The following is a 57671-nucleotide window of genomic DNA, read 5'->3' on the forward strand; positions in this document are numbered from 1 at the left end:
TTCCGGCGCGGCCAGTACGGCCAATTCTGTGTACGTAAACATCTGCGGTACGTGGCATATCGTAATTTATGACATGGCTGATGTTGTCTACGTCTATACCTCGGGCGGCTACATCTGTGGCAACCAAAATGTTAACTTCGCCACTTCTAAATCTTTCCATGGCGGCGTTACGTTTGTCTTGTGGCATTTCACCTTGTAACCAGCAACAATCAATATCTACAGATTGCAGTTGCCCTACTAGTGTGGCTAAACGCTCTCTGGTTTTTACAAATACAATGGCTGTTTCGACTTGATTGCTTAATATGTGTGTAAGTAATGCCAATTTATGATGAGCGTTATCAGCTAGGTGGATCCATTGATGGATAACCCCTTTTTCTTTGCGGCTAGAATCGGCTTCTAATTCAATTGGGTCGTCTAGTAAATCCCCTGCAAAGCGAGCAATACCTGCGCCTTCTAATGTTGCTGAAAACAACATACTTTGCTTACGCCAGCGTGCCTCTGCAGCTATTTGATTGACGACTGCTGAGAATCCCATGTCTAACATGCGGTCAGCTTCATCTAAAATTAAGCATTCGATATCACGACAATCAAAGCTTTCTTTTTCGATGTGTTCGAATAAACGCCCTGGTGTGGCAACCAGAATATCTAAGTTCTTTTCTAATAAGTCACGGTCGGTACCATAGTTAATGCCGCCGGTAATCACGCCACAGTTTATATGGGGTAGGTATTTACAAATAGCTTTAGCTTGTTCAAATATTTGTAATGCCAGCTCACGGGTTGGCGTTAATATAAGAATACGGGTAGAGCCAGGATTTCGTCTTGGATAGTCCAGTAAAAATTGACAGGCAGGTAATAAAAATGCTGCAGTTTTACCTGTACCTGTTGGCGCCGATGCTAATATATCTTTGCCATTCATGGCCTCGGGTATGACTAACTTTTGTATGCTAGTGGGCTCTTTGTACCCTAAATCTACCACTGCGTGGATGAGGTCATCGTCTAATTCTAATTGTTCAAACATGTATGCTTAAGCCTTGTTTTTCCGTGGGCTTGGGAATTGCTGCAGATTATAAAGGACTAGTGACAGAAATGCTTATGCATTTTAAGTTTAGATGATTAATCGTGGGAGGCTTTTTGTTTTGTTGCCCTTAAAATTTTTTAGATGTCATAATTGACGTTATTGATATTTTTTTAATCTTACTACAGAGCAGGTTGTAGATATGCCCGATGAAACCCTTGAATTAGCCGCACTAATAGGAAAAACACTTTTAGACAGAGGATGGCAGATAACGTGCGCTGAATCTTGTACTGGCGGAGGAGTGGGATATGCGTTCACTAGTACCCCTGGTAGCTCTGCTTGGTTCAGAAAAGGCTTTATTACCTATTCAAATGAGGCTAAGCAAGAGATGTTAAATGTAAGCTCAAAAACGTTAACTGAATATGGGGCCGTGTCTTCTGAGACTGTAAAAGAAATGGCATTAGGTGCTGCTATCGCAGCTAATGCAGAGCTGGCTATAAGTGTGAGTGGTATAGCCGGCCCAGACGGTGGTTCGCCTGAAAAGCCAGTTGGTACGGTGTGGTTTGGTTTTGCTGTGTGTGGTGAGGTGGTAACCCACAAGCTAAAATTCAGCGGTGATAGGCAAGCTGTACGAATCAAAGCCATTGAGTTTGCGCTATCTAATATTTTAAAGTTGCTGACAAAATAACCAATTCTTTATGTACTTATAAATAAATTGTTATTTTTACTTGTAACTGTATAACCATACAGTATACTTTAACCATAACTACTGTATAACAAATTACATTGTGAATGACTCATTGTTAAGTCATACCAATGCTGACAATTACGAAGGACATTCTGATGGATGACAATAAAAACAGAGCGTTAAGTGCTGCTCTTGGCCAAATTGAAAAACAATTTGGTAAGGGCTCTATCATGAAACTAGGCGATAACAAAACCATGGATGTTGAAACTATTTCAACGGGCTCACTTGGTTTAGATGTTGCGTTAGGCGCTGGTGGCTTACCTTTAGGCCGAATCGTTGAAATATATGGTCCAGAGTCTAGTGGTAAAACAACTTTAACCCTTGAAGTCATTGCTGAAGCACAACGTAACGGTAAGGTTTGTGCCTTTATAGATGCAGAGCATGCACTTGATCCTATTTATGCTGAAAAGCTAGGCGTAGATGTTAACGAACTTTTAGTCTCTCAGCCTGATACAGGTGAGCAAGCCTTGGAAATTTGTGACATGTTGACACGTTCTGGCGCGGTTGATGTGATTGTGGTGGATTCTGTAGCGGCCCTTACGCCTAAAGCTGAAATCGAAGGGGATATTGGTGACTCTCACATGGGGCTTGCTGCTCGAATGATGAGCCAAGCTATGCGCAAGCTAACGGGTAACCTGAAGCAATCTAACACTATGCTGATTTTTATTAACCAGATTCGTATGAAGATTGGTGTGATGTTTGGGTCGCCAGAAACCACTACTGGTGGTAACGCTTTGAAGTTTTATGCTTCGGTACGTTTAGATATTCGTCGTACAGGTGCTGTTAAAGTAGGTGATGAAATTGTGGGTAACGAAACTCGTGTTAAAGTCGTTAAAAACAAAATTTCTCCTCCTTTTAAACAAGCTGAATTCCAAATTACTTACGGTGAAGGGATTAACAGTCATGGTGAGCTAATCGACCTTGGTGTGGCCCATAAAATGGTTGAAAAAGCAGGCGCTTGGTACAGCTACAACGGTGAGCGTATCGGACAAGGTAAGGCTAATTCTATTACTTACTTGAAAGAGCATCCAGAAATGGCGAAAGACATAGATACTCGTTTACGTGCTTTGTTGTTATCTAAGCCTGTTCCTGCAGAAGAAGCTGAAAGCTAGTCGTATTCTTTAACTTTTCGTAAATGTTTTTATTAAGCCCTATTTAGTAGGGCTTTTTTGTATTTGAATCACCAGAAATTGTTATACCTTTTTAGATACCTTGCCGTGCGATTTAGCCCAACTATCTGGAAATTTACCTTGCAAAACATATGAGAATGCAATGAGTTCGGCTATGACATGATATAGTTGATCAGGAATTTCTTGGCCTAAATCTAATGTTCCTAAAAAATCACTTAGGTATGGGTCTTCATGAACTAGCACTCCATTGTCTCTCGCTAGAGCAATAATTTCATCAGCTAAGTCTCCAAACCCTTTAGCAACCACTGTAGGTGTAGATTTAGCATTCTCTTGGTTGTATTTTAGCCCAACTGCGCTTTTTTGTTTTTTGTTAGGTTTGGAAGTGTCTTTCATCTTTACTACTCCATCAGGCTTGGGTTTGAAATACGTGATATGGACGCTGTGCTAGGGTATCTGGGATTTTCCCTAGCTGGCATTCAGACTTATTTACTTTAATCCCTAAAGAGTCAAGCTTACGTTTAAGTAAAGGTAGGTAATTCATAACTTGAATTTTTACTTCGTCATTTGAAACGTAAAAATTTAAGTCTATATTGTCAGGTCGCAATTTAGCTTTGGTTAGCAACTCGCCCATTTCACCTACTGATAACTTCATTGTAAGTTGCCAAGTTTTATTCACGCTATGTTCTTTTTCATCATCTTCTTGTTGCTCATTCTCTCTTTTAACTAATAACTCTACATCTTTCATGGTGCCTCCCATAATTGATGGAAGGTTATAATAAAAGGTTTCTTGGCCTAGTAATGATTGTTCTGCACTAGACAATTTATTGGCTTGATGTCCCGACATTAATCGGCTGATATCACGTATTAATTGGTGTTTTTGTTCAAGTTGAGAAAATTCTTGTAACCCTTTAGGGGTAGTTGAGCCAGTTTTTCCGGAAGCGCGTATTACTTTGTTTAATGTTTCAGCTACAAATTCAGAGCGTTGAGCTTGGCCTCTCGCTAATCTAGAACTTAGAGATATTTGTAACATAGTAACCAAACCACTAAACAATCCTTGGCTAGCAGCAGGGTTTGTTAATTGAGTACTTGATAAATTTAATATTGGGGCTGTTAGTAGCTGTTTTATATTCTGATGGTCTAGTTCTTTACCTTGGGGTAAAGCCTGCTTTACTTGGTTAAGCAGTTGTTCAAGTACTTGTTTAGTTGATGTTTCTGTTGGAGCTTTTAAGAACTCGGTATCTACTAGAGCTTTGTTTAATCCTTCTAAACTGGCTGCGGGCGCGTCAGCTTTAGCTTGTACTATTCGCAGTAAGCTTTGCAATAGATTAACCTGTTGTGGCTTGTTGTTTAATAATTGCGGAGTAATAACACTGCCGGCAATGGGCTTTTCTTGCACTTCTTTTGCTAGATTTAGTGCCGCTTCTTTTAAAGATACCTTAATTTCTGGGTTCGATTCTGTTTTATGGGTATTGCTCAGCACGGGGGTTGAATTAATCGGCTTAGTAACAACTACTGCTTCCATGTTTATTTTTGCAATAGATGGTTCCTTATTTAATTTGGTTGGGCTAGCTATTTCGCCACTAGTTACAATAGATTGGCTCACAGATTTTAAAGTTGCTTCTTGTCCTGGAATTTTAAGTGGCATTATGCTTTTGGCTATTTCAGGGCTAACAGGAATAGTCACTGCGGGTTTTTGGCTTTGTATGCTTAGCTTTGCATCACCTGATGGAGCCAATTGTAAGTTTATATTTTGGATCGGTGATGCTTTGATTTTTTGAATAATCGCGAGGCTTTCAGGGAGATTAGATTTAACTAATTGCTGCATTACCTGTTTTATAGGCAAACTGACTTCAACAAGTTTGTTAGTAGTGTTGAGACTGTGTTGTTGCAAGGCTTGCTTGATGATGTCCTGTGCTTTTGATGCTGGGATAATAACTTGTTGATTGGTTTGTTCAGGTTTAGGGGATGCTTGTAAAGGCTGAGACAAATGCTGGTTTGCTGGTTGTTTTTCTAAATGCTTTGGACTGAACTGAACTGAATCATTCATTCCAGTACTCGTTAATTTAGCTAGGGTTACCTGCCAGTTATTTCCTTTGGGGATAAGGGTAAGCGTGACTTTTTCACCACTTTGAAATGGATTTGTTTGTTTTAGCGATAACGATATTTCGCTTTGAGTGCCGTGATTACTAATTCGCAAAGGTAAAATGTTTGCTTGTTTATTATTTGGTGTTGTTACCAATGATCCGCTTTCAGCTGTGTTTGTCGTATGCTGAGTAAGCTTAAGTGTATTATTTAACTGCCCATGGCTTTTATTGGGTAATACAGTGGCTTGCAATTGCAGAGAACTAACAGCGTTTTCTATTTTATTTAAGTTAATTCCTGAGAGAAGTTGTTTTGCAGGTAACTTAAGTAAATTATTGATTTGTTGTTCAGTTAGTAAAAAACTACTTTTTGATATTTCTGGAGATGTTTTTAATTGGGTCGTATTCGCCGAATAAAACTCAAGGGTCAAAGGGGATTCAGAAGACAATCTTAATTGGTATTTTTGCCCGTCAGCTAAAGCTGTTTTAATGTTATCGGCGGTTAGGGTTACGGTTTTGCTAAAAAAGTTGGTGTCTTTGTTGAGTGATACTAGATTATCACCTAAATGCTTTACAAGAACCTCAACACCTTGTTTGGCTATGTCAGAACTAGCTGATAGCTGATTAAGCTGCATTAATGCTTGGGAAGCGGCCGCTTGAGATGGTAGAGGGATATCAGACATATTTACTTTATCGGCACCTAGGTTAAAGGTTTAATAAAAATTAGTTTACCGCAAATTTAGGTTTTACTAATGGTTCGTTACGTAGTTTTACAAATATTAAGATGATTGCTGCAATTTTAACGACTATTTTCTGTCGTAGTTGATATCCGCTATGATATTATTCCGAACTATTTTGTAATCTAAATGGGACCGCTTTGTCAGTACTTTCAGTTAATAATTTGTCGGTAGTTAAAAGAGATAGGTTATTATTTTCTAAGGTGAAATTTAACGTTGTTGCTGGTAGTTTGACGTATTTGAGAGGCGTTAACGGTGCTGGTAAAACAAGCATGCTTAGGGTACTGGCTGGTTTAGTTGAGCCTGAGTCTGGTGAGGTTTTGTTTCAAGGTGAAAAAATTCAAGATTGTCGTAATGACTATGCTTTAAGCTTGGTCTACTTTGGTCATAAATTAGGTGTTAACCAAACCTTAACTGCCGTAGAAAATATATTGTTTTGGTGTGATCTTCATCAGGTTATTGCCACTACTGAACAGGTTTATAAGATTTTGGCACAATTAAGCTTGGTTGGGTTAGAAGATATCCCTGTTGCTAATTTATCCGCAGGACAGCAGCGAAGGGTGGCGCTTGCAAGATTTTGGTTTAAAAAAAATGCCAAACTATGGATTTTGGATGAGCCTTTTACTGCATTAGATGTACAAGGAATCGCATTACTCAATCAACAGATTAAGACTTTTTTGGAAAAAGGTGGCGCAGTTGTGATGACCTCTCATCAGTCTTTACAAATAGAATACCCAACTACTGAAGTCACTTTGGAATACAATATTTAATGCAGGCACTGGTTTCCCTTTTAAAAAGAGATTTGTCTTTAGCCTATAGGCAAAGGGCCGAATTGATGCAACCATTATTGTTTTTTGTATTGGTCATTAGTTTGTTTCCATTAGGAGTGGGACCTGAGCCTAAAACTCTGCAGTTAATAGGGCCTGGTGTTATTTGGGTTGCTGCAATTTTGTCATCTCTATTAGGCTTAGAAAGATTGTTCAGAGATGATTTTAGTGACGGCTCCCTAGAGCAATTGATATTGTCGGGTACTTCTTTGTCCGGTGCTTCGCTGGTAAAAGTGTTTGCCCATTGGGTAACGAGTATTTTTCCACTTATTATTTTATCCCCCCTTTTGGCATTGTTTTTACATTTGACTGAACCTATGTATTGGGCATTGCTCAAAACTTTGTTGTTAGGTACACCTCTTTTGAGCCTTATTGGTGCTATTGCCGTAGGATTAACTGTAGGGTTAAACAAAGGTGGAATGCTACTTGCCCTTTTATTATTACCAGTATTTGTTCCCTTGTTAATTTTTGCAACTTCTGCGGTTGAAGCTGCTTCAATGGGGTTACAGTACAACGCGCAACTGGCCATTATAGGTGCCATGTTACTTTTTTCTCTTGCTTTGGCACCCTTCGCCATTGCTTATGCACTTAGAGTGAGCCAAAACTGATGTGGAAATGGTTACATCCTTACGCTAAGACCGAACGCACCTACCAACTTTGCCAACTTTTGTTGCCCTGGTTTTCTGTATTTGGCTTATTTATTATAATATTGGCAACAGTGTGGGGCTTAGCTTTTGCGCCAACTGATTACCAGCAGAGTGATGCTTATAGAATTATTTACGTACATGTACCAACTGCTGTCCTCTCAAAGAGTTTGTATATTGCTATGGCTGTCGCGGCTTTTGTGGGCTTGGTGTGGCAGGTGAAAACTTCTTTTATGGCTATGATGGCATTCGCGCCAGTTGGCGCTACCGTCACTTTTGTCTCGTTAGTGACAGGTGCTGCTTGGGGTAAACCTATGTGGGGTACTTGGTGGGAGTGGGATGCAAGATTGACATCGCAACTTATTCTGTTGTTTTTGTTTCTCGGTGTGATTTCTTTATATAAAGCCTTCGATGATAAACAACAAGCAGGCAAGGCTGCTGGGGTAATGGCTGTGGTAGGTATTATTAACTTACCAATAATTCATTACTCCGTTGAGTGGTGGAATACTCTACATCAAGGCGCAACTATCATGAAATTAGATAAGCCTTCTATGCCTCCTGAAATGCTATGGCCTTTATTGTTAAGTATTTTAGGATGGATACTAGTTTGTGGGGCGATATCTATGCTGCGCTTACAAAATGAAATTTTACAAAGAGATTTGAAGCGCCCTTGGGTGGTGAAATTGGCTCTTAATGAGCATGTTTGGGGTGATAAAAAATAATGTATTTTGATGGTTTTCAGAGTTTTTTGGATATGGGCGGGTATGGCCTATATGTTTGGTTGTCTTTTGGAGTGAGCTTTTTAAGCCTCGCTTGGTTATGGCTGGATTCTTTCTTTAGCAAAAAAGCCTTGTTTAAAAATGTGCATGCAGAACAAGCTCGATTAGCAAGAATTAAAGTCGCTTCTGAAAACTCAGAAAATAATGGGGTACAAGTATGAATCCAAGACGCCAAAAACGTTTGATGGTGGTATCTGCCATCGTAATAGTCATTGCTGCTGCAGTTGGCTTGATGCTATACGCCCTAAATCAAAATATTGATTTGTTTTATACCCCATCTGAAGTGATTCAGGGAAAGGAAGGAAACATTCCAGAAGTTGGTCAACGCTTAAGGATAGGTGGCATGGTAGTCGAAGGTACAGTGAAGCGTGATCAAGAAACCTTAGCAGTAAGTTTTGACCTGGTGGATACCGGACCAATTGTGACTGTTAGTTATCAAGGTATTTTGCCCGACTTATTTAGAGAGGGACAGGGCATAGTTGCTACTGGAATTTTAACCAGCCCAAATCATATTGACGCTCATGAGGTGTTAGCTAAACATGATGAAGAATATATGCCTCCTGAGCTTGCTGAAAAAATGAAAGGTATTAAGCATGTTAAACCTTCTGAAAGTAGCGATTACGAAAGTGGGGCCTATTAAATATTATGTTGGCTGAACTAGGTAATTTCTCATTAATTATGGCACTTATGGTAGCCATATTATTGTCTGTTTATCCCATGTGGGGGGCCTATAAAGGTCATCAAAAAATGATGGCCATGGCAAAGCCTCTCGCCATTGGCATGTTCTTATTTACTGCATTCGCTTATTTTTGTTTAACTTATGCGTTTGTACATGATGATTTTAGTGTGGCTTATGTTGCTAATACTTCTAATAGCACCTTGCCTATTTATTATAAATACACTGCTGTATGGGGAGGTCATGAAGGCTCTTTTTTACTATGGACTTTGATCCTTTGTGTATGGACATTAGCCGTCGCGCTTTTCAGTAAAGCGATTCCGGTAAAAGTATTGGCGAGGGTATTAGCTATTTTAGGGATGGTTGGCATTGGTTTTTACCTGTTTATGTTACTTACTTCTAACCCATTTGATCGACTGCTACCATTTTACCCAATTGACGGTAAAGACTTAAACCCTTTACTGCAAGACTTTGGGATGATCATTCATCCGCCTATGTTGTACATGGGGTATGTTGGATTTTCTGTCGCGTTTGCATTTGCTATTGCGGCTCTTATTTCTGGGCAGCTAGACTCAACCTGGGCTCGCTGGTCTCGCCCTTGGACATTAGCTGCTTGGTCATTTTTGACTGTTGGTGTGGCATTGGGAAGTTGGTGGGCTTACTACGAGCTTGGTTGGGGGGGATGGTGGTTCTGGGATCCGTCAGAAAATGCCGCTTTTATGCCTTGGATTATTGGTACTGCATTAGTGCACAGCCTTGCAGTGACTGAAAAACGCAAGGTATTTAAATCTTGGACGGTGTTTTTAGCCATTGCTGCTTTTTCGTTAAGCTTGTTAGGGACCTTTTTAATTCGTTCTGGGGTCTTGGTATCTGTGCATTCATTTGCAAGCGACCCTAGCAGAGGCTTATTTATTCTGGGTTTATTGGTAGTGATTATTGGGGGGTCTTTGTTTTTGTATGCTCTGAGGGCGTCACAAATCAAAAGTAATGGCCGTTATGGCTTAGTGTCGAGAGAAGTCTTCCTAATGGGAAACAATATCTTTTTGACAGCCGCAACTTTGGTTGTGTTGCTAGGGACGTTACTGCCATTGGTTCACAAAGAATTGGGGATGGGATCTATCTCTATTGGGGCTCCATTTTTTGACCAGATGTTTACCTACTTGATAGTACCTTTTGTTTTATTACTGGGAGTTGGTCCTTTATCTAGGTGGAAAAATCAGTCTTTACAAGCTCTTTCAAAACAAATAATGATAGCTCTTGGTTTAAGTCTTTCTGCCGGCTTACTAGTCAACGCTGGTTTTGAGCAATCCACTTATATGGCAGACCTTGGATTGGTAATGAGTTTTTGGGTCATAATTACCACTGTTATGGAGGTGCGGCAGCGTATTGAGCCCCAAGTCACAGCGGGTAAATATTCCATATGGCAAAGTTTACAAAAGCTAACGCCAAGTCATTGGGGCATGGTATTAGGGCACCTAGGTTTTGCTGTAACATTAATTGGTATTACATTAGTGAGTGCTTATAACACTGAGCGTAACGTCAGAATGGCAGAAGGTGATAGCGTTAACTTGCAGGGTTATGAATTTGTGTTTAAAGGCATATCTCAATTGCAGGGCCCTAATTATTCAGCTGACGTTGCTCACGTTGACGTGTACCAAAACTCACAATTGGTTAGTACGCTAAAAGCTGAAAAACGTTTTTACCCTGTGCAAAGAAATGTGATGACAGAAGCTGGAATTGATTCAGGTTTCAGTCGAGACTTGTTCGTTGCATTAGGGGAGCAGCTTAAAAATGGCGACTGGTCATTACGCATTTATGTGAAACCATTTATTAATTGGATATGGGCTGGAGCATTTATTATGGCGATAGGTGGGGTATTCTCGATTTCTGACAAACGTTATCGAATGGGAAGTCTTGCACGTAATGCTAGCTCCGCTAAAGAAAATCCTAAGAACTTGATGGAGCAAACATCATGAAAAAATTTATGATTTTTCTTTTACCTTTACTTGTGTTTTTGGGATTGCTGGCTTTTTTATATCAAGGATTATTTTCAGATCCTAGAGAGCACGAATCAACTTTGCTTGAACAATCAATGCCAAAGTTTGTGTTGCCTGATTTAATGGAGACACAGAAAACGTATAGTCAGGAAATTTTCGAGGGTAAGGTTACGCTTTTAAATGTTTGGGGCGTTTGGTGCGTAACTTGCGCCGTTGAATTACCTTATTTACAACAGCTAAAGGAAGATGGAAAACATATTGTCGGTCTATATTACGACCAAGATATTGATCCTGATTTTGGTATTAAAACCGTTGCAAGAGTGCAACAAGAAGTAAAAGAAAAGCTTGCTCAGTTGGGTAACCCCTATGCGTTTAATATTTTTGATGTAAAGCGGGATTTGTCACTTGATTTGGGTGTAACGGGTGCGCCAGAGACATTCCTAATTGATCAGACAGGAAAGATTAGACTACATCACATTGGGGATATTAATCCTAGGGTCTGGAATACTAAGTTTGCACCTATTTACAACAAGTTGGTGGCTAACTAATGAAAGGTTTTAGCTTTTTAATTTTTAGTTTTTTATTTGGGCAGAGTTTGTCGGTATTCGCCACTGAAGATAAATTTTACTTTGAAGCTCCCGAACAACAAGCGTTATTCTTTGAATTAACTAAGGAATTACGTTGTCCTAAATGTCAAAACCAAAATATTGCTGATTCTGATGCCATGATCGCAATCGATTTAAAGCGCAAGGTTTATCAGTTATTACAGCAAGGTCAAACTAAAGAAGAAGTCATTGATTTTATGAAGCTGCGTTACGGTGATTTTGTTTATTACCAGCCACCGGTCAACTCAATGACAATTTGGTTATGGTTATTGCCACTATTTTTTATATGTATCGCTATTGCAGGTATTGTATTGGGCCGTAAAAGACAAGTTTCTCATTTAGATGATGAAAAATTGAAGAAAGCGAAAGCCTTATTGGAGTCTGACTAGTGAGTATTTTTTATATATGGGGAGCATGTTTTATTTTCTTTGCTGCAGTACTGTGTTGCCTTCCATGGATTAGAGAACAAAAGCCCAACGCCAATATCATTAATAACAAGGTATTGATTAAACAAAGATTAAACGAGCTTGATAGTGAGCAAGAACAAGGGTTGTTGGATAGTACAGATACCCAGCAGTCTAAAGAAGAGCTTACCCTTGCTATGCTTGATGAGGTATCGGCTCAGTCTCAGCAATCACCAAAAGTATCACCTATTATTTTGTTAGGTGCATTATTAAGTATTGGCGTTGGTGTGGCTGTTTATTGGCAGGCTAATCAAATATCACAAATTGAACACTGGCAAAATGTACAACAAAAAACAAGCGAGCTTGGGCAAAGAATGATCCAAGGAGATGCTAGTTTGCAGTTAGATGATTTGAAAGATTTTTCGTTAGGCTTGCGTACTAAGTTAATTGATAACCCCGAAGACCCAGTTGGTTGGATGTTATTAGGACGTGTTTATGGAGCCATGAACAGTATAGATAATGCTATTCAATCATTTGAAAAGTCGTTAGAGCTTGACCCTACGAATACCAGTACGATGGCAAGTTACGCTCAGGCGTTGTTGATGACAGGCCAAGAAGGGCAAGTGTTAAGGTCCAAGCAGGTTTTATTACATTTGTTATCTGTAGAGCCCGAGAATACTAACGCCATGGGGGTACTTGCTGTTGTAGCTACTCAACTTAACGATAAACAGCTAGCTCTTGAAAACTGGCAAAGCTTGTTAGCTTTTATTCCAAATACAGATTCGAATTTTAAGTTAATTGAGCAACGTATTAATCAGTTGAAGTTTGAGTTGTCAGCAGCTGATGACACTCAGTCTGAGCAATTAATCCCTAGTGTAGCGATTACTGTAAACTTAAATAGTGATTTACGGTTACCAGAAAAAGGCTTTTTATTTGTATTTGCTCAGGAAAATAATGGTGCTATGAAAATGCCAGCAGCAGTGGTCAAAATGCCTTTAGGGGATTTTCCTGTGGTAATTGAGTTATCAAATAAAAATGCTATGTTGCCTAATTACACTTTGTCACAGCTAAATGACGTAAAAATAGTGGCCCGTATATCGCCAGATGAAGACGTTACTCAGTCAACAGGGGATCTGCAGGGAGAGCGTCTTATTACCCTAAGTAGTGAAAAACAAACCAACGAAACTATTTTAATAGATAGAACTTTATGACAAACAAAAAAATGATATTCAGTTTTTTAAGCCTTCTCTTATTGTTAGGTGGTTGTACGTCTACTCGGGTAGTAGACGGGCAGGCTCAAGAATATAATGACCCCAAAGATCCTATTGAGCCTTTTAACCGTGTTATGTGGGACTTTAACTATGATGTATTAGATGCTTATCTTTTACGACCAGCCGCTGTTGCTTACGTTGGGGTTATGCCACAGTTTGCTCGTACTGGGCTGTTAAATATGGCAGAGAATTTGGAAGAACCTTCTAATTCACTCAATAATTTATTGCAAGGTAAGTTAGAAGGATCCTTTATTAGTTTAGGGCGATTTTTACTCAACTCTACGGTGGGGTTACTTGGTTTAATCGATGTAGCAAGTGAACTAGGTATAGAGGCAAAAGAAGAGGAGTTTGGTGAAGTGCTCGGTAAATGGGGGGTGGGTACAGGTCCGTATCTTATGATCCCAGCATGGGGACCCACGGATATTCGTTCGGGAGTGGGAGACGTTGTGGACTCTTCTTATTCACCATTAGATAGTCTGAATTTTTACGCTTCGTTTTTTAGAACTGGGATAAAGGTATTGGAAAGCAGAGCCGCGGTTATTTCACAAGAGCAGCAACTAAACTCTTCTGCTGATCCTTATAGCTTTGTTAAAAGTGCCTATTTTCAAAACCTAGAATACAAAGTGCTAGATGGTAAAGTCGTAGTTTCAGAGGAAGAAGAAGCGCTGGATGATGATATTGACGCGTTTTTGGATGACCTTTAAACTTTACGTTTATTAAAAAAGCCCCGCTTATTAATTGTAAGCGGGGCTTTTTTATTTAATGCTTGCAGTTCCTAATACCCTTCAGGGTTGTCTGCTTGCCATTTCCATGAATCTCTACACATATCTGCTAAACCTCTCTTAGCTTCCCAACCTAATGCATCAAATGCAGTTTTAGGATCAGCATAGCAGGATGCGACATCGCCACTGCGGCGAGCAACGAATTGGTAAGGTATTTTTTGGCCACTTTGCTTTTCAAACTCTTTAACCATATCTAGAACGCTATACCCTTGGCCCGTTCCTAAATTATAAGTCACTATACCCACATCGCCTTGTAATTTTTCTAAGGCCTTTAGATGACCCGTAGCTAAATCTTCAACATGTATATAGTCTCTAACACCAGTCCCATCGGGCGTATCGTAATCATTGCCATATATAGATAATTGTTCACGTTTTCCGGTAGCTACCTGTGTAATGTATGGCATGAGATTGTTTGGAATGCCATTTGGATCTTCACCAATACGGCCTGAAGGATGGGCGCCTGCTGGATTAAAATAACGCAATAGAGCAATATTCCACTCTGGATCTGATTTATATAAATCTTTTAATACCAGCTCAACCATAAGTTTAGACATACCGTATGGATTGGTAGGTTGACCTGTTGGCATATCTTCACGTAAAGGAAGTTCTACGGGATCTCCATATACAGTAGCGGATGAGCTAAACACTAGATTTTTTACACCAAACTTCTTCATGGCTTCACATAAAGTTAAAGTGCCATACACATTATTGTTGTAATAATTAAGAGGTTTCTCCACAGACTCACCTACTGCTTTTAAGCCTGCAAAATGAATGACTGCATTAATTTTATGCTTGGAAAATAGCAACTCTAAAATTGTGTGGTCACGAATGTCACCTTGAACAAATATCGTATTTTTGCCGGTTAACTCTGCAACTCGTTTCAGTGATTCTTCCGAAGAGTTACATAAATTATCTAATACAATGACTTGATTGCCTGCTTCTAATAACTGCAATACTGTATGGCTACCAATATAACCAGCTCCACCGGTTACTAAAATTGTTTGCATTTTATTCTCCTTGAAATTTATGTGACGGAATATATTTAGCGACTAAACCATAATGAAATGGTTTTATGAATAAAGGGTAAAGTAAAGTTACCAGTAAAGCCCAGATTATTGCCATCCAATTTGTTGCAGTTTGTAATATGAGAACAAATACAGGGATGACTACTAATAACTTTAAAACATTGAGTAGCAGTTTTTCAGGACCAATTAACTTTTTCTGGGCAACTTGTACCGCCTCTAAACGTTTTGTTAGTGGTAGATGCTGAATCTGTGGAATGTTTTTGGTTGAGAAATATAATTTCAACTCAATACCTTTGAATTGCCTTTAATTTAGACACAATATTATCACTATAAATATATTTATATGAAAAATATAAACCAAAACGCCTCCAAATAATTATGAAAATTTAGAGGCGTTTGATTACTAATTAGTAAATATATTATTTACATAGGTTTTAATCTTTGTTGAAAGATGCTTTTTCGGCAAGCTTTTCCCATTTCCCTGATTTTATTGATAATAATCCTGCAACTAAGGCGGCTGCAATAGTAATTTGGCCAATTCCCATAAATAGGTTGGGCATATCGCTTAAGTTGTCTGGATCGAGTCCTCCAGCTAATAAACCAGCGGTAACGTTTCCAATCGAATAGGTTAAAACAAAAACCCCCATCATTTGACCTGCAAAACGTTTGGGAGATAACTTACTTACCGCAGCTAATGCTACAGGGCTTAGGCACAATTCACCTACAGTGTGTAAAAAGTAAGTGGCTACTAAGAAATAGGGGGCAGCTTTTAAACCGCTCGCTGCAACTTGTGCAGCAAAAAACATAACAATGAAACCCGAGGCCATGATAACTAAGCCAATTGCGCATTTGATTCCGTAAGACGGGGTAATCATACGTTTGCCTAAGTTAACCCATAATGCGGCGAAAAAAGGAGATAGTGTAATGATGAAAAATGAGTTTGCTGATTGAAACCATGCTGGAGGTATTTCGAAGGTTCCTATCATACGTTCAGTATAATCACGACCAAATAGGTTTAAAGAAGAGCCTGCTTGTTCGAACCCAGACCAGAAAAAGATCGATGCGAGACAAACAACGAATAGCGCCCCTAGCGCTCGTTTTTCGTCAGGAGAGAGATTACCGAAAATGTAAACACCAGCGTAGTAGGCTAAAAATACTAGTGTAATAGCAATCGCTACATATTGAGCTAGTGTGACTGGGTTTATTGTAAGTAGCCCAGTCATCATACAAAACGTAATTGCAGCTAGCCCTAGTAAAAAGGCAACTATAACTCCCCAACTTTTTTTCTGGCCTGATTCTGATAGTTTTAATAATGGAACAGCTCCTACACCATTGAGCTTATTAATTGTGGCACGATATTGAAGTAAACCAATTGCCATACCTATTGCTGCGGCACCGAATGCATAATGGTAACCCGCATTGACTTGTAGCCAACCACAAATGGTATACCCGATGAGAGAACCAATATTGATTCCCATGTAATAAATGGTATAACCTGCATCGCGGCGCTGGTCATCTGCTGCATAAAGCTGGCCCACAAGAATGCCTACATTGGGTTTGAGTAATCCTGTTCCTAAAACCACTAAGATTAACCCAATATAAAAACTCCATGATGCTGGGATCGCTAAAACAATATGGCCACACATTATGACAATGCCGCCATACCATACTGCTTTTTGACTACCAATTAAGCGGTCAGCAATCCATCCACCAGGTAAACCCATGAAATACACAGCACCAGTATATAAACCATATATCGCTGTTGCTGAAGCTACGGTAATAGCTAGTCCTTCTTCTTGGATACTTGCAGTCATGAAAAGTACTAACAAAGCACGCATCCCGTAATAACTCATACGCTCCCACATTTCTGTGAAGAAAAGAGTCATTAAACCTTTTGGATGTCCGAAAAAGCTAGTATCTAATTGGGTACTATTAGGTTGTTCTGTCGCCATCTATTTTGCCTTTTTTGTATTTATTTGATGATTAAGTTTAGATACGCCTACTATTTATAATTTTATTGAATTATTGCTATATCTAAACAATTCCCTGTAAATTTTTAAATGTTCAACACGGTTATACTAGAGCGCCACGTTGAAAACAATATAATCACAATGAACTTATCTAAAATAACTGCATGAATGCTAGACGTGAATTCTTTTGATGCACTCAAGTGGTGCTTTAAACTCAATCTAAAGCAACTTAGAATTTAAAGAATTGAAAGTAAGTATGAAATAATTGTTAGATAATAAATATTGTTAATTCAATTGCTTACAGTCAAAAAAGCGCTGCCCTCATCTGTTATCATCTTGTTTACATTTGGGTGCCAATTTTTAACATGATATTGCTGGTATTGCAGCAACCTAATTTGTTACTATGCACCGCAATGAGTCGTTAGCCTTCTGTATATTTTTCTTTTCGTACACTTTAAGTATATTTCAAATTACCTAGTATGGTATTTGAATAGATTTTAAATGAGATACAAGCTAACACTATTTTTAGTTTAGGATTTAATGCAAAGAGGCTTAATTATTGCTTTGCATTTAGATATAAAAAATAAAGGAAATTATTAATGCTGAATCACCTAGAGTTCGCGCCATTGTTTACTGCGTTTATGGTAGCAACTATTTTGTTGGTGATTATGACACCATTAGCACATCAATTAGGCTTAGTTGATTCACCTGATGATAGAAAAACACATATTGGTATGATACCTCTTACTGGAGGTGTATGTATTTTTGGAGCTGTGTTTTTTGCCTGTTTCGCTACCGATGTTTGGTTTAAAAACGGTACCTTATTCTTTACTGCTTCAGCGTTTATCGTTCTTTTAGGTATGTTAGATGACAAGTTCGATTTAAGTGCTAAAGGCCGTCTCGTTTGTCAATTTGGTGTGGCTGCCATTATGGCTTACAGTGCACAAAACTATCTCACATCGCTTGGTGACATACTTGGATTTGGAGTTGTTGACTTCGGTTTCTTTGGTTATTTCTTTACTCTTATATGTGTTGTCGGTGTTATCAATGCTTTTAATATGATTGACGGCATTGATGGGCTAGCTGGTGGTATGAGCCTAATTGTTTTAGGCAGCTTTGTTTTGCTGTTGTTAATTGCTCAAAATGGTGAAGCCGCCATGGGGCCTCTAGTTGTTATCGCTGCAATTGTTCCATTTTTAGCTTTTAATCTGAGTGTAAAGGGATTTAAAGGTAATAAAATATTCATGGGAGATAGCGGCAGTATGTTTGTGGGTCTAACTATTGTCTGGTTGCTAGTTGAATATTCTCAAGGTGGTGAAGCTGCCATGAGACCTATAACAGCTGTTTGGTTAATTGGTTTGCCTTTAATGGACATGGCAGCAATTATGTATAGAAGAGCTAGGAAAGGTAAGTCTATGTTGCAACCTGATAAGCAACATCTACATAATATCTTTATGCGCGCTGGTTTATCTTCTAGAAGGGCTTTGGTAGCAATCTTATTGCTCGGATGTTTTTACGCTGCCGTAGGCGTTATAGGGGAAATATTACTCGTCCCAGAATATATAATGTTTTGGGGATTTATGGTTCTTTTGATTATTTATAGTGTGATTATTCAGCACGTCTGGAGAATTCTAACTATTTTTAGAGCTGAATCTGATCCTAAAAATTAACTCAGGCTTATTTCGTTAGTAACCTTTGAATGTGTTTCATCTCGCGTTATTATCCTTTTCAATATTCCAGACCGTATAATTTATGATAAAACCGAATAGTATTTTTTTATTAGGTATTCTTCTTCAAGGATGCTCTTCTATTGAACAGCCCGTTGCCAGCCGAGCTCTTGTAGAGTACGAATTTGGCAATGGCGCAGTAGTTTTACCCTTAAATCAACAACTTGTATTATCTCAAGCTGATGATGATAAAAGTGTTCAACTGGGTAACAAGAAAGCAGAGCTGGGACCAATATTCTTTGCTGCTAGCGGAAAAAATTGCCGTAAAGTTAAATTTATAAAGGGTGGCCAACGTGTATATTGTAAAACCCGCGCTGGTGATTGGTATGCAGTTAACCCTGTGTTAGCCACTTATAGTGAAGTAGCAATAGGAGGAAATCAATAATGAAAAAACCTAATCGCTTCGTTTCTTCTATGACTTTTAAGCTAACGTTAGTTATCGCAATTTCTGTGTTTATTAATAATGTCTTTGCTCAACAAGCTCCAACCCAAGAACAGTTACAACAGGCTCAACAAGCGAGTCAAAGTCAGCGGGTTGATTTATCCCAATATATTCAATCTGGCGGCAACAGTACAGGGCGAGGGGGGAGCATTAACCTACCTTCAGAGTCAGGGCCTATGCCTGCAGGTGAAGAAGGACTTCCGCCGCCATTTGGAGCGAACTTATTTCAAGGTGGATTTGAAACAGAACGCAGCGATGGTTTAAATTCTTCTTATTTAGTGTCGCCTGGTGACAAAATTGCCATTCAAATGTGGGGAACAGTTAATAGTTCTGAAGTGGTTACTGTTGACAATCAAGGGAATATATTTATTCCTGAGATTGGCCCGATTAAAGTACAGGATACACCTGCAAGCCGAGTGAACTCCGTTGTTACTCAGGGGATTAAATCAATATATACAAATAATGTTAGTGTGTATGTAAATCTTCTTACGGCAACGCCCGTGAGTGTATTTGTAGCCGGGCCTGTTTTGAGGCCTGGTCAATACGCCGGTTTGGCTTCTGACTCAGTACTTTTCTTTCTTAAACGAGCTGGGGGAATAGATCCTCACAGAGGTAGTTATCGCAATATTACGGTAATTCGTCAGGGCGAAACGGTACTGAGTTACGATTTATATGACTTCCTAAGAATGGGTAAGTTACCGGCTTTTTCATTCAAAGATGCAGATGTGATTTTTGTGGGTGAACAGGGCGCTATGGTGAATGTTGAAGGTGCCGCAAGGTACCCGTTTAGATTTGAATTAGAAAAATCCAAACGTTCGGGCACTGCTTTAATGTCTTATGCGCGACCATTGTCAAAAACTAGTCATGTGGCAATTACAGGCAATCGACAAACAGGCCCTATTTCGGTTTATTTACCTGTCAATGAATTCGACCAATTCACCATGGCTGATGGCGATACTGTGTTGTTTAATGATGACATTAGGCCCAAGGTGATCAGCGTGCAAATCTCTGGTAGCTATGAAGGACCTTCATATTATGCTGTGGAAAAAGATACGCGTTTACTCGACTTACTAAGCCACATTGAAATTGATCCTCACCAAGCTAACTATGGCTCAATTTATATTAAGCGTGAAAGTGTGATGGAACAGCAAAAGATACTAATCAATGAATCCCTAGATCGCTTGGAACGCAGCTTATTTACAGCTCCAGCTTCAAGCAGCGGTGAAGCAACTATTCGAGCGCAAGAAGCCCAACTCGTATCACAGTTTATTGCTCGGGCAAGACAAACCCAACCACTCGGAAAAGTGATAGTATCTGAAAATGGAAAAGTTGCAAATATTCGCCTTGAGCAGGGTGACGAAATTGTCATTCCAACACAAACAGACTTAATCCAAATCGCTGGTGAGGTGCTTATGCCCCAAGCAGTGGTTTACAACCCTAATGCCACCGTATCTGATTACATTGCTTGGGCCGGTGGATTTAGTGAACGCGCCGATGATGACCGTATTGCCATTGTTCACGCAAATGGCATTACTAGCTTTGTATCCCCTGGCAGTGGTGAGCATTGGTATAGCGCTGAAGACCCAACCACACTAAAGGCCGGCGACCAAATTTTGGTACTACCTAAAGTAGACGCTAAAGTGATGCAATCAATCAAAGACGTCACTCAGATTATCTATCAAATCGCTGTTGCAGCCAATGCAGCAACCTAATTGTTAGGTTTAGAATAACTCATGACAATAGTTATTAAGCGCAATAAATGGGAAATATGGCGAGACGTCATTTTCGCCCTATTTGCCCGGGAAATACGCACTGGGTTTAATGATAAGTTTGGTCTGAGCTGGGCGGTGTTAAATCCAGTTGCCTTTATTTTTATATTGTCTTTTTTAAGAGGTCGACTGGATGGTGGAGAAACCCATACTATTCCAACTTTTACCTTTATGGCAATTGGTATATTGTTTATTCAGAGTTTTATTCAAACTCTAGGAAAGTCTGCTAGGACGATTAAACAAAATAAACCTTTGTATGCTTTTCGACAAGTGCAACCCCTTAGCGCTGTTATTGCTGGCGGCTTTTTTCAAATATTGATTAAGGCATTTGTAATTATTGGTATCATAATAATTATGTATTTCTTAGGCATAGATCTGCAAATATCCGATCCATTATTGTTTATCAGTTGCTATTTTCTTTTGATTTTACTTGCTATGGGGATAGGATTAGTTTTTGGTATAGCTGAGTTATTTGTGCAAGAGTTTAGTAAAATACGAGAGATGATGACACGACCCTTGTTTTTTATTTCCGGAGTATTTTTTTCGTTACAAGACATTCCAAAGGAATACTGGCACTATTTAAATTGGAACCCCATCCTACACGCTATTGAATTAACGCGCTATTCTGTTTATTCCACCTATGGCCACCAAGGTGTTAGTGTAGGTTATTTGGCTTGGTGTGTACTTATCTTTACGTTTTTATCATTGGCTTTGTATCATACCTTATGGAAACAGGCTATAAGTCAATGATCAACATCAATGATGTTACTAAATACTACCCTTCTAAACTGGGTAAACAGTATATTTTTAAAAATCTTTCTTTTGAAATACCCAATGGTCATAACATCGGCATATTAGGCTCTAACGGTGCAGGTAAATCAACGCTCTTTAGATTATTGTCCGGGAGTGAGTATCCTAATAACGGTAGTATAATAACGGATTTGAGTTTATCTTGGCCTGTTGCTTTAACTACCGGTATTCATCCATTAATGACAGGCAGAGAAAATACTCGTTTCATTGGGAAAATCAATGGTGTTGCTGACTTAGATGCCTATGAAGAGCGTGTCAAAATGTTTGCAGAATTAGGCAATAAATATAATTTACCGGTTAAATCCTATTCAAGTGGTATGAAACCACGTTTAGCTTTTGCTTGTTCTATTGCTATCGATTTTGATGTTTACCTTATTGATGAAGTTACTTCAGTGGGCGACGCAAAATTCAGACGAAAAGCCAAAGAAGCGCTATTGGAGCGCAGTGAAACAGCAAACGTTATAATGGTTAGTCATGAAATGGATGAAATTAGACAGTTCTGCGACAGTGCAATCGTGCTACACAAGGGTGAGTTAACATTTTACAATGATCTCGAGCAAGGGATCGAACAATATCAGGCACTATAGTATATGACTCAACAAGTCCAATTAGAATTAGAGAAGCGTTTTTCTGAGTTAAAAATTTCGTTAACCAACGAACAATGGTCTGATGTCAACTTTTTGAATAACAAAGTCGAAGAGTTGGAACAATCTGATATCGCGCTGGCCTTCAGGTTAATGCAACGGGTTAAAAATTTAGAACCCTCTGAACGCAATGTACAAAAACTAACGGAGTTGAAAGTTAGAGCATTGAAAGAATTCCCTGATCTTGCGACATTATCCTCTTCTGAATCCAATAAAATAAAGAATCTATTTAATAACGCGCAAAGTTTAAAACAACAAGTCTCTGGTGTTTTTACACATCCGCAAATGGCAAAGTTTAAGAGACCATTCGCTTTATTTGTGTTAATACCATTTTTTCTTTTTGTTTTTTATCAACTTATTTTAGCAAGTCCAAGATATGAAAGTCAGGCTAAACTCATTGTAAAAGAACCGGATGGTATGGCTACGCTGGACCCGGCAATGGCATTAATGTCAGGGTTTGGTGTAAGTGCGACCAATCAAGATACTGAATTGGTCAAAGCCTTTATATACTCTTATGATATGGTCAGTTACTTAGAAAGTAACTTTGAAATAAGTAAACACTACAGTGACAGTAAATATGACTTTATTAGCCGTTTAGAAAGTGATGCAAGTAGAGAAAAATTATTGGAGTATTTCTTAAGTAGAGTCTTGGTTGAAGTTGATGAAAAGTCGCAAGTAGTGAATATATTTGTACAAGCTTATGATGATGAATTTGCCTACCTGATGAGCAAAACGATAGTTGAGCGAGCAGAGTGGTACATTAATGAAATTGGCCATCATTTGGCTAAGCAACAGTTAGAGTTTGTGAAGCTTGAACATGAGCTCGTAGAGTCTCGATTACAGACAGCGAAAACTGAACTACTTGCATTTCAACGGCGACACAATTTACTCGATCCTGAAGCTGAAGGGATAGCTTTACAACAAATCACTTATCAAATGGAAGGGCAGGTTGCGGCAAAACGCACAGAGCTAAATGCGTTAAGAAACAGCATGAGTGAAAATGCACCTCAAGTTGTTCAAGCAAGATCTCAACTGGAAAGTATGTTGCAGCAATTAGAAATTGAGCGCTCTAGACTTACTCATGACAAATTGAAAAATCAATCTCTTCCTGACGATGAAGTCAATTTGAGTGTTTCTCAAGTTTTAGCTAAATTCAGTGATTATAAAATTAACATGGAGCTAGCACTGCAAGCTTATGCTTCTTCACAGGTTTCTTTGGAAAAGTCAAGGATAGAAGCATACCGACAACTCAAATACCTAGTCACAGTGGAATCCCCAACATTACCTCAGGATGCTAGATACCCTGAGGTTTTTTATAACATCAGTTTATTCTTAGCTATTTTGTTGATGATATTTTTCATCGGTAGAATCATCTTGGCAACAGCGAATGAACTAAGATAAATCAAACTATTAGAAAGTCAAAGGTATGAATGTGAGAAAAGGAATAGTTTTAGCAGGTGGATCGGGTACGCGTCTTCATCCGCTAACATCTGTCATAAGTAAGCAACTGATGCCGGTGTATGATAAACCGATGATTTACTATCCCATTTCCACGTTAATGTTAGCCGGTATTAAAGATATTTTGATAATCTCTACCCCAGAAGAGTTACCCAGATTCAAAGCTCTATTGGGAACAGGTGAAGCGTGGGGCGTCAATTTTAATTATATAGAACAACCTTCACCAGATGGATTGGCACAAGCATTCTTGCTGGGTGAAGAGTTTATTGGTGAAGATCACTGCGCGTTGATTTTGGGCGATAATTTATATTATGGGCATGACCTTCAAGTGTCATTACGACATGCAAATAATCACTCTTCTGGTGCGACCGTTTTTGGCTATCACGTACATGATCCAGAACGTTATGGTGTAGTTGATTTTGACGATGACTGGAGAGCCTTATCTATTGAAGAGAAACCCACTAATCCAAAATCTAATTATGCAGTAACAGGTTTGTACTTCTACGATAACCAAGTAGTAGAGTTAGCCAAACTAGTCCAACCTTCCAAACGTGGTGAACTGGAAATTACCGATCTTAATAATCTTTATTTGGAACAAGGTAACTTAAGAGTTGAACTAATGGGAAGGGGGTCGGCTTGGTTGGATACAGGTACTATCGATAGTTTATTGGATGCTTCAAACTTTATTGCTGCTATTGAGAAACGCCAAGGTTTAAAAATATGTTGCCCGGAAGAAATTGCTTACCGCAAAGGCTTTATTGATGCTGCACAACTTAAAAATCTTGCGGAGCCACTGTTGAAAAGTGGTTATGGAAAATATCTGTCTAAATTGCTTACCGAGAAAATCAAACATTAAAATGAAAGTAATACATACAGACCTTCCAGATGTAAAAATTATCGAACCTAAGGTTTTTGGTGATGAGAGAGGCTTTTTCATGGAAACCTTTCGCCAAGACTGGTTTAAGCAACATGTGGCGGATGTCGATTTTGTGCAAGATAACCACAGCAAATCCAAACAGGGAATCCTAAGAGGGTTGCATTATCAATTAAAACACACTCAAGGAAAGTTGGTTCGAGTTACCAGTGGTGAAGTTTTTGATGTGGCGATAGATATGCGTAAATCGTCACCGACCTTCGGAAAAACTTGTAGCGTTTTGTTATCTGCTGAGAATAAAAAGCAATTATGGGTACCTGCAGGATTCGCCCATGGGTTTTATGTGACTTCCGAATGCGCCGAATTTGTTTATCGCTGCACCGACTATTACCATCCTGAATTTGAGATTTCAGTTCGTTTTGATGATCCTAAACTTCAAATCGAGTGGCCTTTTAGTAAAATTGAAAAGCCGGGCTTGTCAGCAAAAGATGAACAGGGACTTGACTTTAATTCAGCACCCTATTTTGAGTAATATGAACAAATTAATAGGCGATGTCTGAATGACAATAGTGGTTATTGGAAAAAGCGGTCAGTTAGCACAAGAGTTAAAACTATTAGATGATAGTTTGCTTTGTTTAGGCCGTGACGATATTGATATAACCAGTGCAGAAAGCGTTAATTCAATACTGAGTAACAATAATGTCACAGGTATTATTAATGCATCAGCGTACACCGCCGTAGATAAAGCCGAATCAGAAAGGCAACAAGCGTTTGAAATCAATGCTGCCGCGGTAGAGAATCTTGCCAAGTACGCAAATCAAAACGCTGTACCTTTAGTGCATGTTTCAACGGATTATGTGTTCTGTGGTGATAAAGGCTCACCTTATCAGGTTGATGACAAACTCGAGCCTATCGGTGTGTATGGCGCAAGTAAAGCGGAAGGGGAAAGAGTGCTTTTGCAATACGCCACCAAGCACAGTTGCATTATTAGAACCAGTTGGGTTTACTCTCAATTTGGCAATAACTTTGTGAAAACCATGCTGCGGTTGATGGCCGAAAAACCCGAGCTTGGTATTATTGATGACCAAATTGGTTCACCTACATCAGCCAGTGCTTTAGCTAAAGTTTGTTTATACGCAGTTAATCATAATGTGAATGGGGTGCACCACTTTACCGATACAGGTGTGTGCAGTTGGTACGATTTTGCATTAGCGATCCAAGAACTAGGCGTCAAAAATGGAATATTAGATAAATCTATTCCGGTTAAGCCTATTTCAACCTCAGCGTATCCTACTCCAGCAAAAAGACCGAGCTATAGTGTATTAGATAAAAGTTCACTGCAGTTGGCTTTTGACGGATTAGAACTCAAACATTGGCGAGTAGAGTTGAGTGATGTTATTCACCAACTAACCTCAACAAAATAATAAAAGAAATTTCAAATGACCAAAAACAAAGTGTTACTTGTCACTGGCGGTGCTGGGTTTATCGGTGCTAACTTCATATTGTATTGGATGCAGAATAATCCAGAAGATACAGTCATTGTGCTCGACGCCCTTACGTATGCGGGGAGTCGGGAAAATCTAGCACCTGTAGAATCTAATGACAAATTTGTATTCGTTAAAGGCGATATTTGCGACACACCATTAGTGGAATCACTATTAGCTGAATACCAAGTTGATACTACTGTGCATTTTGCCGCTGAGTCTCATGTCGACCGCTCTATCACCGGGCCCGATGCGTTTATTGAAACCAATATTATTGGTACTTATAGCCTACTTAAGGCGGCTAAAAAAGTGTGGATAGACCTTCCCACAGCTGACGGGAAGGAACCTTTGCAACACCGTTTTCATCACGTCAGTACTGATGAAGTATATGGCACGTTGGAGCCAAATGTTCCAGCTTTTACCGAAGATACTCCATATGCTCCTAATTCTCCCTATTCAGCTAGTAAGGCGGCCAGTGATCACCTAGTAAGAGCTTACCATCACACTTATGCCTTAGAAGTAACCACTAGTAATTGCTCAAACAATTATGGTCCTTACCACTTCCCAGAAAAGTTAATCCCCCTCATTATTACTAATATTTTGCACAATAAACCCTTGCCTGTTTATGGTGATGGCCAGCAAATTCGAGATTGGCTTTACGTTGAAGACCATGCCCGCGGAATAGAGTTAGTTATTAAAAAAGGCCGCATAGGTGAAAATTATAATATTGGCGGCCACAATGAATGGGCGAATATTGATATTGTGAAACTGGTTTGTGAAAAAATGAACCATGCGTTTGTTACTAATACCGAGTTACAAGAAAAGTATCCAAGTGCAACGAAGGCGATTCAAGGTCAAGCTGAAGACCTAATTACCTATGTTACCGACAGGGCAGGCCATGACAGACGTTATGCAATAGATGCCACTAAAGCTAGTAATGAACTAGACTATAAGCCCCAAGAAACATTTGAAACTGGGATCAATAAAACGATTAAATGGTATTTGAAAAATGAGAGTTGGTGGAAAATGCTTGTTGAGTTTTAATCGTCTGTTTTCCGCAGAAATGAAATTTTAGTTACTTAAAAAATATCAATAATCGTTTAGATAACAAATATATAGACCAAAAAACAATAGAGACAGTTATGGGTGTAATTTTCTTACAAATTAGTTATTATTTATTGATTAGCAGCACTCAAATTAACAGTTTTCCAGTTTATATTTAAATTGCTAAATCAAACAGATAATAAACAAAAGAAGATTAAAGGATATAGAGTTTGAAAATTATCATTACCACTGAAAACACGGAGCTCTGGCGAAGTTTAGCAAACTCATTAGATGATAAGAATATCAAATTTATAGACTCATATAGTGATTTAGAAAATAATGCAGAAAGTCAACTTGTCTTTTGTTTCCAACCCGTAACTGACTTAGAATTATTCGCGAAAAATTTGCAAACAAATAAAATTGAGTCGGCTTTACTGTTTTATCAACAAAGTGAATTTGTTCTCGCAAATGCAGTTAGTCAAGGTGAAAATTTAGAAACCGCCACTAATCAATGGCAACAAAAAGGTGACTTATTGTTGAACGTTCATAAACAATATCGCCGTAAAATTAAACTGATTAATTTAAATCAAGCATTTCTTAATCAAACTACTTTTGCCGAACAAATGAACGAGCAGGGAGTTTCCATTCTTGACAACTTTGATTATCAACTTAACTCCGACTTTAATCTACTGCTTGCCTGCCAACATGTTCGTCAGGAGCAAAGGTTAGCGCATTTAAATCTCGTATTAACAGCTAGCAGCTTGCCGGTATGTGAGACGATTGATTTGGCTTTGGACAGCAACAAGGTGTTAGAACTGAATGTTACTGAGAGTAGTACAAAAAAAGAGTTAGAAAAAAATATTGAAACTTTAAGCAATCAACTAAAAGAACAAGTTAACGCTATGGGTTTAGCTAACCAAGCGTTAAATCGCGAGCAGGAGGTTGTTGCTACATTGCAAGAAGAGTTAGAACAGCTCCATTTGAATTTCGAAAGTGAAACACAAAAATTTAATCAGACTGAATTAAAGTTATCAGCTCAAGTTAAAGATACTTCAGCCATATTAGAGCGAGAAAAAACGGACCGAGAGTTGTTAGAACTGCAATTAAACCAAGTACAAGGTGAGTTGGAACAATTTTACTCGAATTTCGAAAGCGAAACACAGAAATATAAACAGACAGAATTAAAGTTATCATCACAACTCAAAGACACTGAGACCAAATTGGAAGGTGGGAAAAGTGAAATGGAGCTGTTTGAACTTCAATTAGGCCAAGTACAAAGAGAGTTGGAAGAATACTTCTTATCCAATCAAACCAAAGATAATAAAATATTAGCCTTTGAAAATGAACTAGAGTTGCTGAAAAAGAACAATGCTGATTTAGATAAACAGCTGACTATATCAACAAACTCATTGTCTTCGTTAAATAAAAAGATTGTCAACCTCAATGTTGAGACAAAACAAAAAGATAAAGCTCAGGTTAAAAATTTACAGCAAATCAAATTAAAGCAGATGAAGCTGGATAAGCAAGCCTCTCAAATCGCCAAGGCAAAGAGTGAAAATGACATTCTTAAGCACAATTTGAATCAAGCAAAAGCTGAACTAGCTAGGATTAAATCATCCACTTTATGGAAATCGGCAGATCCTGTTCGGAAATTGGTAAAAGCCGTAGGGAAAATGGATAAAAAGAAAGCTAGATTACAGGAAAATATAGGGTTGTTGCTAACCTCCGAATATTTTGATGCCGCTTGGTACTTAGAAACTTATCCCGATGTGGCGGCTTCGGAAATTAATCCTGCAGAACATTATCTAAAATTTGGCGCCAAAGAGGGTCGTTTCCCAAGCCCTCAATTTGATGGAAATTGGTACTTGCAACGCTACCCTGATATTGGCGATACAGACATTAACCCACTAATCCACTTTATAAAGTTTGGAATAAGTGAAGGAAGAAGTGCCTCCCCAAAAATGCTTGTTAATCAGAATAAACCATAGTGGCATGGAGGACGAATAATATGAATAAAGTCTTAATTTGGTTAGGTGCTGGGCGTGTTGAAACGCCAAATATCAACTTCGATAAATTCGAAACTGTGTTGTTGGTTGAAGCCCGTTTAGAACAGGTGGCAAAGCTTCGTAAACAATATAGTAAAGATAGTAAGGTCAAAATAGTTCACGGAGCAGTTTCTGATCTTGCTCAAAATTCTGGCTTTAATCGGTATTCTTTAGAAGAGTATTCCGCTTTTTCAGTAGCAACAGGCTTAAAAGAACTTTTCCCAGGATTAAAGGTGGAGGAGAGGGAAGAGGTAAATACTCAAGCTATTGCTGATGTGCTAAATGATTATATAGCTCAACCTGCTTCAATTACCTTGGTTTTGGATATACTTGACATAAATCACTTAATATTGGAATCTTTGATTAGCGTTGAAAGTTGGCAGAATATCAATACACTTTATTTACCTATTCCTGAGATTTCGTTTTACGAAAATGCCCAGCCTGCCTCTGAATTATTGTCCTTATTGCAGTCTCAAGGTTTCGGGCTGAGCACTATAGATAGCCTTGATCCAGATATTCCCGTTGCCGAGATGCATCGCAATCCCATGTGGTCTGAACTTGAATTGGTAAAAAAACAATTGCAGTTGCAAAAAGGACAGCATCAGAAGGAAATTCAAGAGTATAAAAGTCAATTGCTGGCTCAAAATAGTGACGCCGAGAAAGCGAAAAGGGATTTCACTCAATCTTTAGATAAACAGTCCGTTGAATTGAAAAAAATAGTCGAAACTAACAACAAGTATAAGTTAAAGTTGGAAGAGTCTAATCAACAAAAAACAAGCTTAGAAAAAAGGCTAGAAAGTGACAAGCTAGCATCTGAAACCAAAATAAAACAGCTTCAAATGGATAAACAACAATTAGTTGAAACACATGGAAAAGCTAAAGAAGAAAACGAGCAACAACATCAAACGTTGCTTAGTCAAATTAAAACGTTGACGGCTCAAGTGGAGCGGAAAACTACAAAAATTGAACTTTTAGTCAGTACTTTGGAAACTCAAAAAGCAGAGTCTGCAAAACAGTTTGAAACATTGCAGGCTGAAAAACAACAAACAGAGAGTGATATAGACGAATTGAACACAAAGTTCTCAGTATTGAAATCTGAGATGGCTTCACTTAAAACTGAACTCGAAGAACGAACTCAAAGGTATCAGGAAAGTAAAAAGTGGACAGAAGGGGTAAATGAATCGAATAGGGAGTTGATAAAAAGTATTGAAGCACTTGGGATAGAAAATAAAAGATTGGCTATAGAAAAAGAATCACTTATTAGCGAGCTTAATGTGGTTAAAAAAAGACAAAGCCAAACTATCTCTACATTAGAGCTAAACACAAGGTTAATGACTAAATTACAAAGTGATACAGGTCATTTACGTGAACAATTTAAAGAAAAAGTCAAATCAGAAGAAAAACTTAAAGCTCTTATTGCTGAACTTCATGAAAAGTTACAGCAGGCAGCAACCTTCTATCATAAACTTGAGCAGCAATATCCGGATCTGCTTTTAGAGAGTACTGAATCCCGATGAGTAAAGATTTGCAAAATATGCGTTTTAACTTGCAAATGGCGTTGGATACTCTTGATGCATCACCGTTAGTTTCTAAAGCTAAAGACACAGTTCTCGTTGATCCTAGAAAGCTTAATATTCGCGATGCTGATAGTCTAATTGCTCGTTGTGAAAACGTTGTCCGAAGTGGAGAATTAAATAACAAACCAACGTTAAGGCTTATACATCATTTTGCATGTAGTGGAGGTACATTAATTTCAAAGTGCCTTGCAGCGCTACCGAATGTTTTTCTGTTAAGTGAAGTACATCCAGAAACGACAAATCATTTAGGAGGAGGGAAGCCTAAATTTTTGCCTACAGACATTACCTCTTTGTCAAGGTATGCCGGAGTACCGAAAGTAAACGAGTTAGCGATTAAAATTTTCACTCAAAACATCAGATGTACATATCAGCATGTTGTTGAGTTGGGAGGATTGTTAATTTTAAGAGATCACTCTCATTCAGATTATTGTGTAGGACCGCGATTTGATGGTGATTCGAAAGTATACTCCGTACTCAAAACTGAATTCGATATTTTACGTCTCGTTACCATACGTCATCCTGTAGATGCATATATGTCATTGGTAAAAAATAACTGGGAACAACACGAACCTAAGGGCTTTGAAGAATATTGTAAACGTTTTCTTATATTCACCAGTCATTACCCTAAATCACAAATTGTTAAATATGAAGATGTGGTAAAGGACCCGAATAAATCAATTAAGGTTATCGCTAATAAGTTGAACCTCCCATTTACTAGTAATTTTATCGATATCTTCGATACCATGCTCGTCACTGGTGATAGCGGGCGCTCAGGTGCTGTAATAGAAGAACGGCCACGTCGTACGTTAACTTCAGGGCAAATTAAAATGGTTCAAGCTTCAAAATCATTTAAAAAAATAGCAAAAAAATTCGATTACAGAATACCAGAGGAAGTAGAATGATTAATGTATTTTTTCCTTATTATCAGTGTGGTGATAGAGATAGGCAGAAGGAAATTGACCTGTGTTTAGGTAAAAATGCAGAGAATGATTTAATTGATAACTTATTTGTAATAATTGATGATGGCTGTGAATGCCCTCTTGAAACTGAGAATATTCGAGTTATTAAAATAAATTTTCGTTTAACCTATAAAAAATGGTTGGAAATGACTGCAGAGTATTGTAAATCTGGAATTACAATGTTGTGTAATTCGGATATTTATTTTGATAGTTCATTAAACTGTATTAATAAGGTGTTGACGTCACCACAAAGCTTTATTGCTCTATCCCGTTGGGAGTTACTTGACAACACCACATCGATGCACCCAAATCCACACTGGTCTCAGGATACTTGGGCAATGAAAGTAGGTGAGAAAATTTCATCAGAGTTTATGCATCAATTGGATTTCCCTATGGGGGTGCCTCGCTGCGATAACAAGATTGCCTACTTATTTGCAGTACAAGGCTGGAAAATTTTTAATCCAGTAAACTTTCTAAAAAGTATTCACGCGCATGAAACACAAATGCGTACATATCATAAAAAATTGGATGATAGGATTTTAGGTGGTGTAGCTTATGTGTATCCGGGTAAAGCCATCGCCGAAGAAGCTCGCTTAGACATTGATGTGTGGGTAAAACGAAGCGGCAGTATTAATAAAGTCGTCATTAATAAATCCATGGAAAAATGGATCGCAGAAGAAGCAAAACAACAAGTAACCATTGAGCACCCCGATAAACTAATACTACCTGTATTCAACCTGTCCACTCCCAAAGAATTGGCTAACGCCATGCGTGGGCGCTCTGTGCTCGCGGCTTATAATATAAACTTTGAAGTGTTGGAGTATAATGAAGAGGTATTCTTTAAAAACTCCTATCAGATTAAGCAACATTATAAGCTTACGAAAGCTCAATACATGGCGCAACCTAAGCTTGCAGCGTTGGTTGGTCTTATTCCTCCTGTACTAACTAGTTATGTTAGCCATATTGCAAGCAAAGCAATAAACCCCGAAGATATTAACTTTTGGCAGTATCCCTGCGCTACAGAAAAGCAGGCATACGAAAATCACCTAGATTTAAAGTTGGGCGAACATGTCGACATTAAAAATAAAGTTGTTAATATTTATGTACCGCTTCCATGGGCAACCTATGTTGACAAAAAAGCTTTTCCTGAAACCTATTTAGCTAGAATCCAAGCACTGATCAGTTACTATAAAACTATTGCCACCGAAAATGCTTATACACTAAAAGTTCACTCCGTGTGCCAGCATATTCATTGGGTCAGAATGTTAGAAATGGCACAGAAAATTGGTATAACTGATTTTCATCTGTCTCACAAAGACTCAACTAGCGGCGAAAAGCAGCAAGAAATAGGAACAAACCTTACTTTACATGGTTGGCCATTAATAGCTGTGAATTATGTAACACAGGACCGTAGTGAGGGGATGGGTCGTAAGCCCATGGCAGAGCGCAAATTACTAGCTTCATTCATTGGGGCTCACATGCCTCACTACCGAGATGACAGCCGTGTAAAACTGTTTGAAGCAGCGACTTCCTGCGGCAGGCAAGATTTGTTTGTTGACTTGGGTAACGAGTGGCACTTCAACAAAGTGGTTTATGAAGAACAAGTGTTAAGCCGCGAAGTAGAAGCGCATCATATTGATGAGCATCATCAAAAAACATTTAGATATAACACTATATTGTCTGATTCAAAGTTTTCGCTTTGTCCAATTGGCGCAGGTCCTAATACATTGAGATTTTGGGAATCTATTGCGGTTGGCAGTATTCCAGTAATTTTTAGTACTGATTTGGCTATCTTAAATGAGAATAGTATTGGGAATGAGCTTTTGAAGCATGTCATTAGTTTAGACAAGATAGATGAAAAAATATTCGATGAGCTTCTTAATATTGATGATATTGAAAGTCGTAGTTCAGCATTAATTGAGCTTTATGAAACTATAGAAGGAAATATTTGTTTTGGTTAAAAAGGTTAAAATTTTGTGTTATGGGGCTAGTGTAACTGCTCAAAAAAAACAAAGTGGATACTTTACTCACTTACAGAAACATTTCGAAAATAAATCAAATTTTGAATTGTCCAAGTTGTCGTTTGGTGCAAGCCATTTTGATTATGCTGGTTATGGTTACGCCAAGCAAATGTTAGAGGAAAAGCCTGATATTGCCTTAATTGACTGGTTAACCCCTAGTATGAAGAAATTTAGTTTGGACAAAATTATTAACTTAAACAATGAGTTAATTAAGTTAGGTTGCTTACCTATTTGGGTGAATTTTCCCAGAAAAGATGACCTCAATTGTCAAAGGGAATGTTACACTCAAGTCAAAAAAGTGGCACTTAAGTCAGGCGCAATTTTTTTTGATTTAATTGAACAGTTAAGCGCTGAAAAAATAGAAAACGAATATTTAAGAGACATAGTACATACAACTGAATGTGGGGCAGAAAAATACGCATCAAAAATAATAGAGCTCATAGACTCTATTGTTATCTCTGATTTTGAGCTAAAGATTCTTCCGTTGGATAAGCCAATAGATATTTTTAGTATCTACGATATAGAATCACTTATTGATAAAGGTTCGCCCTTATTAATGAAAGTTATAAAAACAACGGATCTATCCCCTATAGAATTGCTTTTGAATACGAGAATTGGTCCAAACTCATGTTTTATTGATATTGAAATTTATGATGAAAGCGGTGTGCTGATTGAGACTAAAATAATTAATCCGACCGATCCTTGGTGCCATTATTCTAGAGATATGATTTTACCTACCGTAAGGCTACCTTATCTTAAAGAATCTTATTCTATAAAACTAAAACATGGTGGAGACAATGCTTTGGATGATGTCAAACTAAAAGGCGAAGTTCGGGAACCCTTAGAAGATAATAAGTTTATTCACATATATAATATTGCTTGCAATATGGAATTAGAGGTTGTTAAAAATGCCAATTAAGCCAGACAGTAAGTTGATATTTATACATGTACCTAAAACTGGTGGTTCATCAATAGAAAAAGAACTTGGTTTGCATCCTAGTGATGTCGTTGATAGTGACTACTTTCTTTCTGGTGGTAAAAAGCAGAAACAGCATTTGACGTTGGCTGAAATATTGAGTATCAAAAAAGATGATTTTGATTTATCTAAATTTACTGCAATTGGTATGGTAAGAAATCCAATTAATAGAATGGTTTCTGAATACAAGTGGCGTAAAAAAATAAACCATAACGTCATTAATGATTTAGATATTAATACTTTTGTTAAAAAGATTTTTGATGCCAAAAAACAAGGGGCTAAACTCGATAGCCATTTCACCCCGCAGTCCGATTTTTTTAAACTTGGATCGCAGTCTGCTTTAAAAGAGATAAAAATATTTAAGTTTGAAGATGGCTTTGATAAAGTCAGCCGATACTTATCTCTGTATCTAAAATGTTCAGATTTTAAGATTGGTAAAGTAAATCACACTGATCAAATTAAGCTCGACTGTGAGCTGCACTCTGAATCCGAAAGTTTAATTAAAGAAATGTACGAAGAAGACTTTGAAAAATTTTACAGGGAAGAATATGAGTTATAAACCAACATATACTTGGCCAAACCCCGCATTTCCATTTCGAGTTTATTTTGACTCACCTAATTGCAGAATATTTATAATTGAGAATATTCAACATAACTGGAATTGGTTGTCAGCCTACGCATCTAAAATAAAACCTACGGACTATTTCTTCGTCTATTGTGGTTGGTATCATAGTCCTCACTTCGCTGAGCAAGCCGATCAAATTTTTAAGGAGTTAAAGCTGTGTAAAGACAATTTTTTCATAATGTTTAACTCTCCAAAAGAGAAAGAAAATTTTCAGGAACTTGGGTTTGTTGGTGATGTTATTAACCATAATGCTTGGTTAGATGAGCATCTAGTTATGCAAGTGCTTCCATCTGCTGAGAAAGCTTACGACGCATTATATATCGCTAGGTTGAGCGCTTTTAAACGTCATGAATTGGCAGTTTATGTCAATAACTTAGCATTGGTTGCGGGTATTAACCATGGTAATCCGTTGAACGACAATTTACCGCCGTATAAATTTAAAAACGAATTACCTTTGAAGCCAGATGAAGTGTGCATTAAAATTAATGAGTCTAAATGTGGTTTAATTTTGTCAGCTATGGAAGGCGCTTGTTTTTCCTCTAGTGAATACTTACTTTGCGGTATCCCTGTTGTTTCTACTCACTGTGAAGGAGGGAGAGATGTTTGGTATACCAACTACAATTCATTGATTGTAGATCCTGACCCTAAAAAAATTAGTGAGGCCGTAGAGTATTTTGTGAAAAATCCTAGAAATCCATACAAAATCCGAAATGATCATATCGCTTTAGCGCAGGTCCATCGAAATAAGTTTATCGACGAACTGGGTAATATATTTTTTAAACATGGAATTGAAATAGATTCTAGAAAATATTTTGAAGAAAACTATTTTCATAAACTAAGAAAGTCATATGCCCCAGATTTTGACAAAATTTTTAGCTAATAGGTAAAATTATGTATCCTATAATAATGGTCTTATCCCATAGACGTTCAGGCACACATTTAACAATCGACTCAATAACAAATAACTTTGAAATATTTAATTCTGCAGAAAAAAAAGAATATTTTACTCTAGACCATGTTTTCAATAAGTCTAAATTTAAGAGCGATGAAGATATTTTAAATTTTCTAGATATATTAGTAACCAGTCCAACAGTTCTAAAATCTCATTCAATCAATGACATAACACGATACTTTAATAACTGCTCATCTTTAGTTAGGAATAGAGTTTCTGAAATTTTTGAAAATTCCCATAAAGTTTATGTTTATCGAGATGGACGAGATGTAATGGTTTCCCTTTATCATTATCAGAAATCTTTTAATGAAAAAACTCGGGAACAAACGTTTTCTCAATTTTTACGAGATCCTTGTGGCTACGATAAGCATTGCCATGCTGGTAAAATTTACAGTAAACCAGGTTTCTGGGGAGAGCACGTTAATAGTTGGTTAAGTGATGAGAATGTTGAAGGGGTTAGGTATCAAGACTTTATTGAAGATTCAGAGTCTGTTTTAAAGCGAATCTCTTCCAGAACTAATTTTAAATTAGTTGATGAATTAGTAGATTTAACAATGCGTAAAGATGGTGAAAATTTGGTAAGAAAAAATCAACGTTTGATAAACAAGAGAACTTCGGTTTCTTTCCGAGGCGGGAGAGTAGGTGACTGGTCATCAACTTTTTCAGACGAAGATGTTGTCTACTTTCAGGAAGAATTGAATTTAGTTTCTTCTTCTCTAAACAAAATATTGGACTAAATTATGGATGTATCCCGAAAAGTAATATTCGATATCGGTTTTAATAAGTGCGGTACTAGAACTGTTAATGCAATGATGAAAAAAGCAGGCTATGTAGCCAAGCATTGGCGTGGGGGAGAACTCGCTTTAGATGTTAAATATGCTTACGAAAATAACGATATACCGTTGAAGCAGTTTCCTAAAACTGATTTTTTTTCTGATATGGTTAGTGAGAAGCCAGGCTCTTTTTTTGAAGCTTATAAGTGCTTTAAATTTTTAGCTGAATCCTACCCAAATTCACTTTTTATAATTACTGAAAGAAACGTAGACGCTTGGATAAAAAGCCGGATTAACCACGGTAATGGACATAGTGTAAACTGTTATAAAAAGCAATTTGGTTTTTCGACACTAGACGAGGTGGAAAAATTTTGGCGAGAAGACTGGGAATCACATCGAGCAAATGTTGACGCATATTTTTCGAATGAAGAGCGTAAACATAGGTTATTAAAGTTAAATATTGAAACTCCAGATTTTAAAGCAATTTCTACATTTTTAGATAAAAAAATTACTTCTGATTATTGGGGTCATGAAGGGAAAACTAAGAAATGATACATATTGGTGTTTTATTACGTTGAATATATTAAATAGCTACAATTTTCTAAAAAGAAAACATATCGATTTACCCCGAAAGCGAAATAAAAATAAATTCGAGAAATACGTTGAAGTAGGGGATATGGTAAAGGAGCTTAACGATGTATACGTAATGTCTCCTACCGGATTAATTTTAGATAGTGAATTCAATCCTATATACAGTACGGCAAATGAAATTATTTACTGGGTTGGCAAGCCTAAACGTTTTCCAGAGCAGTTGAAATTGCATGGTAGAGACTACCTGAGACAGAAAGATGTATGGCTACAAAGAGCCAAGTTACATTTAGAAAGTCAGATTGATCATTGTAAGAAAAATATCGTTAATTGCGAGTATGACGCATTAATCTATGCTTCCAGTGCTACGGAAAAATTAGTGTTTGGCCATTTCTATGACATGATACAAAGACTATACCAAATTAACCTTCCTGAGTTTCAAGAGCTTAAGCTTTTAGTTTCGTCACCTTCACGAATTCTAGACTTTGAAAGATTTCTAAGTCTTTTGGGGTTTAAAAGTGGGTATGTTAGTCGTCCCAAGGGGCCATCTTTACTTAAAGTTAAAAGGTTAATTGTTCCTGAAATGAGTGTTGGACCGGCGGGAATGGCCGAAGATGTGCAAGCCTGGTTGTTTGATAAATTAATTCTTTCAAATAGTGCTGTTGATAAAAGTGGAAAGAACAGAATCAATCTCTACTTGGACCGTTCTAGTGTTGTTAGAAAAAATAACAGGAACTTTTCAAATGCTAGTGAGGTTGATGATTTTTTGAAGAGTAGAGGATTCGTCTCACATAGGGACTTTAAAACATTGGATGAAGTGTTAAATGCTTACTACAATGCCAGAATTGTAATTGGAGGACATGGGGCTGCATTTATTAATTGCATTTACTGTAATCAAGACACGAATATATATGAATTTGTAGCTTCAAATCGTTTAGTCTCTGCTTTATCTAAAATGCCAAAGCAAACTAAGGAGCATTGGTTATTTGAGATGCAAGCAAATCATAATCATAGCTTTGATATGGATCTAAACTTTTTAAATGGGCTTTTTGCTGGGGATATAAATCCTGCTAGTTTTAATAAATCCTAGTGAAATACTATGAATTTGAAAAATGATCTATTAGATTTTATAAAGCTAAGCAGTTACAAGTCTGATATCACTAATAGTGGGATGGAGGTAACTTCGTTTGAGAAATCAAAGTTTTCGTTAGTACCTAAAACTGCAAAGTTTTTTGTTTTTGAGAATGTTATTGTAGACAGGAAAACAGGAGTTATCTTGAATTCTAACTTTGCACCCATCTTAGAAACGCTAGATGAGATGCTTTTTTGGAATCCAACTTTAAATTTAGGTATTCTTGGTTGTAATAAGTTATTTGAAGATGCGATATCTCGAAAACTAGATAAGTTATTAGATAATATAAATGAAATTAGAGAAGGGTATTTAGATAAACCCTTCACTTTAGACTCCAATATTAATTATATTTATTTAATGCACGCTTTTGGTTGGTACCCTTATGGCCATTTACATGATTCAATTCAGAGAGCTTTTTGGTTCCGTGATAACTTAGAAAATACAGTTGCTATATGTTCAAAGACTAGGAAATTAGTTGACTTTGAATTACACCTCCAAGCAGCTGGCATTAAATCTTATATAGATCCGAATACTCTTCCAAGGTTTTTTAAAGTACCTAAAATGCTTTACGGAACTAATCCTGCCGCTCTAACTTCATTTATACCAGAGAGTTATAATTGGCTGATTGATGGATATAACTCTCTGTTTCGCCAAGAAGTTACTACTAATAAGAGAATATATTTATCTAGAAACCACGTAAAAACCGGTAAGAGAGGTGTAATTAATGAAGCTGAATTGATTGCTTTTTTAAGAAATCGAGGCTTCATTATTTTTTACGGCTCTGAAAGTCTAAAAACAACTTATACGTTATTTTCTAATGCTGATTTAGTTATAAGTTCACATGGGTCGGCACTAGTTAATACTATTTTTTGTCAAAACTATTGTCGAATAGTTGAGTTTTGCCCTGATAATAGGGTTGATTTATCATTTAAGAAGAAATTTAAGCGGGCTGAGAATTATGAACATTACGTTGTTAAATCCGATAGTGATTATAATATAAATATTGAACTTGATTTCTTAGCGGCTTTACTTGAATAGTGAAATACGCTAATGCTTATTAAATTAGATTTGGGATGATTTATGTCAAACATAGAGCTAGCAACGAAATCTATCCAAAATTTTAGTCTTGATGAATCTGAATACTCAGAAACTTCTGATCGAACAAATATAATTGGGAGTGGAAAAGTATTTGTAAAGGATAGTGATAGTCTTGTGAAAGTAAGCATAAATTTTACAAATACGAAAGGGGGAAGAGTTTTTTTAGGTAGAAATCTGAATGGCAAAGTTAAAGTTATTGTGAAAGGTAATGATTCTGTTTTATTCATAGGAGATAATTGTTCTTTAACTAGCTTAACTATTCGCTCTATTCAAAATAGTGACTTCATCGCCATAGGTAATCATATTTTATCGGCTGGGAGTAATCTTTGGGTTTCTGGTAATGGAGCAGGTCAAACCAATCCGGCAATAATAATTGGTGATGACTGTATGTTTTCTTTTAATGTGGTAATTAGAAACTCTGATGCCCATCCGATATTTGATTTAGAGTCGGGTACTCAAATTAATCAGCCGTCAAAAAGTGTATTTATAGAGCCGCATGTATGGGTAGGTCAACAGGTAACGATACTAAAATCTGTTACTATTGGTGCATGTTCTATAGTGGGGCTAGGTAGCATTGTTACTAAGGATGTTCCACGCTTTTCTATTGCAACAGGTGTTCCTGCTATTTCTAAAGTGAATAAGCAGATTTTTTGGGCGAAAGATGAAGGCGATTTATCTAAAAATATAGCTAAGTCGTACACAGAAAAATATTTAGCTCTGTCTAGTTAAGGCCAACCTCTACTGACTTGTCGTATCGATTTTTTGTTTGTCTATAGGTTTTTAGTCATATATTTATTTTAAGACTTTGTGCTACTGTGTATTTAAGGTGTTTTATTCGGGTATTGATTAATTTTAATTAATAGTTGATAGGGTGTTATTAGCAAAGTTTGGATGCGGCTAGAATGAGTCTTTTCTTAGCGCTCTAAAGTTAAAAACTCTGTTTTTGAGCAAAGAGTTTTATTATTTTACAGTGCGACACTAACTTAGTTAGTTATCAGATATAACTGAAAGTTACATCTATTCTTGGTTTTGTTATTCGGTTAATTATGAGTGTATTAGGATGATGCTATAGTCGCAATGTTTGTCTGTACCTTCAAATATGATAGGGTCTTTTTTGTGCTTATGAGTTAGGTCTAAGGGAAAAACGTTTTGTTAGTGAGCCATAGAAAAAAGTTTATTTTTGTTAAGACATCTAAAACAGCTGGAACATCTGTTGAATCTTATTTTGAAAAATACTGTTTAGCAGAGGGAAGTTGGGAAGAGCAGCATGACAGAGACCAGCATATAAGTAGCTTTGGTCTTGTTGGGGGCCGCGGAAGTGGTAAGCATGATATTCTTCATAGTCACATGCCAGCCAGTTCAATTCGAAAATTAGTAACAAACGAACAATGGGATGAGTATTTTAAATTTTCAGTTATTAGAAACCCATTTGATAGACTGGTGTCTCGATATTTTTTTAAGAAGTATAAAAATAATGAGGATGTTGGTAAATTAAGTAAAGATGAACTCAGGCGTGATTTCGAGAAGGTAGTTAGAGGTCAAAATTTTTCTATTATAAACACTCTTTCTTTGAATAAAGAAGTTAGTATGGATTATTTAATCCGCTATGAAAATTTACTTGATGGAATTCAGTATGTTTGCAATAGAATTAATGTTGCATTTGTTCCAGAAGCTATTCCATTTTTTAAATCTGGTATAAGGAAAAAAATGATTAAATCTAAAGATTTATACTCAGATAAGTTAATTGATTATGTGAATAAAAATTATGCTGAGGAGATGTCATTGTTTGGCTATGAGTATTTAGATTGAGTTCAGAGGGCTTATAGGTGTAGCAGCTCAGGCTTGCCCTAACTGTGAACAGCATTTTTGGTGGGGAGGTAAGCATAGTAAGCTGAGCGGGCTAACAATAAGCATCTGATAAAGGTTAAATACTCAATGTGCCGACAGAAGTTACTTAAAGTTTTCTAGGTTTTCTTTCTCAGGTGAGTACTGGAATTTTTAATTCTTTTCATCCTTAGCAGCCCAGGTTTTTCATCAGCACCACTCTTACGATGAACGTCGTCCCATACTCTAATCCGATGATGATCAACGTAGATATTCTGTTCTGCAAGATTATTTAATGGAATGTGCTGATTGTCTGGTGCTCACACACCATAGCACTCAGCAAGTGAGCCCACAATTTTTGCGAAGTCATGTATTTGGCATATAAGAGGGGGATACATGGCCATTGATCTAGTTTTCTTCTTTTTAGCCTGCTAGGTTTAAAGCTTTTGCTGCGATCCTGCAAGTGTATTTAATTCAAGCGGTCCTTCTTAAGTCTATACCTTCTTACTACTATAATCTATTACGTGAAATTATAGAATCAGATATTCCATGTTTCGGGTGGGTAATACCCTGATCCTTTGCAGCATTAACGCGGCTTCAACCATGATTTTTTCAGAGGATAGCTAAACTCAGTCAAATCTTGCTGGGTTCTGATCTTTGTAGCCGCATTTTATTAAAAGCTCCAGGTTGCTAGTTGTTTATCTGCCCATCCTCCAAACCTTTAAGAGTAAATTATGATAGGCACTTAAACGAAATTAGTTATCTTCTCATTTAAAACTATCCCCCTCAAAATATGAATTACAGCTTCAAGTCAATATTATCTTTGTACTTATCCACTAACGAATTTTTATAGACGTTACTAAGCTTCCCATAGCTGTTGTCATACATTGTAACTTTTTTACCTAATAGCAAGCCAGCTATACAAACATGTAAGCGGTCTGAGACGATTTCATCGAATGGAAGCAAATACATAAACATAAAATTCACGTCTTCGAATACTAAGTCTTTAATAATTGCATGCTTACTTAATACAGCCGCTCCTCTATTGGTTCGTAATGAGGACACGTCAATATTTTTATGATGCTTTTCTACTTTAAAGTTTTCAGTTTTTTCCCTGTCTTCTCTAATCGCATATAGGGTGCCACATGATTTACCTTTCAATACTTTTCTAAGGTTTCTCATGCCTTTAAATTTAGCATCTTGGAGATCTATATACAGAGCAGCGTCATGAGATAAAAAGACGTTTTGCTTTGGCAGCGCTTTATTAATTGATTTGAGAGTCTCTTGTTCACGACAAAAGAAATAAATTTCAAGATCCAACGATTTTAAATGCTTCTCCATGCCAAAAGAAGATGAGGGTAATATCACGACTTTGGCACCGGGTACTTTTCGGGCTAGATGTTCCAAAAGGGACTTAACACTGTTATACAGAGGAATATAATTACCTCCTCCCATTATCACATATAGTTCGTTTCCTTTAGCTTCAGAATCGTATTGCTCTGAGCCTACGCGATAAGCAATATCTCTGTTTTCTAGGCATTGAATAGTTGCAGCTACGATAAGAGTGTCACCTAAATTACCAGGTGAACCAAATAAAACTACATCTAGATCCTCCTGTGTAACCTTACTTTTTATCCAATCAAATGGATTCACTATTTCTTCTTTCTCAAACATTTTTCTTACCTTAGCAAACATCGTTTTCAAACCTTAAACTTTTTTAGCCCCAATTAGTTTCTATTTATGCGTTTCCGTCTAGTCTCAGAAAAATAACTTTCGCCAAGCCAATCTCTTGTGGTGGTCAATGGTAACGTCAAAACATATGAGTTTAATAGGGGGTTATTTTCTGCAACTAAACCATCTTCGATAAGTTTGTGAGGTGTTTGGAAACTGCTTTTAGACGGTGATCTGCCAAGGTGGTTTTGCAGAAAAGCTTCAATTCCAAAAGGACCAGGTGCCAAATATTCACCTAACAAGTACCCGCTATAATGGCGCTCTAAACCTTGAAGTTTCTCTAATCCACTTTTTCTAATTAAAATGGCTTCCGTACCAAATACTTTAGCTTGTTTAGGGCTATATTGAGAAGCGTATTGAAGTTTCCTAGCCGCTGTTATTTCATCTGTTAAGTTATCTAAGCTAACTAGGTGCATTGTATTTAGTTTGCTTTTTAAGTTTTCACTGACAGAAAACCAATGTGAAGCGCGGTTAGATATATAAATAACATCGACGTCTTGCTGTTGTTCATTCGCCGCTTTAATTACATCGTCTAAAGCGTCTGAGAAATAGGGATGAAAATAGCAGTCATCTTCTAAAATTAAATTCCACTCTTGTTTGTCATTACTGTCATAAAGTGATTTGTATAAGGTTAAGTGGCTCAATGTACATGCCATATGTCCTTTATTTGATTCCCATTGTTTAGGTAATTCTTGTAGGCCCCATACATTTAGATTAAATACATTCAAATCCTCAGAAAACCCATTAACAGCATCAAAAAACTCGTAATTTAACCCTGCCTTTTCAGCATTATTCGCAAAAACAGTTCTGCGAGGGCTTGAATTCAATGAAATTACGTGGCCTTTTATATTTGTTTTAGAAGACAATTTCATACCTGTAGATTGACAATACTTAAGGTAATTAAGTGTTTGATTTCCTCGGTCACTGATAATTTCTTCTTTTTCGGTTGCGGTTAAATTGGTACTACTTATTCCGGCCCATTCTTTAACCAATATTTCTTCAAGTAATTTTTTCATATTAGACTATCGTCATTTTGTTTAATTTACACACTTAAGAAGGTACTAATCTTCAACTTTAACTCGCATCCAGTGAACACGGAATTTGAAAAAATACCGGTCTTTTTTTGCGTATAAAGATTAAATTTTAGAAACTCTAACCAATCACTGTCATTTGAGATTGCTCAGATTGTTATTGAAGGGGAGAGCACAACGTTTTTAGCTTCATGATTAATATTTGCTACCGACCTTTCCATGTCAGCATTATAATCTAGTATGACCCTAGTTCCCTATACATTTTACGCTTTATAACACGTATGACCATTAGGTGTAAACTGATGCAGACCTAGCTGTTGATACAAAAAGCCATGATTGAATCGTATTCACCTAGGAAATATAAAGTGAAATTTTGTTGGAATTTTACTTAGTCATATATTGTGTGGAGTCGAGTGTGGAAACGACTTATGATGGTGAAAATAATTAACCGTAATCATTCAACGGAAGCGAGCTTAAATAAATGAGAATGACATCTTTAGGAAACAATTAATGCAGTTTAATTTGGTTTTTTTAATTATGTTTCTGCTGTTAGTTTCAGAAACAACTAAAGCTGAACTTATGTATGCCATTACGTTGGATAATAACTCCGAAGCCTATATAAAGAAGAAAGATAAATGTAACGGGGATATTTCTAATGGCGGTGGTGATTTTGTTGAACATAATTTCCAGTTGAGAGGGAAGTGCGGAGGAGCAGGACTTGCCCCAGATATTATAAAGGATCAGCTTGGAGATAGATTTATTCAGTTTTCCACTGACCCTACTTACAAAGGTAAAACCAAGACACGTACAGAGTTAGCGCTGACTCGTCAGTGGTTTAGTTTTCACAAGCCAATGTTCATAGGGTTTAAATTACAAATTCCAACGGATTCAGATGTAACCAATGAGTTTTTCTATTTAATGCAATTTTGGCAATGTGCACCCAACTCACCGATTGCAGGGATAAGATTAGATCGAGGAACCAGCCACACAATTAACTTTATGACTAGAGGAGACTCTCGTGCTGCTAGTATGGCTAAGTATTCATTGAAGCCTGGTGAATGGCATTCTTTTATTCTGAAAGCGACGGTAGATCCCACTGGAAAAGCAGGGGAGTTTAGTGTTTGGGATTCACCTGATAAACCGCCTAAAATTTTTAACGGAGCTTTCGGTTACGCAAAAAAAAACTGTAAAGGTCTAAAAGATATTCCACAAAGGTTTCGCTTAAAGTTTGGAATATACAAAGGTAATGAGAATGACCAAATTTATAAAGTAGGATACGATGATATTAGAATAGGTGACACATTTGAGGATGTAAGTCCTTGGTCGCGATAGCGTTTTTATTTTGGCAGTGGTGAAATTATGGGCAGTTTTAATGCCCATAATTATACTTCGGAGCGATTTTGGTTGATCATTCGTTAATATTGAATTTTAGAAATTCTAACCAGTCGCTTTCCATTAGACCTTGATAGACATTGTTATTTAAATCTGTTATTTCGCAAAGAGATGCGCATTCCAGATTGTAATTTGCTACTAACCAATCTCTATCTGCTTCATAGGATTCTACAAATTGTAGCTTGAAGTTTGTTTCAAGCCATGTGCGTTTATCTGATAGATTGTCTTTGCAATAATCACTTTTACTAAATTGGTTAAGTTTATGTCTGGTTAATTTAGAAAGTTGATAGTCGTTATAAGCATTTATTTTCTTTTTGATATCAACCAAAGGTAATGGCCAAGAGGCATTTTCATCTTTAACATTTAGGTTCAAAGTTGAACTGATACCTTCTCCTAGCGCCAGGTTAATCCAGTTTTCTACCATATTACCTTGCGTAAGTTCAGAAAAAGCAATGACCTTGACTTTCCCAACATTTTGTTCCCAAGTAGAAACAATCGCACGATAGTTAAACCGCTCACGAAATTCTTCATGAAAGCTAGTGATGCTTTTTGCGTATGTCGTTGCTTTAACGTGTTCGTTGTATAGTGATTCTAGATAGTCAATGTAGTTTCTAAAGGTCACAACCACTTCAATATCAGTAAAATCACTCAAGTACTCCTTCAGCAACGCTTGGAAGTTTTGGAGTCGAGTCCATTTTTTCTTGTTTTTACCAATTTTCCCTCGTAACAGGGTTTCAGCACTAATAATGACGGTTTCCAAATTAGGTATTTCGGATGCTTTTTGATGCAAACTTTTTAGGAAAGTCGATGCTTCATCATTACTAAGTAAAGCCTTTTCATCCATTAATCCCTTGGCAATATCTAAATGTGTATAGCTAGTTTTATCGCCACCTAGCACTTCTGAATATTGTGGGTACCATATTCCTTTAGCCAATAGCTTTTCTCTATTAGCGGATAGGGTTCTCTGCACTGCTGTGGTGCCTGTTTTGTGTGTTCCGATATGGAGTATTATTTTCATATTTTAAAAGTACGAGTTAATAAATTTTTTGCCGAGCCATGTACTGCTAGACGATAAATTTTGGTTAAATATATCAAGTATGTTCAGATCATAACGAGCTAAAAAATACTTTGTTAGATTTTCCATTGCCCTGTCATTTCCACCGAACTTATTGATTTTACGGTATAAAGTGTTCTCATCTTCCTCCCCTAAATCTTGGAATGCTGAACTTAGTGATTCAGATAACAGAACTGATGGAACACCATTAACTGTTGTATGCATTTTTAACCATAAGTCATCAGCATGATTACAAACTTTAAGGGCATTTTCTATATCTATAACATCAGGATGGAAATACTCGGGTTTATATATAATACCATCTTTACCAGTACCTACTATTTTGAGATCGGGTATTAATACAGAGTCATCTGAATGTGTCCACTTTTTGTATCTATGGATTGCATTCTCATCACAACTGATTTTACGACCGCGGTATGCGACGACGCATTTTTGTTGCTCACAAGCCTCAACCAAAGTACTTAACCAATGCTGTGGGTAAACCGTATCGTCATCTACAGTTACTAAATACGTTAGTTCAATCTCGTCGGCGAAATACCTTTTCAATATAGGTAGAAATTTTCTATAGGGACCAATGTTTTTGGTGTAAATAATTTCCAGTTGTTCTTTGTTTTCGTTACACAATTGCTGTAACTCTTCAGGTATAGCTGCAACACCTTCATCTAACAGATAAGGCTCATGAGATAAAAACAGGCACACCTTAAATGGAATAGGAGATTCCTGCACTAACAAAGATTCAATTACGTGATGAATTTTATCGATGCGTGAATGAATTGTTGTGAGGCTTATTATTAAATTACTCACTGAAAATACTCCCAGTCTTTTGCTTTTCTTTTGCTTAGTAACTGTATTCTATTTCGAAAATATTCTAGTTGGTCACCATTTAAGTACTCATACAAGGATGAAATAGTTTTAAGGGAAGATCGCATTACATATAAAGGGGTATCAATGAACTTTATCGCATCTTTGCCTAGAATAACTTCTATCCGTGTTCTAAAGTCTATATCTCCTCTAGAGCGGTAATTTCGGAATCCTCCAACCATATCTATTAGTGATTTATGAAATATAAGGCTTGCTGGACCATCGCCAAAGACAAGTAATTCTCTCGGATCATCGACAGATAGTCTGCCATCATCTGAATAACGTACATGCTTTGTAAAGCAGGCTAAAGCACCACTGTTATTCATTTCTTTTAGTTGAGAACTAAACCGTTGAGGATGACTGACGTCGTCATCGTCTTGGATGGCAATGTAAAATCCTTTAGCGCGACTAATCGCGATATTTCTACTTATATATTGACCAACATTTATTTCATTTCTAAAGTAACTAATATCGATGGTTGAGTCATTATCACAAATAGCCTTCACCTGCTGACTAATCTCAATATTTGAACAATCATCGATTACGATTATTTCGATGTTCTTATAATCTTGATTAATTATTGATGCAATTGAGTTTTGTAACAGCTTAATATTTGGATTAAATGTTGTTATTACTACCGTAATACAATCTTCGTTGCCCTCAGGTGAGGTTGAGATATGATTTGTCTTGATCACGTTTTCAAATACATTTTCAAGATCATAATTGGTGCTTTCTGGCAGACAAGGTATTACTCCATAGGCTTTTAACGTTTGATTGATGATTCCGTTAGAAAGCTGTTTCAAACCAATTGAAGCCGCTAGGGTTAACGCTGCTTGACTATTTATTGTCGGGATTCCAACATCAATTAATACTTTTTCATAAAAGGCTAACTTTTCCTTTTCTGAAATTAGGGGAGAAAGCAGGGTGAAAACATAAAGCCATTTATTAAGTGAAAATAACGCTGTATTTGTCGTTTCTAAGAGAGCAAAGGCTTGATCTGCTGTAAGTATTACCTTTTCTGAACGTCTAATATCTCTATATAAAACATTAAATTCTGTATCGTCAAGTAATAAAACTGAATTTAGAACTTCAATTTTATCAATATTTTCAATTGCTTCTGTTTTTTCGGCATCTAAAAAATAATACGCGCGAAAACAGAGACTGACGTGAGATTGGTTTTTAAGATCTAACGATTCAAATAACCTTTCAAATAGCCAAGTTTGTGCAATAAAATTGAGTTTTACTGGAGAGCGATTAAAGGTTTCCACTATTCTAGGGTAGTTGTACTCTTCCAAAGAGAGTGAATCAATAGGTAACTTTGATAATAGTGTTGAAACGTCATTTTTATCTCGACATACACTAATACACAAGCTGATGTATGCATCTTGGCATGTAAACGAATCAGGTATGTTTACTGATAGAATTTTGCTTAATGTCGAAGATTCGTTGGTAGCAAAATAAGACAGTAATTTCTGTAGCGCCCTTACATTCTGTGGAGATGCCATGAATAGCTCATCGACAGTGAGCAAAGGTAGCGAGCCTAAGATATTTAAGGCCAACGTATCTTCATGTTCATATATGATTGCTAACTCAATCAATTGAGGTAAGGCTTTAGATAAAATAATATCATTGGATAACAGAGAAGCGACGTCGATATCCATTTGTGACAGGTCAAAATATTCGAAACCAATCGTTTGACTTAGTGTCAACAAGTTATTTTTGATATCACTCTCTGGTGTGTCTTCATCAACGTTATTTAATTTATATACAAGATCTTTTACAAGCTCGTAGTTTTGTTTTGTTGCTTGATGTACTAGACGAGTATTAGTAGAGCTGCTTCCCAGAGCACTATCAAGAAGATAAGAGCTTTGTTGTATAATTAAATTATCATTGCTAAATAAAGCACTTTTAATGGTTTCTTGGTGTTCTAAATTGAAATCAATCTTTAATTCGCCATCTAGTTTTTCGAGTGTAGATTCACTTAGTGAATCAAACCCTAAAACACGCTGGGCAAAGGTATTGAATGATGAATGTTGATGATGTTTGTTCATAAATTTTCATGCTTATTATCTAAACTATTAATAGTGATTTTTCTCTTCTCCGACATGCCAAAAATTAAATAATGTATGAGTGGATTGATAGGGGTCAGTGCAACGTCAAAGTATGCTGCCAAATAAGCCTTGGTTGAAAATGCAGGTGAGGGATCATATAAACTGCAATAGCCATGCAATAGATAATGTTCAGCCAGTTGCATGGGATTACCTTCGATATTATAGTTTTCGCTATACCATTTAGGATCGAATAAATTACTTGATAAAATTAGTTCTGCATCTTTGTCTATTGCCGACTTATTTATAGCGAAACGTCCTAATAGTTTTTTACAAAATAATTTTATCTTTCGGTATGCTCCTGAGCTATAACGACTTTCGATCGTTTGCTTCGAAATCGTCGAAGCCACTGCAATGTAGCTAGACTCATCAAATGTGTTTATACGTCTGATTTTTGTTTTAAAACCGCTGCCCAACAAACGCGCTCTGCGAGAGCGTGATGTTTTCTGGAGGAAGATTTCAGGATATACATTTTTGAAATTCGATTGAGTTAACTCGGTAAATTCATTCCGAAATTCATGTTCTTGCTCAAAAGCAGCACCAAATAAGCGAAACTCCCTATTTTCCATTATAACTTTTTCCTAAATATTTAAAGCTAGAAAGTGATTGATTGTTCGAGTTTAATTAACAATGAGAGCCTATCAATTCACAAATTTACTAGGATGAGAGGCGAACTGTGATTTTTCTGCTTTAAGCTAAATTCACAAGTAAATATTGACTAATATAAAGGTAGCGGATACTACTATACGTTCATCTACAATGTACATAACCTTGACCAAGTCTTAAAGTTTTTCTGCCTTGAAATTTATAATACTTGGCGATATTTATACAGTGGTAAATTTAACTAATGGCAAGTTGATGGGCTGCCAGTTAATTTTGTCTATTCTTATCATTTTTTCGATCAGATAAACTGCATTTATCTATTCGTCATTGAAGCACTCAACTAATTCTCTACCAATTTATGAGGCATAAAATACTTCTTCTAAGCCATTATTGAAGATAGTATTGCCTTATCAGTGTATTTTTATCGTTGGAATTCTGCTTTATTAATTCCTTAACAAATAGGTTTACTATTTTGATATTGAGATTGTTGTCTGACTACACATTTATTAATTCAACAGAAGAGTTTGCTAGCCAGAAAATAAAAGAACTTTTGCCCGACTCGAATAATTATGTTTATATTGACTTTCCTTGGAGTGATTTATTTGAGTCAGGTGAAAACTTAAACCATTTTAATGGTCTAGATAGTTGGCAACATGCAGTGGCTAGTTTAAAAAATATATTGTTTGAATTAAAGCCTAGTAAAGTCGTTACATCTTGCGCTCATAGTGGTCTATTACAGCACCTTTCTTTAATGGAAAATATTGGTATTACACAAGTTTATTGGACTGAGGCAATTTGGCTTGATTCTATAGTTAACCAAAATAACAAAATCGTTCTTAAGTACCTTCCCCATAAGTCTAACTTCTCTGATGTCGAACAAATGTATGACAAGTGCAATTTGTTTGCAGTTAAATTAATGCATTTCAATTTCTCCCCTTCATTGCAAGCTAATTATAAGTATCAAAATTTGGATATCTCTAATGGTGATTTGTCTGCTTTGCCGAGTTCATATTTTTGCTTTATTGATTCAGATGTGGATGGTTCTTCTCAATTACTGTGGGATTGTATAGAGTGTAGCGTTATTCCAGTTTTTTTGAAAAAAATGCACCTCGTGCATGCAGAGTTATGGCAGTCTGCAAGTTTAACTTTTGAATTAGAGTTGAATGATAGTAATGACATTTTTGAAAAATGTCGGGCAATTATTGAAACAAAAAATTGTTTGGACAGCTATTTACAAGGAATAAAGCAATTAAGATTTCTTTACGGTCGCAGTATGTTTGTCTACGACATCATAGATGACTTGGTAACTAAAACTAGCATGGGGCTAGATAATGTGGTTTTTTTAATTGATTTGATAGTTTCCTCTAAAAAGATAGAAGTGGGTTCTATTTTTCATACAAGCTTAGTTAGTAAATTACTTTTGCACCCTGAAGAAGTAAGAAACCTAATGGACGACGAAATAATGTGGGCCAAGATAAAGAGTGTTTTAAATTTGAATAAATTAGATAATGGCGAGTTACTTGGTGCTATCGCGAACCAATTTAACTATTCATGGTTAAAAAACTAAGGGGAGCGAATTGAAGATTAGGTGTATTTTATTAGGTAGGCACTCTAATCGTACACCTATGGTGTATTCCGCCTATAAAAAGGTTTTTTCAAATAAAATTGAGTTTGTGAGTAATATTGATAAAGCTCATGTGGTTATACTTGGTTTTGTGGTTGATTTAAATGGTCTAAAAGAAACTTTAATTACTGCCCAAAGAAAAAATCCTAGTTTAAAAATCGTAGTGATTTCTGAGGAGTTACTTTGGGATACTATCGGTGGAGGTCGTTTTTGGGAAAAGTATTCGAACATTGAAATTAGTAATCATGTTTTTCATTTTTGGAATTTAAACCATGTCACCACTGATATATATAATTTCCATAATATTCCTTATTATCTAACGACAGACAACCACTATTTTAGTCGTTATTCAGCTATGTTTGCCATGAATGTAAAGCAAACAGCGAATATTTATAAATCAATTTGGCAAAAGGCTAAGTATCAATCTGTTTTTCTAATGCAAAAAAGGTTTGAAGACAAATATGATGTGACAAACCCTGCCTATAATATTAAAGGTTTATGTCGTTATCGCAGTGCTGTGGCGCAAAATTGGCCCGATAATTCGAAAGTAATTAGTGGGTTTGGGTGGGGAGTTGACTCAAAGCGACAAGATTTACCTGACTGGCACTTGGATAAGATCACGACATTTAATCGACAGACTCAGTGCTTTTCTGCAGTTGAGAATACCCATCAGAAGTATTACATCACAGAAAAAATCTTCGATGCATTTGCTTTAAGTGCTATTCCGCTATACTTCGCCAACTCAGAACATCGTATTTACGAAATTGTTAAGCCCAACAGTTTTATAAATCTATTTGGGGTAGAATCACTTGGTTCATGTTTGTCTGCCTTTAATAACGCTATGAACTGTATTGATTTAGATTCTTATGTTTCTGCTCAAATTAGGTTGTCTGTTTTATTTTCAAAACCAATATTACTTGCAATGGAACGTGCCAGAGTCGTCGCAGAAATTTATTCTGAATTAATTCAAATAATGGATTCGGCGTAAATTAATAAGAAGACAAAACGGGTCATTGAAACCTTGGGGGATACTGTATTATAGCTAATTAAATACTGGTTTCATTAATTAGCGAAAAAGTTTGCAGCAAGTAAATACCATACACTGTGATAGTTGAGTTAATTGTCCGGTTCTGTAACTTTGAATTAAAATGTTGGGAGAAATAGTATTTAAAAATGGTTATTGAACTGAATATAAAGGTTGACCAATATTTTGATTCTAATTGGTACCTTAAGTCATATCCAGATGTGGCAACTGCGGGGGTAGAACCATTACAACACTACATTAAATTTGGGCGAAGCGAAGGACGTTTGCCATTTAGAGTTGAGGCCTTTGAGCTAGAGAAAGAGTTATGGGCTGCTATCAACACTAGTGAATTAGAAAAGAAATTATTGGCATTGTTTATTCATTCCAACAACTATAATAGTGCGATCTCGGGATGGGTGCTAGCCCGTTGGTATGGCAGTTGTAGAAAGTGGGATTTGGTAGAACAATATTTACCTAAAACCTTAAAGGACCCACTGGCGTTATATCTAATCGCCCATCAAGGTCCATATCTGTTGTTGTTTGACGCATATTATTGGCAGGGTAAATTGAGCGCTGCGCAAGCCTTACTTAACGATAATACCTGGCTAAAATCTAACAACAAGTTACTAGCTCAAAATATACTGCTTGATAATAAGAGTAGAGTGGATGATTTAACTGAACTGTTTGCCAATAACCAACTTTTGGGTGTAAGTGTTAAACATCCAGAAAAGCCTCTAGGATTAGATAATTTAGTTGGGCTGAACGTACCTCTTAGCAAAATGTTAAAAGATATTTTGCAACCATTAGTTAGCATTATCATTCCATGCTTTAATGCGCAAAATTTTATAAAAACAGCAATAACGAGCTTGCTAAATCAGACGTGGAAAAAACTTGAAATTATCATAGTCGATGATGCTTCCTGTGATGACTCATGGCAAGTTTTGCAATCTATATCAAAGCAAGACAAAAGAATTAAGTTATTGCGTCACTACGTCAATTTAGGTGCATATCGAGCGCGAAATTATGGACTTAGTTTAGCCAAGGGCAAGTATATCACTGTGCACGATATTGATGATTGGTCGCACCCACAAAAAATTGAATGCCAAGTTAATGGGCTACGACAAAAACGCAATGCTATTGCATCCGTTTCACATTGGGTTAGAGCTGACGATAAATTAAGGTTTCAATGTTGGCGGATGGAAGATGGTTGGATTTATCGAAATGTATCGTCTCTGATGTTTAAGAGGTCGGTATTTCGTCTCTTGGGATATTGGGATAATGTGTCCGTGAATGCTGATACTGAATATTATCACCGTATTTTGGCATCTTATGGTGTTAATTCCATTGTCGAGGTTTTACCTGGTATACCGCTTTCTTTTGGGAGGGCAACAAATGAATCCTTATCTCAAACCAAAACGAGTCATTTAAGAACTCAATTTAAAGGGTTGCGAAAGGACTATCATGACGCAGCCGTTGCCTGGCATAAGACTCATAAAAAGCTGTATCTTAGTCGCTTACCTAATCAGCGACCTTTCGCAGTTCCTCCGGCAATGCTGAGAGGTAATCATGCCCAAAGAAAGCATAACTTAACGCTACTTTTGCAAAGCAGCGAACTGTTTGACCGAACATGGTATTTGAAGCGGTATCCAGATATTGCCAAGTCGGGAGTCGAGCCCGTTGCACATTTTATTAATAATGGTATTCACGAGGCCAGAGACTGCAACCCTGTGATAAGTATTAGTGGGCAGACCTATCTCCATAAAACTAATAAATTAGCGGTTATTGAACATCTGCTGAACGAAAGTCATCTGCCAGAGTGCACTGAACTTGAAGGCGAAATCCTTTTCCATGACGATAAGCCCACCATTTTATGTGTCGGCCATATGGTGTCAGAACATACTTTTGGTGCTGAGAGGAGTTTTTTGGACACACTTAAGATGTTTTCGCAAAGTGATTTTAATATTATTGTTGTTTTGCCTAATGCAGAAAACGTCGATTATGTAGAAAACGTCTCTGCATTATGTAGCAAAGTTATTTTTCAACCTATGCAGTGGTGGAACGCAAATAGAGACACAGATGAAAAGGTAGTTGATGCTTTTAGTCAAATTATTGAACAGCTGAATATTGCACTTGTTTATGCAAATACCCTTGTTTTGTCAGAGCCATTGAACGCAGCGACTAGAAACAACCGAAAGACGGTTATGCATATTCGTGAGTTACCCCTCAATGATCCGGATTTGTGTGAAGCATTGGGGGCAGATGCTGAAACTGTTAGGAATCATTGTTTAAAAAGTAGTGACTATTTTATTGCTAACTCTTTGGCTGTATTGAATTTCATTGATTTGAAAAATCGAGCTTTTCTAATTCCGAATGTTATTGACATTGATGTTACTACGTCAAAACTACCTAGCGTTAAACTTCCTGTTATTGCTTCTTTGCTCAGCAGTAATCTACCTAAAAAAGGTATTGAAGATCTACTAAAAGTTGCGGAGTTGTGTGAGGCTAGACAGTTTCCTATTGAGTTTCATATTTATGGGCCTGAAAATGAACATACAGTGAATTGGAAAAAACAGGCGAGCTTACAAAATTTAAAATGGAAAGGTTATTGCCAGAGTTCCTTTGAAGCACTTAAAGATACCGATATCTTACTAAATTTATCTCACTTCCAGGAGTCTTTTGGTCGCACGGTGATAGAAGGTATGGCGAGCGGTTGTGCCGTTGTTGCATATGAATGGGGGGCTATTCCTGAACTAGTTGATGAAAAAAATGGTATTTTAGTTCCCTTTAAAGATATTGATGGTGTCGTCAACGCTCTGGGCTTGCTGATAAATGAGCCAAGCCTGATTGTAAAACTTGGTGCGAATGGCAGAAGTAAAGCAGTGGAAGGCTATAGTTATCAAAAAGTTAAACCAAGCATGTTAAGTGCTTTTCAGCAAATTTTAAAATAGTATCAAAACATCAATTTATATTTCCATAATAGAAAATATATCAGTTAGATGTTCGTAATCGTATTCAGTTAAGAGGTTGTGTGGTTAAAAAATATATAATGATAGGAGTGAAGTCCATGGTTGGATGCATACCTGAATCAATTCGAAATAAGGTTAAGCGCTGGCCATGGTTAACTTCTTTGTATAGTCGCAACCTCCAAAAAAGCGGCTTATCATACGGTATTCCATCAAAGAAAAAGATCGCTAAGCTATATGAAGGGCTTATATCTAAGCAAAATATTTCATTGAAAGATATGACATTAGGTACTCCTTTTAACGTTGTAGTGGTAGTTAACGGAAATTCAAGTTTACTTAATTTTACCTTGGAATACTTGGCGGATATAAACACAATAGAAACTGTTTTTCTTTTGGTAAAAGATGAAGAAAACGTCAATTATAACCTTAATAACTTTACTGCTAATCTTGAAGTTGTGTCGGAAAGTTCACTTGATTTTTCTAGTGATGCCGAAAGAGAAATTAATAACTTCTTAGTAATAAACGCTGGTGACGCTTTGCACCCTTTAATTGGAGGAGTTGTTTCAGCGTTTTTAAATTCTAGCTCTTCAATTGGCTATTTTGACAGTGACAGCATAACTTCTTCGGGAAAAAGGCACTCACCCAAACTACATAGTGACTGGAATCCCGATTTATTGTTAAGTACGGGCTATATCAATACTGGGCTTTGGTTTCGCTCGAACAGAGTATTTGCTAAACAAGCGCGTTTAGAGGTTAGTCTGACTAGTATTGCTGACTTCCTAGCTAGTATTTATCTAGATGAGTTAGATATGATAATAGGGCACCTACCTTACGTGGTCGTCCATTCACAAGCTGCCGCTGATAAAAGTAGCTTCCCTCTGGGGCCAACAACCATTATTAAAGTCTCTAAATATGCAAAGGTCACTAAGCATGCTCAATACCCAATTTTAAAATTGCTTTGGCATACAGAAACAAGCTCCTTAGTGAGTTTAATTATTCCGACTAGAAATTCACGTCAACTTGTTAAAGTATGTGTTGAGTCTATATTGACGAAGACCACTTATCGAAACTTTGAAATATTATTGGTTGATAATCAATCAGACGAACAAGAAAGTCTTGATTACTTCAATGAGTTAAATAAACATCCACAAATTAAAGTGCTTCAATATGATCAAAAGTTTAATTACTCGGCAATAAATAATTTCGCAGTCACTCATGCTTCGGGTGAAATTATAGGGTTAATAAACAATGATATAGAAGTGATAGAGCCAGACTGGTTAACTTATATGGTGAATCAAGTAAGTCGAGATGAAATTGGCTGCGTTGGAGCAAAGCTACTTTATCCTGATGGACGAATTCAACATGCAGGTGTCGTTATGGGCTACGGCGGAGGTGCAGGGCATGCTCATAAGTACTTTCCTCGAGAACATAGCGGCTATTTAAATCGTTTAGCCGCCACAAACTGTTTCAGTGCTGTGACTGCGGCGTGCCTGTTGGTTAAAAAGAGTGATTATTTAGCTGTAAATGGTTTAGATGAAATTAATTTGGAAGTGGCTTTTAATGACGTTGATTTCTGTCTTAAAGTATTGAGTTTAGGAAGGCGGAATCTCTATTGTGCAGAAGCTATTTTATTTCATTATGAGTCAGTATCCAGAGGTTTCGACGACACGGTTGAAAAGCGTGATAGATTTGAAAAAGAACTAAATTATTTACAAAAAAACTGGGCAAGTATCATTGAACATGATC

General features: G+C 37.0%; 52 protein-coding genes (2 of these 52 only partly in view). 40 read left to right on the forward strand and 12 right to left on the reverse strand.

The window, feature by feature from the left end:
- Positions 1 to 1018: the 5' portion of an ATP-dependent RNA helicase SrmB gene (srmB, locus tag EOK74_RS02765; protein ID WP_133468377.1), read on the reverse strand. It extends 242 nt beyond the left edge of the window; only the first 1018 of its 1260 coding nucleotides appear in the window; the start codon lies at positions 1016 to 1018; its stop codon lies off the left edge, out of view.
- Positions 1019 to 1217: 199 nt separating this feature from the next.
- Between srmB and EOK74_RS02770 the strand changes: the two genes are divergently transcribed.
- Both EOK74_RS02770 and recA read left to right on the forward strand, forming a co-directional pair.
- Positions 1218 to 1703 (forward strand): nicotinamide-nucleotide amidohydrolase family protein, encoded by a 486-nt coding sequence (locus EOK74_RS02770; protein ID WP_133468378.1) that lies wholly within the window; start codon positions 1218 to 1220, stop codon positions 1701 to 1703.
- Positions 1704 to 1852: 149 nt separating this feature from the next.
- The gene (gene recA / locus EOK74_RS02775) at positions 1853 to 2875 is read left to right on the forward strand and encodes a recombinase RecA (protein WP_205964483.1); all 1023 of its coding nucleotides are present in this window, start codon (positions 1853 to 1855) and stop codon (positions 2873 to 2875) included.
- An 81-nt stretch (positions 2876 to 2956) separates the two neighbouring features.
- Here recA and EOK74_RS02780 read toward each other — a convergent pair whose 3' ends face one another.
- Positions 2957 to 3286: an EscU/YscU/HrcU family type III secretion system export apparatus switch protein gene (locus EOK74_RS02780; protein WP_133468380.1), complete on the reverse strand. Its 330-nt coding sequence runs from the start codon at positions 3284 to 3286 to the stop codon at positions 2957 to 2959.
- A gap of 13 nt (positions 3287 to 3299) precedes the next feature.
- A complete protein-coding gene (gene fliK / locus EOK74_RS02785) occupies positions 3300 to 5657 on the reverse strand; it encodes a flagellar hook-length control protein FliK (protein WP_133468381.1) in 2358 nt (785 codons plus the stop codon).
- Positions 5658 to 5851: 194 nt separating this feature from the next.
- Here fliK and ccmA point away from each other — a divergent pair, with 194 nt between their 5' ends.
- The 10 genes from ccmA to EOK74_RS02835 are packed head-to-tail and all read left to right on the forward strand — an operon-like array spanning position 5852 to position 13618.
- Positions 5852 to 6481, forward strand: a complete 630-nt coding sequence (gene ccmA, locus EOK74_RS02790) for a cytochrome c biogenesis heme-transporting ATPase CcmA (RefSeq protein WP_133468382.1) — start codon at positions 5852 to 5854, stop codon at positions 6479 to 6481.
- Positions 6481 to 7146 (forward strand): heme exporter protein CcmB, encoded by a 666-nt coding sequence (gene ccmB, locus EOK74_RS02795; RefSeq protein ID WP_133468383.1) that lies wholly within the window; start codon positions 6481 to 6483, stop codon positions 7144 to 7146. The genes ccmA and ccmB overlap by 1 nt, the downstream gene beginning before the upstream one ends.
- A complete protein-coding gene (locus tag EOK74_RS02800) occupies positions 7146 to 7904 on the forward strand; it encodes a heme ABC transporter permease (protein WP_133468384.1) in 759 nt (252 codons plus the stop codon). The genes ccmB and EOK74_RS02800 overlap by 1 nt, the downstream gene beginning before the upstream one ends.
- Positions 7904 to 8122 carry a heme exporter protein CcmD gene (ccmD, locus tag EOK74_RS02805; RefSeq protein WP_133468385.1) on the forward strand — a complete coding sequence of 73 codons (219 nt, stop codon included), beginning with the start codon at positions 7904 to 7906 and terminating at the stop codon, positions 8120 to 8122. The genes EOK74_RS02800 and ccmD overlap by 1 nt, the downstream gene beginning before the upstream one ends.
- Positions 8119 to 8601, forward strand: a complete 483-nt coding sequence (ccmE, locus tag EOK74_RS02810; RefSeq protein ID WP_133468386.1) for a cytochrome c maturation protein CcmE — start codon at positions 8119 to 8121, stop codon at positions 8599 to 8601. The genes ccmD and ccmE overlap by 4 nt, the downstream gene beginning before the upstream one ends.
- A gap of 5 nt (positions 8602 to 8606) precedes the next feature.
- Positions 8607 to 10613 carry a heme lyase CcmF/NrfE family subunit gene (locus EOK74_RS02815; protein ID WP_133468387.1) on the forward strand — a complete coding sequence of 669 codons (2007 nt, stop codon included), beginning with the start codon at positions 8607 to 8609 and terminating at the stop codon, positions 10611 to 10613.
- Positions 10610 to 11182: a DsbE family thiol:disulfide interchange protein gene (locus EOK74_RS02820; protein ID WP_133468388.1), complete on the forward strand. Its 573-nt coding sequence runs from the start codon at positions 10610 to 10612 to the stop codon at positions 11180 to 11182. The genes EOK74_RS02815 and EOK74_RS02820 overlap by 4 nt, the downstream gene beginning before the upstream one ends.
- On the forward strand, positions 11182 to 11628 hold the full coding sequence (locus tag EOK74_RS02825) for a cytochrome c-type biogenesis protein (RefSeq protein ID WP_133468389.1): 447 nt from the start codon (positions 11182 to 11184) through the stop codon (positions 11626 to 11628). The genes EOK74_RS02820 and EOK74_RS02825 overlap by 1 nt, the downstream gene beginning before the upstream one ends.
- Entirely contained in the window at positions 11628 to 12854 is a 1227-nt protein-coding gene (ccmI, locus tag EOK74_RS02830) for a c-type cytochrome biogenesis protein CcmI (RefSeq protein WP_133468390.1), read from the forward strand. Before EOK74_RS02825 ends, ccmI begins: the two co-directional genes overlap by 1 nt.
- Complete coding sequence (locus EOK74_RS02835) at positions 12851 to 13618, forward strand: MlaA family lipoprotein (protein WP_133468391.1); 768 nt, start codon at positions 12851 to 12853, stop codon at positions 13616 to 13618. Before ccmI ends, EOK74_RS02835 begins: the two co-directional genes overlap by 4 nt.
- Before the next feature lie 71 nt (positions 13619 to 13689).
- On the opposite strand, the gene galE is transcribed toward EOK74_RS02835, so the two are convergent.
- From galE to EOK74_RS02850, 3 genes are all read right to left on the reverse strand, one after another.
- Positions 13690 to 14703: a UDP-glucose 4-epimerase GalE gene (gene galE, locus EOK74_RS02840; RefSeq protein WP_133468392.1), complete on the reverse strand. Its 1014-nt coding sequence runs from the start codon at positions 14701 to 14703 to the stop codon at positions 13690 to 13692.
- 1 nt (position 14704) lies between these two features.
- A complete protein-coding gene (locus EOK74_RS02845) occupies positions 14705 to 15004 on the reverse strand; it encodes a DUF6170 family protein (protein WP_133468393.1) in 300 nt (99 codons plus the stop codon).
- A gap of 151 nt (positions 15005 to 15155) precedes the next feature.
- Entirely contained in the window at positions 15156 to 16673 is a 1518-nt protein-coding gene (locus tag EOK74_RS02850; RefSeq protein WP_133468394.1) for a peptide MFS transporter, read from the reverse strand.
- 617 nt (positions 16674 to 17290) lie between these two features.
- Here EOK74_RS02850 and wecA point away from each other — a divergent pair.
- The 23 genes from wecA to EOK74_RS02965 all read left to right on the forward strand — a co-directional run bounded on the left by wecA (position 17291) and on the right by EOK74_RS02965 (position 41498).
- Positions 17291 to 18361 carry a UDP-N-acetylglucosamine--undecaprenyl-phosphate N-acetylglucosaminephosphotransferase gene (gene wecA / locus EOK74_RS02855; RefSeq protein WP_133468395.1) on the forward strand — a complete coding sequence of 357 codons (1071 nt, stop codon included), beginning with the start codon at positions 17291 to 17293 and terminating at the stop codon, positions 18359 to 18361.
- A gap of 82 nt (positions 18362 to 18443) precedes the next feature.
- On the forward strand, positions 18444 to 18803 hold the full coding sequence (locus tag EOK74_RS02860) for a hypothetical protein (protein WP_133468396.1): 360 nt from the start codon (positions 18444 to 18446) through the stop codon (positions 18801 to 18803).
- A complete protein-coding gene (locus tag EOK74_RS02865; protein WP_133468397.1) occupies positions 18803 to 20572 on the forward strand; it encodes a polysaccharide biosynthesis/export family protein in 1770 nt (589 codons plus the stop codon). Before EOK74_RS02860 ends, EOK74_RS02865 begins: the two co-directional genes overlap by 1 nt.
- A 21-nt stretch (positions 20573 to 20593) precedes the next feature.
- A complete protein-coding gene (locus EOK74_RS02870) occupies positions 20594 to 21379 on the forward strand; it encodes an ABC transporter permease (protein ID WP_133468398.1) in 786 nt (261 codons plus the stop codon).
- Positions 21376 to 22026 carry an ABC transporter ATP-binding protein gene (locus tag EOK74_RS02875; protein WP_133468399.1) on the forward strand — a complete coding sequence of 217 codons (651 nt, stop codon included), beginning with the start codon at positions 21376 to 21378 and terminating at the stop codon, positions 22024 to 22026. The genes EOK74_RS02870 and EOK74_RS02875 overlap by 4 nt, the downstream gene beginning before the upstream one ends.
- Before the next feature lie 3 nt (positions 22027 to 22029).
- Positions 22030 to 23484, forward strand: coding sequence for a KpsE/RkpR family capsule polysaccharide export protein (locus EOK74_RS02880; RefSeq protein ID WP_133468400.1), 1455 nt, complete (start codon positions 22030 to 22032; stop codon positions 23482 to 23484).
- 25 nt (positions 23485 to 23509) lie between these two features.
- Complete coding sequence (gene rfbA, locus EOK74_RS02885; protein WP_205964472.1) at positions 23510 to 24397, forward strand: glucose-1-phosphate thymidylyltransferase RfbA; 888 nt, start codon at positions 23510 to 23512, stop codon at positions 24395 to 24397.
- A gap of 1 nt (position 24398) precedes the next feature.
- Positions 24399 to 24947: a dTDP-4-dehydrorhamnose 3,5-epimerase gene (gene rfbC, locus EOK74_RS02890; RefSeq protein WP_133468402.1), complete on the forward strand. Its 549-nt coding sequence runs from the start codon at positions 24399 to 24401 to the stop codon at positions 24945 to 24947.
- Positions 24948 to 24975: 28 nt separating this feature from the next.
- A complete protein-coding gene (gene rfbD / locus EOK74_RS02895; RefSeq protein ID WP_133468403.1) occupies positions 24976 to 25839 on the forward strand; it encodes a dTDP-4-dehydrorhamnose reductase in 864 nt (287 codons plus the stop codon).
- A 15-nt stretch (positions 25840 to 25854) separates the two neighbouring features.
- The gene (gene rfbB, locus EOK74_RS02900; RefSeq protein ID WP_133468404.1) at positions 25855 to 26943 is read left to right on the forward strand and encodes a dTDP-glucose 4,6-dehydratase; all 1089 of its coding nucleotides are present in this window, start codon (positions 25855 to 25857) and stop codon (positions 26941 to 26943) included.
- Between the two features lie 230 nt (positions 26944 to 27173).
- A complete protein-coding gene (locus EOK74_RS02905; RefSeq protein WP_133468405.1) occupies positions 27174 to 28931 on the forward strand; it encodes a coiled-coil domain-containing protein in 1758 nt (585 codons plus the stop codon).
- 20 nt (positions 28932 to 28951) lie between these two features.
- Positions 28952 to 30505: a coiled-coil domain-containing protein gene (locus tag EOK74_RS02910; protein ID WP_133468406.1), complete on the forward strand. Its 1554-nt coding sequence runs from the start codon at positions 28952 to 28954 to the stop codon at positions 30503 to 30505.
- Positions 30502 to 31467, forward strand: coding sequence for a sulfotransferase family protein (locus tag EOK74_RS02915; RefSeq protein ID WP_133468407.1), 966 nt, complete (start codon positions 30502 to 30504; stop codon positions 31465 to 31467). Before EOK74_RS02910 ends, EOK74_RS02915 begins: the two co-directional genes overlap by 4 nt.
- A complete protein-coding gene (locus EOK74_RS02920) occupies positions 31464 to 33485 on the forward strand; it encodes an exostosin domain-containing protein (protein WP_133468408.1) in 2022 nt (673 codons plus the stop codon). The genes EOK74_RS02915 and EOK74_RS02920 overlap by 4 nt, the downstream gene beginning before the upstream one ends.
- A complete protein-coding gene (locus EOK74_RS02925; protein WP_133468409.1) occupies positions 33478 to 34464 on the forward strand; it encodes a hypothetical protein in 987 nt (328 codons plus the stop codon). The genes EOK74_RS02920 and EOK74_RS02925 overlap by 8 nt, the downstream gene beginning before the upstream one ends.
- Positions 34454 to 35080, forward strand: coding sequence for a sulfotransferase family 2 domain-containing protein (locus tag EOK74_RS02930; RefSeq protein WP_133468410.1), 627 nt, complete (start codon positions 34454 to 34456; stop codon positions 35078 to 35080). The genes EOK74_RS02925 and EOK74_RS02930 overlap by 11 nt, the downstream gene beginning before the upstream one ends.
- Positions 35070 to 36026 carry a glycosyltransferase gene (locus EOK74_RS02935; protein WP_133468411.1) on the forward strand — a complete coding sequence of 319 codons (957 nt, stop codon included), beginning with the start codon at positions 35070 to 35072 and terminating at the stop codon, positions 36024 to 36026. The genes EOK74_RS02930 and EOK74_RS02935 overlap by 11 nt, the downstream gene beginning before the upstream one ends.
- A gap of 11 nt (positions 36027 to 36037) precedes the next feature.
- On the forward strand, positions 36038 to 36835 hold the full coding sequence (locus EOK74_RS02940; RefSeq protein WP_133468412.1) for a sulfotransferase domain-containing protein: 798 nt from the start codon (positions 36038 to 36040) through the stop codon (positions 36833 to 36835).
- A gap of 3 nt (positions 36836 to 36838) precedes the next feature.
- A complete protein-coding gene (locus tag EOK74_RS02945; RefSeq protein ID WP_133468413.1) occupies positions 36839 to 37423 on the forward strand; it encodes a sulfotransferase in 585 nt (194 codons plus the stop codon).
- Positions 37401 to 38549 (forward strand): glycosyltransferase 61 family protein, encoded by a 1149-nt coding sequence (locus tag EOK74_RS02950; protein WP_133468414.1) that lies wholly within the window; start codon positions 37401 to 37403, stop codon positions 38547 to 38549. The genes EOK74_RS02945 and EOK74_RS02950 overlap by 23 nt, the downstream gene beginning before the upstream one ends.
- A 9-nt stretch (positions 38550 to 38558) precedes the next feature.
- A complete protein-coding gene (locus EOK74_RS02955) occupies positions 38559 to 39629 on the forward strand; it encodes a glycosyltransferase 61 family protein (RefSeq protein ID WP_133468415.1) in 1071 nt (356 codons plus the stop codon).
- Between the two features lie 42 nt (positions 39630 to 39671).
- The gene (locus EOK74_RS02960; protein ID WP_133468416.1) at positions 39672 to 40418 is read left to right on the forward strand and encodes an acyltransferase; all 747 of its coding nucleotides are present in this window, start codon (positions 39672 to 39674) and stop codon (positions 40416 to 40418) included.
- Between the two features lie 426 nt (positions 40419 to 40844).
- Positions 40845 to 41498, forward strand: a complete 654-nt coding sequence (locus tag EOK74_RS02965; protein WP_166638701.1) for a sulfotransferase family 2 domain-containing protein — start codon at positions 40845 to 40847, stop codon at positions 41496 to 41498.
- Positions 41499 to 42311: 813 nt separating this feature from the next.
- Here the strand turns inward: EOK74_RS02965 and EOK74_RS02970 are convergent.
- The gene (locus tag EOK74_RS02970) at positions 42312 to 43187 is read right to left on the reverse strand and encodes a polysaccharide pyruvyl transferase family protein (RefSeq protein WP_166638702.1); all 876 of its coding nucleotides are present in this window, start codon (positions 43185 to 43187) and stop codon (positions 42312 to 42314) included.
- Positions 43188 to 43240: 53 nt separating this feature from the next.
- Positions 43241 to 44260: a glycosyltransferase family 25 protein gene (locus tag EOK74_RS02975; RefSeq protein WP_133468419.1), complete on the reverse strand. Its 1020-nt coding sequence runs from the start codon at positions 44258 to 44260 to the stop codon at positions 43241 to 43243.
- A gap of 525 nt (positions 44261 to 44785) precedes the next feature.
- Here EOK74_RS02975 and EOK74_RS02980 point away from each other — a divergent pair.
- Positions 44786 to 45607 carry a heparin lyase I family protein gene (locus EOK74_RS02980; RefSeq protein ID WP_133468420.1) on the forward strand — a complete coding sequence of 274 codons (822 nt, stop codon included), beginning with the start codon at positions 44786 to 44788 and terminating at the stop codon, positions 45605 to 45607.
- A 76-nt stretch (positions 45608 to 45683) separates the two neighbouring features.
- Here the strand turns inward: EOK74_RS02980 and EOK74_RS02985 are convergent, their stop codons facing one another.
- The 4 genes from EOK74_RS02985 to EOK74_RS03000 form a co-directional block, all read right to left on the reverse strand.
- Positions 45684 to 46601: a hypothetical protein gene (locus tag EOK74_RS02985; RefSeq protein ID WP_133468421.1), complete on the reverse strand. Its 918-nt coding sequence runs from the start codon at positions 46599 to 46601 to the stop codon at positions 45684 to 45686.
- Positions 46602 to 46688: 87 nt separating this feature from the next.
- Positions 46689 to 47546: a glycosyltransferase gene (locus EOK74_RS02990; RefSeq protein ID WP_166638703.1), complete on the reverse strand. Its 858-nt coding sequence runs from the start codon at positions 47544 to 47546 to the stop codon at positions 46689 to 46691.
- Entirely contained in the window at positions 47543 to 49654 is a 2112-nt protein-coding gene (locus EOK74_RS02995) for a glycosyltransferase family 2 protein (RefSeq protein ID WP_133468423.1), read from the reverse strand. Before EOK74_RS02995 ends, EOK74_RS02990 begins: the two co-directional genes overlap by 4 nt.
- Positions 49651 to 50280, reverse strand: a complete 630-nt coding sequence (locus tag EOK74_RS03000) for a hypothetical protein (protein WP_133468424.1) — start codon at positions 50278 to 50280, stop codon at positions 49651 to 49653. Before EOK74_RS03000 ends, EOK74_RS02995 begins: the two co-directional genes overlap by 4 nt.
- A gap of 506 nt (positions 50281 to 50786) precedes the next feature.
- On the opposite strand from EOK74_RS03000, the gene EOK74_RS03005 reads away from it, so the two are divergent.
- The 4 genes from EOK74_RS03005 to EOK74_RS03020 form a co-directional block, all read left to right on the forward strand.
- Positions 50787 to 51881 (forward strand): hypothetical protein, encoded by a 1095-nt coding sequence (locus EOK74_RS03005; RefSeq protein ID WP_133468425.1) that lies wholly within the window; start codon positions 50787 to 50789, stop codon positions 51879 to 51881.
- A gap of 10 nt (positions 51882 to 51891) precedes the next feature.
- The gene (locus EOK74_RS03010; RefSeq protein WP_133468426.1) at positions 51892 to 52926 is read left to right on the forward strand and encodes a glycosyltransferase family 10 domain-containing protein; all 1035 of its coding nucleotides are present in this window, start codon (positions 51892 to 51894) and stop codon (positions 52924 to 52926) included.
- A 185-nt stretch (positions 52927 to 53111) separates the two neighbouring features.
- Positions 53112 to 55910, forward strand: a complete 2799-nt coding sequence (locus EOK74_RS03015) for a glycosyltransferase (RefSeq protein ID WP_133468427.1) — start codon at positions 53112 to 53114, stop codon at positions 55908 to 55910.
- 116 nt (positions 55911 to 56026) lie between these two features.
- On the forward strand, positions 56027 to 57671 hold the 5' portion of the coding sequence (locus EOK74_RS03020; RefSeq protein WP_239023990.1) for a glycosyltransferase family 2 protein. 59 nt of this gene lie beyond the right edge of the window; the window shows 1645 of its 1704 coding nt (coding positions 1-1645); its start codon is at positions 56027 to 56029; its stop codon lies off the right edge, out of view.

Source organism: Paraglaciecola marina (assembly GCF_004360155.1).
GTDB classification, from domain to species: Bacteria; Pseudomonadota; Gammaproteobacteria; order Enterobacterales; family Alteromonadaceae; genus Paraglaciecola; species Paraglaciecola marina.

Bases quoted from the DNA above. Each gene is read 5' to 3' on its own strand.
- EOK74_RS02770 (WP_133468378.1), top strand. From the start codon at position 1,218: ATGCCCGATGAAACCCTTGAATTAGCCGCACTAATAGGAAAAACACTT.
- EOK74_RS02780 (WP_133468380.1), bottom strand. From the start codon at position 3,286: ATGAAAGACACTTCCAAACCTAACAAAAAACAAAAAAGCGCAGTTGGG.
- fliK (WP_133468381.1), bottom strand. From the start codon at position 5,657: ATGTCTGATATCCCTCTACCATCTCAAGCGGCCGCTTCCCAAGCATTA.
- ccmB (WP_133468383.1), top strand. From the start codon at position 6,481: ATGCAGGCACTGGTTTCCCTTTTAAAAAGAGATTTGTCTTTAGCCTAT.
- EOK74_RS02800 (WP_133468384.1), top strand. From the start codon at position 7,146: ATGTGGAAATGGTTACATCCTTACGCTAAGACCGAACGCACCTACCAA.
- ccmD (WP_133468385.1), top strand. From the start codon at position 7,904: ATGTATTTTGATGGTTTTCAGAGTTTTTTGGATATGGGCGGGTATGGC.
- ccmE (WP_133468386.1), top strand. From the start codon at position 8,119: ATGAATCCAAGACGCCAAAAACGTTTGATGGTGGTATCTGCCATCGTA.
- EOK74_RS02815 (WP_133468387.1), top strand. From the start codon at position 8,607: ATGTTGGCTGAACTAGGTAATTTCTCATTAATTATGGCACTTATGGTA.
- EOK74_RS02820 (WP_133468388.1), top strand. From the start codon at position 10,610: ATGAAAAAATTTATGATTTTTCTTTTACCTTTACTTGTGTTTTTGGGA.
- EOK74_RS02825 (WP_133468389.1), top strand. From the start codon at position 11,182: ATGAAAGGTTTTAGCTTTTTAATTTTTAGTTTTTTATTTGGGCAGAGT.
- EOK74_RS02835 (WP_133468391.1), top strand. From the start codon at position 12,851: ATGACAAACAAAAAAATGATATTCAGTTTTTTAAGCCTTCTCTTATTG.
- galE (WP_133468392.1), bottom strand. From the start codon at position 14,703: ATGCAAACAATTTTAGTAACCGGTGGAGCTGGTTATATTGGTAGCCAT.
- EOK74_RS02850 (WP_133468394.1), bottom strand. From the start codon at position 16,673: ATGGCGACAGAACAACCTAATAGTACCCAATTAGATACTAGCTTTTTC.
- wecA (WP_133468395.1), top strand. From the start codon at position 17,291: ATGCTGAATCACCTAGAGTTCGCGCCATTGTTTACTGCGTTTATGGTA.
- EOK74_RS02860 (WP_133468396.1), top strand. From the start codon at position 18,444: ATGATAAAACCGAATAGTATTTTTTTATTAGGTATTCTTCTTCAAGGA.
- EOK74_RS02865 (WP_133468397.1), top strand. From the start codon at position 18,803: ATGAAAAAACCTAATCGCTTCGTTTCTTCTATGACTTTTAAGCTAACG.
- EOK74_RS02870 (WP_133468398.1), top strand. From the start codon at position 20,594: ATGACAATAGTTATTAAGCGCAATAAATGGGAAATATGGCGAGACGTC.
- EOK74_RS02875 (WP_133468399.1), top strand. From the start codon at position 21,376: ATGATCAACATCAATGATGTTACTAAATACTACCCTTCTAAACTGGGT.
- EOK74_RS02880 (WP_133468400.1), top strand. From the start codon at position 22,030: ATGACTCAACAAGTCCAATTAGAATTAGAGAAGCGTTTTTCTGAGTTA.
- rfbA (WP_205964472.1), top strand. From the start codon at position 23,510: ATGAATGTGAGAAAAGGAATAGTTTTAGCAGGTGGATCGGGTACGCGT.
- rfbC (WP_133468402.1), top strand. From the start codon at position 24,399: ATGAAAGTAATACATACAGACCTTCCAGATGTAAAAATTATCGAACCT.
- rfbD (WP_133468403.1), top strand. From the start codon at position 24,976: ATGACAATAGTGGTTATTGGAAAAAGCGGTCAGTTAGCACAAGAGTTA.
- rfbB (WP_133468404.1), top strand. From the start codon at position 25,855: ATGACCAAAAACAAAGTGTTACTTGTCACTGGCGGTGCTGGGTTTATC.
- EOK74_RS02910 (WP_133468406.1), top strand. From the start codon at position 28,952: ATGAATAAAGTCTTAATTTGGTTAGGTGCTGGGCGTGTTGAAACGCCA.
- EOK74_RS02915 (WP_133468407.1), top strand. From the start codon at position 30,502: ATGAGTAAAGATTTGCAAAATATGCGTTTTAACTTGCAAATGGCGTTG.
- EOK74_RS02920 (WP_133468408.1), top strand. From the start codon at position 31,464: ATGATTAATGTATTTTTTCCTTATTATCAGTGTGGTGATAGAGATAGG.
- EOK74_RS02930 (WP_133468410.1), top strand. From the start codon at position 34,454: ATGCCAATTAAGCCAGACAGTAAGTTGATATTTATACATGTACCTAAA.
- EOK74_RS02935 (WP_133468411.1), top strand. From the start codon at position 35,070: ATGAGTTATAAACCAACATATACTTGGCCAAACCCCGCATTTCCATTT.
- EOK74_RS02940 (WP_133468412.1), top strand. From the start codon at position 36,038: ATGTATCCTATAATAATGGTCTTATCCCATAGACGTTCAGGCACACAT.
- EOK74_RS02945 (WP_133468413.1), top strand. From the start codon at position 36,839: ATGGATGTATCCCGAAAAGTAATATTCGATATCGGTTTTAATAAGTGC.
- EOK74_RS02950 (WP_133468414.1), top strand. From the start codon at position 37,401: ATGAAGGGAAAACTAAGAAATGATACATATTGGTGTTTTATTACGTTG.
- EOK74_RS02955 (WP_133468415.1), top strand. From the start codon at position 38,559: ATGAATTTGAAAAATGATCTATTAGATTTTATAAAGCTAAGCAGTTAC.
- EOK74_RS02960 (WP_133468416.1), top strand. From the start codon at position 39,672: ATGTCAAACATAGAGCTAGCAACGAAATCTATCCAAAATTTTAGTCTT.
- EOK74_RS02970 (WP_166638702.1), bottom strand. From the start codon at position 43,187: ATGTTTGAGAAAGAAGAAATAGTGAATCCATTTGATTGGATAAAAAGT.
- EOK74_RS02975 (WP_133468419.1), bottom strand. From the start codon at position 44,260: ATGAAAAAATTACTTGAAGAAATATTGGTTAAAGAATGGGCCGGAATA.
- EOK74_RS02980 (WP_133468420.1), top strand. From the start codon at position 44,786: ATGCAGTTTAATTTGGTTTTTTTAATTATGTTTCTGCTGTTAGTTTCA.
- EOK74_RS02995 (WP_133468423.1), bottom strand. From the start codon at position 49,654: ATGAACAAACATCATCAACATTCATCATTCAATACCTTTGCCCAGCGT.
- EOK74_RS03000 (WP_133468424.1), bottom strand. From the start codon at position 50,280: ATGGAAAATAGGGAGTTTCGCTTATTTGGTGCTGCTTTTGAGCAAGAA.
- EOK74_RS03015 (WP_133468427.1), top strand. From the start codon at position 53,112: ATGGTTATTGAACTGAATATAAAGGTTGACCAATATTTTGATTCTAAT.